The organism is Vibrio sp. 10N.261.52.C11, from assembly GCF_041471405.1.
GTDB lineage: Bacteria > Pseudomonadota > Gammaproteobacteria > Enterobacterales > Vibrionaceae > Vibrio > Vibrio crassostreae_C.
In genome coordinates this window covers 1-57671 of sequence record NZ_JBFROI010000019.1, presented here as the reverse complement: position 1 = coordinate 57671, position 57671 = coordinate 1, and the positions used below count along the sequence as shown (strand labels likewise).

Sequence of the window (57671 nt, the reverse complement as noted above, 5' to 3'; positions counted from 1 at the left end):
GCTTCACTTGGCGTCACTACGTTGTCACCATTTAGTGCAGAAATAGGCACAAAGCGAATGTCGTCGATGTTGAAGTTTTTCGCCATCTCGCGGTAATCCGCTTTAATCTTCTGGTACACCTCTTGGCTGTACTCCATCAAGTCCATCTTGTTGATAGCCACAATAATGTGCTTAATGCCCAGCAGGCTACAGATGTAGCTGTGACGACGGGTTTGTGTTTGGATGCCGTGACGTGCATCAACCATCACAATCGCTAGATCACACGTAGACGCGCCTGTTACCATATTGCGGGTGTACTGCTCGTGTCCCGGAGTATCGGCAATGATGAACTTACGTTTGTCTGTTGAGAAATAGCGGTACGCCACATCAATAGTGATGCCCTGCTCGCGCTCTGATTGAAGACCGTCTACTAGTAGCGCTAAGTCGAAATCACCATCGGTGGTGTTGAATTTCTGAGAATCTTTCTCAATCGCCGCCATTTGGTCTTCGTAAATCAGCTTTGAGTCAAAAAGCAGACGACCAATCAGTGTGGATTTACCATCATCAACGTTACCGCAAGTCAGGAAACGCAATAAATCTTTATTTTCATGGACTTTCAGATACGCTTCGATGTCCGTTGCGATAAGCTCTGAGCTGTGAGACATGTCGTTCTCCTAATGTTCTTTATCGGGCATCAATGCCCTATGTAATTTGTTTGTCTATCAAAGTGTTCATGCTTTGATAATTTAGAGTGTGTGATCTCTAAGGTTCTGGAGTTGATGGTATCAACACCAGAATGACGTTCTTTTTTATTTGATGTAGTACGCTGACAGTGTATCGATGAACTTCTGTTTGTCATCGAGGGTGAGCGCATTAATGCCAGCTGCTGCTTTTCGACCACCACCGGTTGGAAACGATGAACAAATGTCATCCGCGCCCACACGATAACTCAGTGGTGCGCGTACGCTCACCGTGTAATCTTGGTGGTTTGCGTTGAGCGTTAATACCGCATGTGCCAATTCAAGGCTTTGGTTGGCTAGTTCATTGCCAAACACGCCACTGATGCGTCTTGCCCAGGCTTCACACGGCAGTTCAAACACTTTGCACTGCGTATCCGAGTGCGTTGGGGTAATGCTCAGCACTTGATTACGGTCTAGCGCGTAGCCTTTTTTCAGCGTGTGGTACGGCGAACTTTCATCATCTAAAAGCGATAACGGGTCAACGTAGGCCGTCAATTGCTGATAGAGCTTAGCGGGCTCAATGTGCAAGTCATTCAGCGTCGCGCCGTAACCGTTATAGTTAATCAACGTACCCAACTCTTTTAAGAACTCGGTTTCTGATTCAGTTAAGCCAATCTCTTGCGCCAGTTTTTCTGCAGAAGCAAACAGGTTATCACCAAACGCCGCCGCAACCGCCCATTTTGCGTGCTGCCCGCCTAGGCGCTCATTAATCAACAAGCTAGTACAAACTTCTGCGTCTAGATTGATTAACGCGTCTAGGTTATCTGACTGAGGGATATCGCCACTACGGTGATGGTCGCAATAAAACACTTTGATGTTGTTTTCTAGAAGCGCTTCGAGCTCTGGCAGGTTTTTCTCCATGGAGATATCCAGCGCGGTTACTGATTTAGCGTTGTTGATATCCACCTGCTTTAGCAATTTGATGTCACGCTTCACGCCAGTAATCAGTTTGGAGTCTTTCGGCTCAGCAAATCGCAACTGCAGCAACGCAACGATGCCATCAGCATCACCGTTAAATACGTCGTAATGCATTAGGCGCCCTCCCCTAGTTGAAGATAGCCTTTCCTTTCAAGCTCAGCCACAACAAAGTCAGCGCACGCTTCAATAGACAGGTCGGCAGTCTGTAGGTGGATTTCTGGGTTTAATGGCGCTTGGTATTCAGAGTCAATACCCGTGAAGTGTTTAATCTCACCGGCACGTGCTTTCTTGTAAAGCCCTTTAGGGTCGCGTGCTTCACACACCCCAAGCGGTGTATCCACAAACACTTCAAGAAACTCACCTTCGCTAACCAGTTCACGTACTTGCTGACGGTCAGAAACAAACGGAGAGATAAACGCGGTCAATACGATATTGCCCGCATCCACAAACAATTTCGCCACTTCACCGATTCGGCGAATGTTTTCAACGCGGTCGGCGTCTGAAAAACCTAGGTCTTTGTTCAAACCATGTCGCACATTGTCCCCATCTAATAGGTAGCTATACTTGCCTATTTGCAGCAATTTACTTTCAACGGCATTGGCAACGGTCGATTTACCTGAACCACTAAGGCCGGTAAACCAAAGTATCACTGGCTTCTGCCTTTTAAGCGCAACACGGTCTTCATGAGTCACAGTTGAGTTATGCCATACGACATCATCGCTCACCGAGTCATGGTCTTTGCGTTGGTATGGAGTCGTCATAGCGGTTTAAAAATACCCTTCACGTTTCTTCTTCTCCATTGAGCCAGAAGAATCGTGGTCAATGGCACGACCTTGACGCTCAGAGGTCGTGGTCAGCAGCATCTCTTGAATGATTTCAGGTAGGGTTGCTGCTTCAGATTCAACGGCGCCCGTTAACGGGTAACAGCCAAGGGTACGAAAACGCACCATCTTCTCTTCAACCACTTCGCCTTCTTTAAGCTCCATGCGCTCATCGTCTCTCATAATAAGCATGCCGTCACGCTCAATCACAGGGCGCTTGTCTGCTAGGTACAAACCTGGAATTTCGATGCTCTCTAGGTAGATGTACTGCCAGATGTCCAGCTCAGTCCAGTTTGATAGAGGGAACACACGAATGCTCTCGCCCTTATTCACTTTACCGTTGTACACATTCCACAGCTCAGGACGTTGGTTTTTCGGGTCCCAGCGGTGGTGCTCATCACGGAACGAATACACACGCTCTTTGGCGCGAGATTTCTCTTCATCACGACGTGCACCGCCAAACGCTGCATCGAAGCCGTGTTTGTCTAAAGCTTGCTTCAGACCTTGAGTTTTCATGATGTCAGTGTGTAGAGAGCTACCATGCTCGAATGGGCTGATGCCCATTTCCACACCTTCAGGATTTTGATGCACAATCAACTTCATGCCGACTTTTTCAGCCATGTAATCACGAAACTCAATCATTTCTTTGAATTTCCACGTAGTGTCTACGTGCATAAGCGGAAAGGGTGGAATCGCGGGAGCAAACGCTTTTTGCGCAAGATGTAGCATCACAGAAGAATCTTTACCCACCGAATACAGCATCACTGGGTTATCAAACTCAGCCGCTACCTCACGCATAATATGAATGGACTCAGCTTCTAATTGCTTTAGGTGAGTCATGCGCTCTTGAGAAATGTTCATTTCAAAGAAATCCTTAATTTACAATCCAATAAAGGCGGGGATTGCGGTTAACACAATCGCGCCATAAAGCAGGCACATGGGTACGCCTACTTTGACAAAATCTTGCAGCTTGTACTGCCCAGCATTAAACACCATCAGGTTAGTTTGGTATCCATACGGGCTAATAAAACTCGCACTTGCACCAAAGGCAATAGCAAGTATAAAAGCTTGAGGGTTGGCTGATAAGCTTGACGCTAATTCAATACCTATCGGGAACACTAATGCCGCCGCCGCATTGTTAGTGACTAGCTCGGTCATCAGCCATGCCAACAAATACACCACCACAAGCCCAATAAACGGTGTGAACAAATGGTCATAAGAATGTACCATTGTTTCTAAGCTATCAAGCGCACCACTGTTAGCCAGCGCTTGAGAAAGCAATAATGCAGAGGAAATAATCAACCAAATGTTCTTTGGTATGCGCTGTAATACTTCATTGGCACTCAAGCAGCCAGAAAGTAGCAACAAACCAAGGAGAATGAGCATCACCTTAAACAGTGACACCACACCGACAGCAGCAAACACAATAGCAGCAAGAAAGCCACCTATTGCCAGTTTCTCCTTCCAGCCATCTAGGCAATGTTCGGTTTCTACTTCGCTCAATAAAAAGAAGTTCTTAGCAATGTTGTTACGAGCAGCATAATCCTCGCCCACTGCAAGCACTAAATAATCACCTGCTTGCAATTCTACGTCACCCAACTTACCACATAGCGCCTCACCATCGCGCTTAATCGCCACCACCGCTGCATCAAACAAGGCGCGAAAACCCGCATGCTTGAGTGTTTTGCCAATTAAGTGACTCTCAGGGCGAATCACCACCTCAGAAAGATTATCTAAGGGCAAACCAATATCACTGGCAAATAAAGACAACCCACCAAATTGAGTTAAAGTAGTGACCTTCTTAACATCGCCGCTAAACAGCAAACGATCGCCAGGCAGAATGACTTCCTGCGGTGTTACCGGGGATATCAGGCGCTTATTACGCAAGATTTCCACCAAGAATAATGACTCTAAGTGACGAAGACCGTTTTGTTCTACAGACTTTCCTATTAGCTCTGAATCTGAGGCAACTTCAGTATCGATAATATAGTCGCGAATCTGAACTTGGTTCTTATCATACTCTGGCAATAATGGGCTTAATGCAAACAAAAGCATCCCACAGCCAAGCACCAAGCATAAGCCCACCGCGGTAAAGTCGAAAAACTTCAAACTGGGCAAACCAGAGTCGATAACCAAACTGTTTACTATTAAGTTCGTGGACGTACCAACTAAAGTTAAGGTCCCGCCTAGTATGGCCGCATAAGACAGAGGGATAAGTAGTTTACTGGCCTTGTGATGCGGGTTGTTGCGGATCGGTGCCAACATAGTTGAAACAACGGCTGTATTGTTCAATATTGCTGAAGATAAAGTAGTTAAACTAAATAACCTGAATAAGGTTGAGTAATAGTGAGGCCCAATCACATAGTTGGTAATCACCCGTAGGAGTTTTGTTTTTTCTAATGCCAGCGAACAAACCATTAGCAGCATCAAGGTGAGTAAGCCTTTATTTGAAAAACTTGAGATAACTTGCTCTGTCGTAACAAGAGAACAACTAAAAAGCACCAACAACAATATGCCAAACACTCTATCAGAGTGAGACTGAAAGCCTATCAAGCCGCAGACTGTTGCAATGAACAAACAAAATACCTGAACAGCAGGGGTCAGTAACCAATCAAGCAAAGTCAATGCTCCAAATGAACGAACGAAGTTATGAAAATACACACACTAAAGAACATAACCTACCATGGTGAATATCGAGGCTAAGTATATAGTTACGCGGTAAAACGGAGGAAAGGTACACTTCAACATAAGGTTTTTCACCCAACTAAAATCGATAAACAAAGACTGACTAAGCCTTTAGTATGATCAAACTAAAGACCATAAGCCAGCAATGTGCTTTTAACCTTTATTTATTAAGGAGAGGTATGTCATAACTCAGGTTCATAACGGACTCCAAGGCATATTGAACTACAATTTGTTCATCATATTCTTCTGCAATACGCGCTCGACTATTTAAACACATTAGACTGTATGCTTCTTGGTCAAGTTTAAGCATTGCAGCCATTTGTTCAAACAGAGAATCTGACGATTTTACTTCACACAATAAGCCGTTAAAACCATGTGTAATAACATGCTTACAGCCAGGCACGTTCGTCGTTACGCTTGGTAAGCCCATTGCACCCGCTTCCAATAATGTTCTTGGCATACCTTCACGGTAAGAAGGTAATACAACACAATCAGCATTAGCATAAACCTGCGCTATCGTATCATTTGGACCAAGCCAGTTAATGTAATCGAAATTAGATAATTTATTTAACTCATCTGATGACAAAGCTGAAGCATTTTCCACACCCGCAAAACCACACAGATCAAGCGTAAAAACATGACCACTTTCAGCCAGTTTATGTGCTGCTGCAATAAGCTCTCGAACCCCTTTATCACCAAGCATTCTTCCAACAAACAAAAAGCGGAAGGGTTCGTCAACACAACGACTTACTTTCATTGACGGCTCAAACTTATCGATATTGACGCCAGATCCAGGCAGTAGCGTCAATTTATTTTTATTGACTAGCTTATTGCTAATCAATAATTCCATATCTTCAGGGTTCTGGCAAAATACCTTACTGGCAAAAGGTTGGGATAAGCGATAGAGCAACTTCACTACTTTAGACGTTAAATTATCACTAATAAATGCCGTACCTAAACCAGATACATTATTAATGGCTTTCACTCCACTAAGCCGAGCCGCCCAAGTCCCATAGATATTATTTTTAATCGTGAAGTTGAAAGTTGCAATAGGTTTAACTTCAAGAAAAAAGCGAACAAGCCTATAAACCAATGCTAAGTCTTTAATAGGGTGACTGCCTTTGTTGTCCATTTCAAGGTGATGCCACTCACAACCAAGTTCATCAATTAACTTCTGTGAATAATCATCAGCAGGGGACAAGCAAACAACTTTAAAGCCATTTTCCTGAAAAGCGTTTATCGTGGACGACCTGAAATTATACAGATACCAAGATGTGTTGGCTGACAGAACTATTTTTTTCATAATTAACTACAATAGGGTAAATGGATAAAACTGATAAGGTAGCCAAGCAAAACTATGCCCAGCGAAGAAAAGCCATACGAACAAAACCAAGAAATAATAGCTGCAAATAAGCAGGACCCATTGTTTATTCGCCTTATTTGGACTCCCTAAAACTTCAGGTAAGTGGGAGAAAATAACCAATTGCAATGGTAACAAGTATAGTGCGACACGATCTACCGCGGTACTGGCAGATGTTAGAAAAAGAATAGCAAACGAAATTAATGATGCGTATGAAAACCAACTCCATAACTGTTTTTCTTTAACAAGCATGTTAAAGTAATTGCGGTAATATAAAAAAAGCACACTCGGCACGACACACATAAATACTCTAATCAATGCACCTTGGGATTGATATTCTGCTTCGACATAATTGGCATAAAGCGCATCAACACTATCTTGTAACAAAGTAACATAAGCCCCTAAAGCAGCAATGGCGATCCATAAAACACTTAGCATTCGACTCTTTGAAGAGATCAGTGCAGCTACAGGGATCAGCAAAACTGCCGATTTATGAAATAACGCTGCAACGATAATCCAAATAGAAAACCGAAAAGTAGATTTGTGTATTAATGCGTTAAGAGCGATCATTCCAAAGCCCAATGCTGTTGCTTGGCGTGAATAGCCCATTGCCAAGACAATAGTCATGTAAGGAATAGCCGCGACTATCGCAAGCATTGGTCTTGGCAAGTTCTTACAAAATACCATTAAACCAAGGCTAAAAAAGAAACCACAGAGTAAATTAACAGTATATATCCCGCCACCTACAGCACTGGCGATATAGTTAAGCAACTGATAACCTGGGTCTCCTAGTAAGAGTACCTCTTGTAGCGTTAACCCATTGATTCTTTCCAAATAACCAAGGTAAGCATACCAATCCCCTCCAACCTCCACTCGAAAGCCGACTAAAAAAGTAATGACAACAGGTACAATCACCCAGACAACCGGTAAACGTTTTCCAGAATAGTTATAACCTTCCGTGCGTCTTGGCTCCGCAAAAGCAAAAGCAGCGACTAAAAAAAATAATGTCCAGTACGCTAGCATTTATAAACCCTCAGCCTCAAGCCATTGCTGGAACATCAGTACGCACCATAACTGTGCTGTATGGTTATATTTCTCGGTTAAGTGTTCTTGCCAAAGCTTTGTGACCATAGGCTCATTTAAATAGCCTTCACGTTGCAATTTTACCGGGGCTATTAATCCCTCTGCCCATTCTCTTAATGATGTTCTTAGCCATGTATCGAGAGGAAGTGCAAAGCCCATCTTTGGGCGCTCAATTAGCTCTTTAGGCACATATTTATATAGTACCTCTCGTAAAGGCCACTTTGTCACACCATGTCTAAGTTTCATATCAAAGGGCAACGACCAAGCAAACTCTACAACTGAGTGATCTAACATTGGTACTCGAGTTTCTAATGACACAGCCATTGCAGCCCTATCAACTTTAGTTAAAATATCATCACTCATATAGGTCATCATATCCAGAGCCATCATCATCTCTGGTACGCTCAAGCTTTCAGGCAAGGTATTTTTCGTAATAACTGACTTTGGTTCCTTACCTAGCAATACTAATTCTTCAGGCGTCTTACATTGAGAAACCAACCCCAAGTATAAATCCTTAGAGCTTTGAGCTTCTATTACCGCGGCCGCTTTATGCAGCTTATCGCCCAATTGACGCATTTTTTTTGCTTTAGGTAAAAGAGTGTTCAACCCATCGAGCTGCTGCGGAGAAAAACTACTTATTCCAGTGGATAACAACGTTCGAATTGCAAATGGCAATGTACTAACTCTGGGCCACATTGTATGGGCAAGCTGATGGCGGTTATAACCTGCAAATAGCTCATCACCACCATCACCTGACAGCGCAACCGTTACATGTTGCTTCGCTAATTTGGAGACTAAAAAGGTCGGTATTTGCGAAGAATCAGCAAAAGGCTCATCATAAACGTTGTGAAGATTAGGAATACAATCAAGGGCGTCTTGTGGGCTTACATACATTTCTGTATGTTCTGTACCTAAGTGTTTAGCAACAACCTTGGCATGTTCAGCTTCGTTATAAGCTGTATTATCAAAACCCATAGTAAATGTTTTTACAGGTTTATTAGTATTTGCCTGCATCAAAGCCACAATGCTTGTAGAATCTACCCCACCAGATAAAAACGCCCCTAATGGAACATCTGAAATCACTTGTCGATTGACTGCCATCGTCAACACTTCATCCAACTTATCGACAGCTTGTTGTGCTGTTCCAGCAAAACGATTTTCCAAACCTTTGTTTACCACATCTTCAGCAAACCAGTATTGTGACTCAACAATTGAGAGCTTAGAATCAATCGTTAAAAATGTACCGGGCATTAACTTAAAAGTGTGTTTATAGATACAGTAAGGCGCGGGAACGCAATTATGACGCATATATAGGCACAATACATCGCGGTCTATTTCTGGCTGAAAAGCTGGATGTTGCTTAAGTGCCTTTAACTCTGAAGCAAAAATCAGACTGCCATTTTGATTGGTGTAAAATAGCGGCTTCTCACCTAGCCTATCTCGCGCTAAAAACAACTTTGATTGCTCCACATCCCATAGGGCAATAGCGAACATACCCGTCAGTTGCTTTAAAGTTTGTTCAAACCCCCAAGCATCAATACAAGCCAAAATCGTTTCAGTATCAGAGTGTCCTCGCCAAACTGCATCAGGAAACTGCTCTCGCAATTCTAAATGGTTATATACCTCACCATTAAACACCATCATGTAGCGGCCACTATTTGAAACCATTGGCTGGTGACCCGCAGGGGACAAGTCTTGAATAGCTAGTCGCCTATGACCGAAGGCTAATCCGTCTTTCTCAGAGCACCAAAAGCCGTCGCTATCCGGACCACGATGAATCAGCTGTGCGTTCATGTTCTTTATCGTATGATAAAGAAAGTCATTACTTTGAGAGTTAAAAGAGATGAATCCAGTAAAACCACACATAATTATTTATTGTTACCTGAAATAGAATCAAAAAGGGTAATAATCACACTTGATTGCGCTTGTACAGAGTATCGATTTTCAACAGCTTTACGACCAGACTTCCCCATAACAGTGCGTAGTTCATGATCTATTAACAGACGATCTAGAGATGCGACAAATTCATTATGATTACTCGCTAACAAACCGCATTCATTGTCCTCGACAATAGTGGAATTGACACCGACAGGAGAAGCAACAACAGGAACACTACAAGCCATGTATTGAATCAATTTATAGCCACATTTTCCCTTCTCCCAGGGTCCATCTTCAAGTGGCATAATGCCGACATCAAAACTACGTATATAATCGACTTCGTTTTCTTCCTGCCATGAAAGCGCTTCAACTTTAATACCATTAAGCTGCTCAACAATATCTTCGCTCGCACCTACAAGCCTGAGCGTAAAATCGTGCTGTTTTGATAGCTCGATAAACACGTCAGAAAATTGAACGACATATTTTTGAGTGGAAGGTGAGCCTATCCAGCCAATAACTAGGCTATCATCTTTATTCAGAGGCATTGCCGGATAGCGGTTCAAGTCGATAACTGTCGGTATTGTTACAATCCTATTAGCCCCAGCGGTATGTGCCCGACTAGCAAGATAGCCATTGCCTGCAACTACCACTGTAGCATTTTCCATGACCTTATCGATTTTATGACCAAGTAAGCGACGAACAGTTTTATTGGACGACAGGTCGTAATTATGGAATATCGCATCATCGTAGTCGACAACGTAGTTTACACCTAATAACTTAATGACTCGCTCAAGCCAAGCAGGAAAGTATGGTATCAATTCATACTCTATCCAAACCACATCATACGCTTTGAGGCGAAACAACGTAAAAATTCGAAGCAAAAAGCATTTGAAAAGTAATAATTTAGGAATCGATTCTTTACTATACAATCGAGTCAAATAATCATCATTAAACAATGCTTGTTGTCGAATTGTAAATCCAGCTTGTTCAAGGGCATTAAAATACTGCATGGTTCGAAGCCGCGTACTCGCCCCCTTCCGAGTGTATTTAGAGAACAATAAAATCTTCTTCATTTTATGCATAGCTCATACACTTGATGGTATTTTTCTGCCCCAACATCGGCAGAAAAAAGCTCTACTGCCGCTTTTCGACAACGCTCTGGGTAATCAGGATCTAGCAAGAAATCATGCATCAATTTTAAACCCCGCTTGATTTCTTCATCGCTGCCATCTTCAATCACAACACCAACATTGTATTTTTCAATTAAATCTGCCATATCACCGACCCCACGGTTTCCAAGGATAGGTTTTCCACATGCTAGAAATTCAGCCATGCGAGTAGGAGCTGAACCAATTTTACTCACTCCAGCGGTGAAATATAGGATACCAAACTTCAGCTCATCAATTGCTGCTTGCACCTCATCTGAGGAGCAGCGCTCAACGGAAAAGTTTGGCAACTTATAACTATTCGCTAGTTGATGTAACGCATGACTATCATCACGCGTCACAATTTTAAAGTCAGCTTCTGGAAATAGCTCTTTTGAGATTTTTAGTGTATTAAACAGCCAGTCTAGGTGATACCAACCACTAATAACAGTGCCCATAGTACCTAGTTTAGAATTTGAAAGAGGGTTATCAGCATTAATCGATGAATCAAAACGAGTAAGATCGACACAAGTAGGAATAACAACGAATCTATCTTTTGATAAATGTGGAATAGTATTTACAAGGTAAGGAACTGCTACACCAGTTAAACTAATGTTCATAGCAGAGTTAATTAACAACTTACGCTCTAAATACTTTAAAACTTTATAAACTACCGATTTCCTACTTAATCTCCCAGCATCAACCATTTCTTCAGGCCAAAGTGCTCGCATATCGAAAATGAATGGTGTATTAGTTATTCGGCTAACTATATTTACAGCAATAGAGGGGATATAGCTTCTGCAGTGTATAAGTTTTATATTGTGATTTTTAATTAACTTAAATATAAGGCGTAACATTGTAATAATGTCAAATGCCGTTGCTAATAACCTTGGTTTTTTGTGATACTGCTTTGGCAACCAGGTGATATTGTATTGACTACACAAGGCCTCAAGTCGTTGGACTTCAGCCGTATTTCTTAGGTCCGTTTCTTTTTCAAAGGTAACTAAAATGAAATTATAATTACTGGATAGCCTAGTCAAATAGGCGAGAATCTGAGATTGCCCCAAAGGCTCTAGCAAACCTGTGTAAGCAATGTATAAAACACTATTTTTCATTATTTCTCTATGCCTAATACTTCTAAGTAGCGTTTAGCTGAAACTTCTGGCGCAAAATCTCTAGCGCGGTTAATAAGCTTTTGTTTATCGTACGTTTTAGATAACGACTCTTCAATTGCGGTAGAAAGAGCCTCTGCATCACCGACGGGTACCAAGGTACCAAATTCGCCATTATTTAATATTTCACTCGGCCCATGTTCGCAATCAGTTGAAACAACGGGTGTTCCACAGGATAAAGCTTCAACAATGACGTTTCCAAAGCCTTCCCTATCAGAAGATAATACGAATAAGTCAGCACTTTGAAAAAAACAGCTAGGATCTTTTACAAAGCTATGTAGAAGCACATTTTTTTCAAGTCCAAGATTGGCAATCTGAGTTTTTAGCTCATCATCGAGCCCCCCTTCTCCCAATATTATTAACTTTGCATCTAATTCTTCAGACACCATAGAAAAAGCTTTAATCAACAATTTTTGATTTTTTTGTTCCTTATAACTACCTACATTCAAAACTCGATTGCTACAATCACCCCATACTTTTGAAAATTCTTCCTCGCCAAAGGCTGTTAATTTTGATGGGATTGGATTATACAAAACTTCAACGGGCTTATTTCTTAAATTAGCCAATATTTTCATATCTTGAGTTACACCTAGCGACACACCTCCTAATTGATCAGACAATCGGTATGACAAATACGTACTAATTTTCAAAAATATTTTTAATAATTTTCTAGAATTTTTGAATTGATTAATTAATGAGTTATGCTCAACCAAAAGGATAGTTGGCTTATGCCTTGACATAATTTTAGCAAAAGGAGTAAATGCAGTTACCCCCCACATTGAAGCTATTACCGCATCAGGTTTAGTCTCGTCAATGTATTTTGCTAACCTTCGAGGTAGCTGTACAATACTAGTGAGATTCAGATCAACAACATTAAAATGAGTAGCTGCTTCAGGTAAAAAAACCCCATTCATGTTACACAAAACAAATTCCACTTCATAACCTAAACTTTTAAATTCATATGCTAGATCTAAGTTAACACGTTCAGCTCCACCACCAGATAGATTAGGAAGTAATAAAGTAATTATCATTTTATTTCATTTCCATTGTAAGTATTAATAATATTCCCACCCTCATCATCATATAATTATAATAGCCGCCGACAAATAAACAAAAACACTTAAGCATATATGAAAATTTAGTTAACCATACCTACATTAAATCAATTTTTTCGTCTTACCGAGTTCTAAAAGTGGATAATCTACTCTGTCTACAATTGTAATATCATCAAAACTTGAAAAGTTCATTTTTATTATTGCTACCGGTATCAATATAAAGAAAAAAAATTTAAAAATAAATGAATCTACATATCGAATACCAGATATATGATCATTAAATACCATTTTAGAAAAAACCAACAACATTACTGCTGTTTTCAAGTAGAATATTGGTCTTAACAAATATTTATAATCGAACTGATTAAACACCTCAGAATACGTGTGTACAGTATTTTTTGAAACTCTAATATGATTTGTCTGGGAATTCGGATTGTCTCTATGATATTTTAGCAAACCAATATCACCCATTGACACAAAAGGCTTGAATCTAGACATTTTAAAAAGAACTGGAGTACTTAATGTTGCTTTGTTCATATACTCTGGAGTCCAAAACTGACGAATAACGTCGGTAATATAAACCTCGAAAGTATCTGAATGATCTTTAAAAACATTATTCTTATCTGAAAATGAAAATAACTTGCCTTTAGGAATAGCAGATCCGCTCTTCAAGACTTTGTTGGTGTTGGGATCAATAGATCTATACAACATGCCACAAATATCATGCTTACCCTCAAGGTCATCATAGTCACCTAAAATTGTTGAAATAGCATTTGGAACTAATTCATCATCATGATCAATTTTAATCAGCAGTTCTCCTTTTGCCTTGGAAATTCCGAAAGCTGTTGGTACTCCCCCTCCCGAATTCACAGGAAGTTGATACAAAGAAGTACTGATCAATTGATTTTTTAATAAAGAAGATACTTTTTCAACAGATTCTTTGCTTGACGCGTCATCAATTAATATCCACTCAATCAAATCCAAATGACCTTGAGATATAATAGAATCTCTCAACCTTTCAATAAATCGCTCAGAATTGTATAGTGGCGTAATGATAGTTATTTTCACGGTATTCCTTTCTCTCATTCCAGCCTCCTCCAGAAATAATTTTAAAACAAACCTGTAATTCAAAATAAATATATTCACGATAGATTCTTATACTTGCGTATTAGCATCGGACCTAAAAAACTAATAATAATCATCCATGAATTTGTTCTCAACGAAAAGTTCATACCAACATATAAAAACAAAAAAATCATGCCTTTAGTAAAAAAGTTTAGAGATATTAAGTTATTGATATAATCAGATATAAAAAAAGTAACCACACAGATTATTATTTGACTTAAAATAGGTTTAAAAAACAACCACGAGCTCATATTAAGTTCATTTTTTGCAAAAATAACATTCAAACTAACAGCTAATAAAGATACGATCACTAAACAATACAAATACACTTCGATTCCATTGTAATACGCGTTCAAAAAATTTAATGTATGCAAAGATTTTTTCATTATCTCCAATTTAAGAAAGGCTCTAGAGTTCCCTCTACTACTTAATACGTTAACTAACAGAGCACTCAAAGGATATGCAAATCCACTGAGTAAGAGCATTTCCATATACTGTACTGAAGGTAACCACTTATCAGAGAATAAGAATAAAATAAGCTCTTCAGCTGTTAGATATACTCCACCAAGTAATAAAAACACAACAAAACATAGTATATTCAGTGTATCTATTATTATACACCTAAACCTAGGAAGGTCATTTTGGACTTTACTTAGTATTGGAAACATCACTGACATTAAACTGCCCGAAGAGTATTGAATAATAAGTGCGTTAAACTGTTTTGCTCTTTGAAAATAACCAAGGGTGGTTACAGGGAAGAGTTTACCTATGATAAGAAAATCAAGTCGAGTAAAAATTGCATCTAATAAACTAGATAAAAACATTCGAAAACCAAATCCCCACAATTGCCTCAACGCTTTTAACGAGAAGGTTAAAGTAGGGCGCCAGTTAGCCGTTTTCCAAAGTATTATATTGTAAAATATGCCTTGAGAAAGAATTTGAGCAACTAAACTCCATACTCCCCAATCATTAAATGCGAGTGTTACACCTAAAACACCACTCAATAATGATGATTGAAAGCTAGCTTTAGTCAACAAAGGATAGTTCAGTTGTTTTCTTAGTCGAATTGCTTGTACACTACTGCATGCATTTATGATAAAAATAACGCTAATCACTTGTGCTAGTTTTATCAATTCAGGGTTGTTATAAAAACTGGCAATAAAACCAGCCGATAAGTATGTGATGCAGGTTAAGACTAGAGCTATAAATATATTAAAATAAAAAACAGATGAATAATGAACGTCTAATACTTTCCTGCGCTGAATTAATGCACCACCCAAGCCTACATCGGTGAATACTTGTGCAACTCCGACCACTACCATTAGCATTGCGATCAACCCGAAGTCACTTGGTTCTAACAATCGAGCGAGGAATATAGTGACTATGAATCCGGTTCCTTGGGTAGCTAGTTTACCCAAAAAGTCCCAAACAAACGCTTTTATTCCTTTAGATTTTAGACTACTCATTACTACTCTTATGAAGTGGTTATAAAACAACACTCATTAGGAGTGAGTCTTTTAGTTCGCCTTCAACGAACACATTTCCTTTTCAGGATCCAAGTGATGATTTATTTCTTGTTATAAAAACAACCAATTAGCAAAATAAGACTACTCTTTGAAAAATTTCTTCATATCTATTTTTTCTTCGACATTTTCAATTACGTTTTGCTCATGTAAGCCGCACTCTCTAAAAAGGCCATTAAACCTAGTATCTTCTTCTTTCATTCCTTGTTCTAAAGGCCTTGTTGTATGCCAATCTCCCATAGAAACATATCCTTTATAAAATAAAGGGTGATACTCTAAGTTATGCTGTAAAATATATTCTTCAACATCAGTACTAGTCCAGTCCAAAATTGGCAAAAGCTTGAACTGATCACCTTGAACAGACAAATATGATAGTTTCTTCCTCGAATCTGCTTGTTCACGCCGAAGCCCTGAATGCCAACATGTTGTATCAAGCATGCGAAAGGCTTCAGACATCGGCACTACTTTGTTAATTCGATTGTACTTCTTTAACCCATCCACCCCTTGTTCCCATAGCTTCCCATAAACCGCTTCTTGCCAAGCTGGTGAAGTTTCAGATCTAAACACTTTTAAGTTCAATCCTAATTTCTTACGTAAGCTCTCAATAAACTGGTAGGTTTCATCAAAAAGGTAACCAGTGTCTACCAGAATTACGGGGATATCAGGTTTAATAGATGTGTACATATGTAAACAAACTGCTGCTTGAATTCCAAAACTTGATGTCAATGCTTGATTGCCTCGTATGTTATTCAGCGCCCAAGCCACTCTTTCAGAAGCAGTCAAAGTTGATAGATACTCATTCATTTCAGACAATAACTCGGTTTGACGCTCAATATTTAGACGTCGAAAGGAGTTGATTTCTAGAACACTATACATATGCACACTAGCCTATATTAATATTTGTTTAAAATATCAGAAATTGTTTTAAAATTATCGATCTCTTCATCAGGGACTGCTTTTCCTGTCAAGTTTTCCAATTCTAAAAACAAATTAAACAAGTCTAAACTGTCTAAGCCCAAATCCTCAAAAATCAAATCTTGATTTTCTTTTATTGCTACATCAGCATCAATTGAGATACCCGCAGCGTTCATAGCATCAACTACAACTTCAATATTCAGCATTATTTAACTCTCCTAAGTAGATTTGTGGCCCATGAAAGGCCAACACCAAAACCAGAAATTATAACATTATTTTTTGTGTTATCATCAATATATTTCTCTAATAACAATGGGATAGATGAAGACACTGTATTACCGGTTTCTTTTATATCGATTGGTGCCTTATCTATCGTAACCTTTAGCTTTCTAGCGATCACTTCGACTATTGCAGCACTTCCTTGATGTAATAAAAAAAGATCAATTTCATCTTTAGTAAGATTGTTCTTGTCAAGATATCTAACAACATGATTGGGCACTTTAGTTGCAGCGAAGTTAAATACCTGCCGCCCATTCATATGTAAATATTCTTTCTTAGCTAAAGACATATCACCGCTACCATCCGTACCAAGTAAAGGCCGTTCTATTAAAAACTCTCCTTGAGTTGATAATAATGTAGCAGTGGCAGCATCACCGAATAATAATGAAGTTACTCTATCATTTTCATCTATTATTTTCGAATAAGGGTCTGCTGTGACTAAAATTGCATTATCAAATCCCATCTCAATCATATGAGATTTCAAAATACTTAAACCATACACATAACCAGAACAGCCAAGTGATATATCAAAACAAGAAATATCTTCTTTTAGCCCTAACTTCCCTTGAACTAAAGCTGAAGTGTGAGGAAGTCCATCAAAATCGCCATTTTGCGTAACAACAACAAGCGCATCTATATCTTTTTTATTTAGGTTTATTTTGTTCAACAATGATTCAACAGCTTTAACTGCCATATCTGAAGTATTCATACCTTCAGGCATTCGAGATAATTTAGATGCTCCTATTTTTGAATCAATAAATTCCTTTGATTCAGAAAATCGTTCTGAGTTTTTATAATTATCAATGTAATTATTAGGAATGTATGAGGCTATATCTTTTATATATATCATGCTTCACCTACAATAAACATAATCTTTGCTTTAAGCACTCCATTTAAATAAATCAAATTTTCACTAAATCTGGATGTTATTCTTTTATTTGATTCAATCTCTATAAGTCCATCAAAAGTAATAAGATCATGCTCTGATTTATACTGACCAAATAACCATTTCCCTGAACTTGGCTTATCTAAAGTATTATTTAATTTTTTTGTTAATGCGACAACATTCTCTATATAAGAAAAGTTATCATTTAAAATCATTGAAATTTTCTTATCCGAAACTTTAGCATTTTCAACTAAACCATCTTCATCAAAATCATACCTATCGTTTATTAACTCGTTCGATTCAAGTAGGTAGTATGATTGTTTTGGAGTTTTAATAATAGCGACTGTATTATTTCCTTTTTCAGTTGATAAGACACACTGGCACTTGGTTGTTTTCCGAAAAGAAATATCTGAAATATACTCATCCGTCAATAAAGCACTAACAGAATTAAACATATCCGTTCCATGAAGATAGTTACGGTCAGCTTTAAATTTAAAATATATCATTTCCTTTTTGGAACTCCATTTAACTTATTTTGTGTTGGAATGGCTCTAGCTGGCATGCCAATATACGTAGAACCTTCATTCTCAATACTTTTTGATATAATTGCTCCAGCACCTATCGTAGTTCTATTAGCAATTTTCACTTGAGAAGCAAAAGTTGCACTTGCTCCTATAAAACATTCAGAACCAATAACAACATTTCCAGCTAAAGTACAATTATTAGCTATGTGTGTATGATGGTTAATTTTTACGCCATGCCCAATCTGAGAGCCATGGGAAATCAAACAGTTATTATCAATAATTGTACTTTCATTCACTGAGCCTCGAACGATCGTCACATTAGAGCCAATAAAAACTTCATTTCCGATTTCTACATAACCAATTTGCGGTTGAATAACCCTTTCACCAGTTATTTCATCCCAAATCCATGCAACACCTTTGGCACCTATTACCGTGTTGTCAGAAATAGTCACATTATCTCCAATCATCACGTTGTCATGAATTACTACATTGGCACCAATAGAGACATTACTACCTATTGAATTTGCTCTTATGACAGAATTTTCATCAACATTAATGTTGGTACCTAACTTTGTTTCATTCGATATAAATGAAGAATCAGCAATTGAATACACATTATTTTTATATATTTCATTCATTAACTTGTAAAAAACCAATTGAGGGTTATCTACTAATATATAAAAATTAACATTGCTGTTTGCTTGCTCTCTATCTGATATGATAACAATCGATTGATCAATCAAATCAGGTGTACTACCTATACAATAATAAACTTTACGTTTCTCAATTTTTTTAATGCTTGCAAAACCGTTTACATCGCAATTTTGTCCAAAAGACTCATAGTCTTCGCAAACAAAATCTAGATTTTTAAGCACAATATCTGTATTAATCAAGTCAACACCTCAAAGCCACTGAATTACTAATAAAAATCAAACAACACTATCTATAGATTTTACAACCTGATTGATATTCGAGATAGTCATATGAGCATGCATTGGAAGACACAATATTCTTGAAGACGCATCGCAACTATTCACCGTCCCGTAATTATAACTATCAACAAACACTTTATCTAAAGAAGGTGAAAAGTAATGTCTACTTTGAATGTTGTTATTCTGCAGAGCTTTCGACACATTCTTCAGTTGCTTGGCATTTTCTAGGAGAATAGGCATATAAGCGCCGTTTGCATTAGCTTCAGGGTGCCACTCCGGTAGTTGTACGATATTTTTTAAGCCATTACGATACGCATGAAAGAGTTCAGCTCTATGATTCAAAACATTATCAATCTCATCAAGATTAACTAACCCTACAGCAGCTTGATACTCATTCATTTTGGCATTAATACCGATATTGACAATACCTTCATCTGGCCTTATACCAAAGTTAATAATTTCTTCAGCCTTCTCATAAGCATCTCTTTCCCTAAATACAATGGCTCCGCCCTCTACAGTATGAAATACTTTTGTTGCATGAAAACTTAAAGTACTTGCATCGCCGTAGTTAAGTACCGATTTATTGTTCACATTAACACCAAACGCATGAGCAGCATCATAAATAGTCTGAAAATTATACTGTTCACCTAGCGCGCTTATAGCATCAACATCGCACGGATTACCATAAACATGCGTTGCAACTACAGTATCAGCCTTACAGCCTTTCTTATAAGCCAAATTTATTGCGTGTGGTGATAAATTTAGACTCGCTTTGTCTATGTCAGCAAAAGCCAATTCGTCTTTTTGCCACTTAAATGCACTAACCGTCGCAACAAAACTAAATGGGGTTGAAATAACGGACTGACTACCAATCGCCCTCCCTGCTATCTGCAAAGCCGATGTGCCATTATTTGTTAGAAGTAGGTTTTCAACACCTAAATATTCTTCTAACTTTTCCGTTAACTCGTTATGAATTGGACCAAAATTTGTATACCAGCCATTATCGTTGATTTTCTCAAGATACTTATATAGTTTTTTAAGGTTTGGTTTTACTGGTGAGTTTAATGCGATCATTTTAAATTTCCCTTCGAACAGAAAATAGCAGTATCATTCTGCCAATTAATACCTAGTCATGTAGCATGGCATCCATTAGATGATACTATTTAATAGCGAGTAGATATTAGATCAACACCCTCTAAATCCTTTTTTGATAATATTGGTAGTGTAGATATAGGCCATTTCACACCAATATTTTTATCATTCCACTTAATCGAGACTTCAGAGGAAGGGTCATAATAATTAGTGCACTTATAAACAAACTCCGCCTCATCACTTGTTACATAAAAGCCATGTGCAAAACCTTCAGGCACCCACAGTTGGCGCTTGTTCTCTGCAGATAAATATTCACCTACCCACTGACCAAACGTTGGTGAGTCTTTGCGAATATCGACGGCAACATCAAACACTTCGCCAGAAACCACACGGACCAATTTACCTTGCGTGTTTTTGGTTTGAAAATGTAGGCCGCGTAAAATGCCTTTCTTCGATTTTGAGTGGTTATCTTGCACAAATTGAGTGGGTTTACCTGTAACTTGTTCTTCAAAACGTTTTTGATTCCAAGTTTCCATAAAGAAACCGCGTTCATCACCGAATACGCTTGGTTCAATAATTTTCACATCAGGAATACTAGTGTCAATGACTTTCATTTTATGATCCTGTATACGCTTGAATATTGTTTAATGCCGCCTTCCAATCACTCGCTTCAACAGTGAAATTTTGGATGATTTTCTCGTTCCTCAATCGAGAGTTACTTGGCCGCTTAGCAGGGGTTGGGTATTGGTCGGTCGTGATGCTTGTTAAGCTCGGCTTCTTCGCTAGTACTCCTTGCTCAACCGCAACATCAAAAATAGCATCAGCAAAGTCAAACCAACTCACATGAGGCAAACCCGAGTAGTGATAAACACCGTAATCCACCATATCTCCCTGAGTGATGCGCTTCGCAATTTGAATCAATGCTTCTGCAATATCACCCGCATAGGTAGGCCCACCAAACTGATCACCAACAATACTCAAGGCGTCTCGGTTTTCACCTAAACGCAGCATGGTTTTCACGAAGTTATTGCCATTTTCACCAAACACCCATGCAGTACGCAGGATAATGTGTTTATCACAAGCTTGTGCCACGGTGATTTCACCGGCGAGCTTACTTTTACCATAAATGCCTTGCGGGTTTGTCGCATCCGTTTCCACATACTCGCTCGCTTTATCGCCTTCAAAGACATAATCGGTCGAGATATGCAAAATGGCCGCACCAACACTTTGTGCTGCTTGGGCAAGGTATTTTGGACCATCTCTATTTATTGCATACGATAACTCAATTTGTTGTTCTGCTTTATCAACAGCAGTATGCGCTGCAGCATTAATAATCACCGTTGGTTGAAATACCTCAACTGCTGCAAAAACAGCATCGCTATTTGTTATATCGAGTTGCTCTTTATCAAGAGCTAGCACTACTGTATTTTTACGTTCACTGAGCTTTTGAGTAAGACTTGAACCAACTTGACCGTGACAACCGGTGATTAATACACGCATTACTTTATACCTTGTTTGTCATTGACTAAACGGGTGAGGTATTGCCCATAATCATTCTTCATCATCGGTTTAGCTAGAGTAGACACTTGCTCGTCACTCAACCAACCGTTGCGCCATGCGATCTCTTCTAGACACGCGACTTTTAAGCCTTGAACATTTTCAATCGTTTGCACGAAAGACGAGGCTTCATGCAGGCTTTCATGCGTTCCAGTATCTAACCATGCAAAACCACGACCGAGTAACTCTACGTTTAGCGAGCCGTCATTTAAGTACATTTCATTGAGGGTTGTAATTTCTAACTCGCCACGGTGTGATGGCTTCACTTGCTTGGCCATTTCCACCACACGATTATCGTAGAAATACAGCCCCGTTACTGCATAGTTGGACTTTGGTGTTTGAGGCTTCTCTTCAATAGAGACGGCTTTCATCTCTTCATCAAACTCAACCACACCAAAACGCTCTGGATCTTTGACTTGGTAACCGAATACCGTGGCACCAGATTCTCTTGACGCTGCGCTTTGCAGCGTTTTAGAAAAAGACTGACCGTAGAAGATATTATCACCAAGAACTAAACAGACGCTGTCATCACCAATGAACTCTTCACCGATGATAAATGCCTGTGCTAAACCATCAGGGCTTGGTTGAATTGCATACTCTAGATTAATACCAAAATCAGAACCATCACCCAATAGACGCATAAAACCGGCATTATCTTCAGGTGTTGTAATGATTAGAATATCTTTAATACCCGCCAGCATTAATGTAGAAATTGGGTAAAACACCATCGGCTTATCATAGATAGGCAATAGCTGTTTCGACACCCCACGAGTCAATGGATATAATCGAGTCCCTGAACCACCCGCCAGAACAATTCCTTTCATTAACTTTCACCTTCTTGAGATGTATCAACGCCTAAACGCTCCCGTTGGTATGAGCCGTCTTGTACGTTTTGGCACCAAGTTGAATGGTCTAAATACCATTGAACAGTCTTTTTAAGGCCAGTTTCGAAGGTTTCTTCTGGTACCCAGCCAAGTTCACGCTGCATTTTGCTTGAGTCGATCGCATATCGACGGTCGTGGCCAGGGCGATCTTGCACATAGGTGATCTGCTCTGCATACTTCGAGTCTTTCGGGACTAATGTGTCTAAGATTTCACAAATCCTATTCACAACTTCGAGGTTTTTCTTCTCGTTATGACCACCAATATTGTAGGTCTCGCCCACTTTACCTTCGGTCACCACTTTGTAGAGCGCTCGAGCGTGGTCTTCAACAAACAGCCAGTCACGGATTTGATCGCCTTTACCGTAAATGGGCAATTCTTTTCCTTCTAATGCATTTAAAATCACTAATGGAATTAGCTTTTCAGGAAAGTGATATGGCCCGTAGTTATTTGAGCAATTGGTTACCATAGTTGGTAATCCGTAAGTACGAAGCCATGATCGCACTAAGTGATCGGAACTTGCCTTTGAGGCTGAGTATGGACTTGACGGTTCGTACGACGTTTCTTCTGTGAATAATGGTAGCTTTGAACCTTCTTCAACTTCATCTGGATGCGGCAAATCACCATAGACTTCGTCTGTTGATACATGATGAAAACGAAAAGCCTGCTTAGCCTCTGTATCTAGGTTATTCCAGTAAGCTCTCGTCGCTTCTAATAATGTATAAGTACCGACAACGTTAGTTTCGATGAACGCTGCTGGGCCTGTAATTGAACGGTCGACATGCGACTCTGCAGCAAGGTGCATTACAGCGCTAGGCTTGTGCTCGTTGAATACTCGATCTAGTTCTGAACGATTACAAATATCTACCTGTTCGAATGCATAACGGTCATTTTTATCAACAGTGACGAGTGACTCTAAGTTCCCTGCATACGTTAAACAATCGACATTCACGACGCTATCTTGTGTATTCTCGATAATATGTCGAACCACAGCAGAGCCGATAAAGCCCGCACCGCCAGTAACCAGTATTTTCATTTTTTAGCCTATGAATTTTTTGTACCAAGGCATCGCCTTATTGATACCATCTTGAATGCGATACTCTGGAACATAGCCAAGCTTTTCATGCGCTTTTGCAATATTTGCTTGTGAGTGCCTTACATCACCCGCACGGAAATCGCGATAGGTTGGAGCTGACTCTAAACTAAACCCTAACCCATTAAGCGCATTTTGAATTGAAGCATAAAGCTCGTTTAGGGTGGTTCTATCACCCAACGCCACGTTATACACTTCATCTTTCGCATCATCTTGTGCTGTAGCTGCCAGAATATTCATTTGAACCGTATTATCGATAAAGCAAAAATCGCGACTGGTTTCGCCATCGCCATTAATGAACACCTCTTCACCCTGGATCATTGATGCTGTCCACTTTGGAATCACCGCTGCGTAAGCACCGTTTGGATCTTGCCTTGGTCCAAATACGTTAAAGTAGCGCAGCCCTATGCTTTTAAACCCATAAGTACGAGCAAAAACGTTCGCATAAAGCTCATTTACATACTTGGTTACTGCATAAGGTGATAGTGGGTTACCGATATTGTCTTCAACCTTAGGCAGCGCTGGATGGTCGCCATAAGTCGAGCTACTCGCCGCATAGGTAAAGCTTTTAACTTGCTCTTCTTTAGCAGCAGTGAGCATATTAAGAAAACCCGTGATATTCGCCGCATTAGTAGTAATAGGATCAGCAATAGAACGGGGCACACTGCCTAATGCCGCTTGGTGTAAAACGTAATCTACGCCTTTGACAGCATCCTGACAGGCTTCATAATTGCGAATATCACCCTCTATGAAGGTAAAATTATCCCACTGGTTAACCTCAACTAAGCCTTTTACTTCATCTAGGTTACGCTGATGGCCGGTTGCAAAGTTATCTAAACCAACCACTTTTTGGTTTAGTTTTAATAATGTTTCTAGAAGGTTGGAGCCAATAAAGCCGGCAACACCGGTTACTAACCAGGTTTTGGGAGCGGCAACAAGTTCACTTTTAATTTGTTCGAATTTAGTCATGATGTCTCTTTACTAACGATTCAGTACTTCAGTGCTTAAGGAGGTAAGGAGGGATAATCATTCTGTTAAATAACAGACATCTCCCCTCCCATCAACCAACCTATAAACGCATGTCTACATCTGATTTATCCAATACGTATTTCAAGTCGTAAAGTACGTGAGCCTCTTTACCTAATGCATGAATTTCTGCCGCACCCATTTGCTTAAACTCATTGTGGCCTACCGCCATGATGATGGCATCGTAATGGTTGGATTTTGGCTGGGTTAACGATAAGCCGTACTCATGCTGTGCTTCTTCGTTTGAACACCAAGGATCAACAACATCGACATTGATGTTGTACTCTTTTAGTTCAGCGACAATATCAACCACTTTCGTATTACGCAGATCTGGGCAGTTTTCTTTAAAAGTAAGCCCCATCACTAATACGTTTGCTCCTTCAACATGGATACGCTGTTTGAGCATCTTCTTTACCAACTCAGAAACAACATACTTGCCCATGCCATCGTTTAGACGACGACCAGCTAAAATCATTTCAGGGTGATAACCCACCGTTTGTGCTTTGTGTGTTAGGTAGTATGGATCCACACCAATACAGTGGCCACCCACTAAACCTGGACGAAACGGTAAGAAATTCCATTTTGTGCCAGCAGCTTCTAATACTTCTAAGGTGTCGATATTTAGTTTATTGAAGATAATGGAAAGTTCATTAATCAATGCAATGTTTACATCACGTTGAGTGTTCTCTATTACCTTTGCTGCTTCTGCTACTTTGATGCTTGAAGCTTTATGAGTGCCTGCTGTAATGATAGTTTTGTAAAGTTGATCAACAAATTCGGCAACCTCATCGTTCGAGCCACTTGTGACCTTTAATATATTAGTCACTCGGTGCTCTTTGTCACCCGGGTTAATACGCTCTGGCGAATAACCTGCGAAGAAATCTTTGTTAAACGTTAGTCCTGACACGGACTCCACCACTGGAATACAGGTTTCTTCTGTTGCACCTGGGTATACAGTAGACTCATAAATAAGAACATCGCCTTTACTTACAATCGAGCCCAAAGCTTCAGATGCTTTAATTAATGGTGTTAAATCAGGCTGCTTATGTTCATCAATTGGTGTAGGCACTGTAACAATGTAGACATTGGCTTCTTTGAGTTCATTAAGGTCTGCCGTGTACGTTAGAAACTCCGCTTCTTTGAGCTCTTCTGCTGAACATTCAAGCGTGAAATCTGAACCATTTTTAAGCTCATCAACGCGAGATTGGTTGATATCAAAGCCTAACGTTGGCATTTTTTTACCAAACTCTACTGCGAGCGGCAAGCCAACATAACCCAAGCCAATTATCGCTACTTTGGTATTTTCAAACATGGACGTCATATTTATTCCTAAAATATTATATTCTTAATTCTTAATTCTTAATTCTTAATTCTTAGAGTCATTTACTCATAAAAATGCCTCAGTTGTATTAAACACACTGAGACACTTTTCATTCATTTTGAGACAGTCTATTTTCGACAATCCCTTATAAAACCTAGATTTTGCTGTCTTTTTAAAAACCGCCCCAATAAGCCGTAAAAAACAACCTTTCTGTGGCTTGTAGCGCTTTTGACTTGCTAACGAGCTGAATTTGGGTACGCTACCGCCCTTAGGTTTGGCTCCTAAAGGCAATAGTAACAATTTGTACGCTTTATGCGTTTTTCATACGGTTTTAAATATGCGGGGCATTCTAGCAAAGTAAGTGCATATTAACCAGTTTGAAATTGACTCTGGCATGACAAACAACTCACCACGCATTCAACCAGCGAGAGCATTGTACGTCTTGCAGGTACTGGGTTTCTATGAAGTAGCGGTTTTCTTGTGCTGCGTCGCAGTAGCGCTTTTCTATATCAATGAAAATATTGCCGTTTCTATACAGCGAGACGAAGCTTGGGTTGTTGTTTACCGCCAATAACGCTTTAATCTCGGTGCGTGTTAACCCTTGTGGGTAGTGGTTAACCAGCAGTTTCAAGAACTCGCCAATGCGCCCTTCCACTCGCGCTATCTCTTTTTCTAAAATGGTGACTTTTTCTTCCGTTGTCAGTTTTTTTAGGCTGATATCGTCCATTTGCCCTCTCCCTAATTCTACTTTTGTATCTTGACGTTTTTTGTCTGTATTCGCGCTTGGTCTTCCCTAGCCTTTGGTTTCCTAAGATCTTGGTTTTCTAAGCTATTTTTTTAATAGCTTTGGCTATGTGAACAAGCGCTTCGTCTGTGAATAATCGAATGGTCACTTTTTAGAATCCGTGCAGGGCGATTTGGATTGAACGAGGGCCTTGATACGTGCTTCGAACGGATTGGTGGTGCTTTTGGCTTGGTAATCCGCTAGGGCCTGAGAGACGGGCGTGGGTTGTTTGTGAACCATGGGCTTGGCCGCCGGTTGGGTTTTAGCTTCCTTGGTCGATGTAGAAGCAGAAGCCCTTGCTGGTTTAGCCGTTCTTGTTTGCTTAGCCGCTCTAGCCTGCTTAAAGACTGGCGATGAGTCTCGCTTCGCTTTGGCTTGGTCGCTTCTTCTTAGCCAGCCATTCACAAAGTGACCAATGTGCTCAAAGGGTTTGCGCTTATCTGGGTTGATGTACAGCCAGGCTTGCATGGCATGCAGTTCTTGCAGCACATCTAACTTTGGGTAGGTGCGTTCTAATATGGTGGTGAACTCATGATAAATCGGCGCGCTGCCCTCTTTGGTGAGCAGGTGAATCACGACTTCATTCTGTTGGCTTATTGGAGTAGTGGTGGCTTGAGGTGTCGATACCTCATGTTGTTCAGAACCGCTTTGGGGATCAAGAACATCGGTGTCATCCAAGAGGCCGTTTTTCAAGATCAACTCTGTTTTATGTTCTTTATGAAAGATTATGTGTGCCAGGTGATCACTCTCCGTGGTGGATCTTGAGTCACCCAGGGGAGTGTCTGAATGGTCGGTTTTCTGCGCATGTTCTGTCTTCTGGGGGTATTCCGACGAAGCTGACGGTAAACCTGTTTGTTCTACATTGGCGTTCTCTTGATTCGCTTGGACTAGATCGGTCTGCTGAATGTGGCTGTCGCTGGGAAGGCGCAGCTGATAGATGTTGCTGCGCTGGCGTCCTGAATCATCAAACCGCTTTATTCGCTTCACAAAGCCTTGCTTTTCGAGCTCGTTAACATGTCGTTTAACGGTTCTTACCGACACTTCGCAATATTGCGCCAAGTAATTTAGGGAAGGAAAACACACGCCGCGCGCGTCGGCGTTATCGGCCAATTTTAATAACACCAACTTGCTTATTGGAGAGCCAGTTTTTAATGGGATGAAAGAAAGAATTAGAGAAACACACATGGTTAACGCTCCTTGTTAATTAGTCATTCGTATAGAAATCCATTGATATACAGAGCATTAACAACACTTTTTGGCGCTTTAGGGGCGAAAGGCCCATGAGATAAGTTGTAAGAAAAGATGTTTGGTTAATCGCCTCGGATAGATATGCAACATCAACCTTATTAAGCAATGGCTTTTCGAAGCACCTCTCATTTTTCTGTATTCCTCTGTTTTCGTGTTATTCCCGCCAACCCCAATCAAGAGCCTTGAAGTACATTGCCCTCCCCATGCAGCAATAAGGTGCTTAATGAAGGCGATAGTTTCTCTTTTTATTTCAGCGTATCAACCCGGAATGGCGAGCATCGAGTGCCGTGCTAACTCCCTCACTCAATCACGTCAGCCGTTATTTTTTAGTGATAGTGATGGGTTTGGCCAAGTACTGAGCTATGAAGTTAACGGTTATAAAGAAAGCCATTTAGAAGGTTGTTATTTTAATGAGGATGAATGCGGTGACACCCCCAGCTATGACGATATTTGCTGGATGATCAGCCGATCGCGGCGTGAATCGCCTCTGGGTTATTACGTGATGTATTTACGTTATGTCAGCCACCACCCCGGCTATGAAAAAACCGTAGCCACCAGTCTGCGACAACACATCGCATTGCACCCTGATTTAAATGAATCGCTATCAACGTCTTTAATCGCCTATTTACAACAACACGAGGATTTATTTTGTCAAACACTCCACCAGCAACTGATCGAGTTCCAAATCAGCCGTTAGAAGCGTCTGTTTTACAAGAGCGGGCTGACACCAAAGAACGAATTGATTCGGAAGAGCAGGCTAGCAAGATGGAGCTTATCCCTTCGTTAGAGCCTTGTTTACCTTCAGCATCCTATTCATTCAGCCTGGTTTCGGTTTTACTCCGCTTACCTCATTGCCCGCCATATTCCTTTATTACTGTGCATTGCAGCGCCACGCCGCCACAGCAAGATGTAGGCGTAGCCGAGATTCGCCAATGGCATAAAAAGAGAGGCTGGCGCGATGTGGGGTATCACTTTGTTATTCGTCGCAATGGGGATGTCCAATTGGGCAGGCCGCTGTGGCAAACTGGCGCGCATGTGAAAGGACACAACAAGGGCAATATTGGGGTTTGTTTGGTTGGCGGTTGTAATGCCGAGCTGCAACCAGAAGATAACTTCACACTTGCGCAGCGCAAGGCACTGTTTGGTTTGATGGCTGCACTGCAAGAGCAGTTCTTGATTTCAGATGAGAATGTTAAGGGGCATAAAGATTGGGGCGTGAATAAGGCGTGTCCTGTTTTGAAGATAAAAGCTTAAGAGCAGATGCGGGATTCGAAAAGTGAGGAAAATAAAGTGAGAGTGGTGCTTTTAGCTCCTCCCCTTTATCACGACTGTTACTTGGCAGAAAATATCAATATAAGGGGAGGCTGGGAGGGGTTGATTAGGCATCGCTAGCAACCCCCTCTAACTCCCCCTTCTATTAACACCATCACTCACAATAGTCCGGTGTTCAAGGGGGAGAACCAAAAGCTAAGTCTTCGAATAATTTGAAGATTGGATAAAGAATAGATACGGGTGGCGGGTAGACGGGATTCGAAGAGCTAAAAGAGCAGATTCGAGTAGCGGGTAAACGAGTAACAAGAGATGAAGAACGGATTCGAGATGCGCTTTTCGTATCTCGTTTACCCGTCACCCGTTACTGTCTTTAGCTCTTCGTTTACCCGGTTACTCGCATCTCGTTACTGCTCTTTAACTTTATTTCTTGTCGCTCGAATACGCGTAGTTGTAATAACCGTAGCCGTAAGAGCTAGATGCTTTCTTCTCGATGGCGTTGAAGATAACGCCTTTCACTTCGATGCCCGATTGTTCGAAGCGGTTGCGAGCTACATCGATCTCTTTAATGGTGTTTTGACCGTAACGCGCGACCATTAATGTGGTGCCAGCGAAGGCGCCAACAATACTTGGGTCGGTTACCGCAAGTACGGGCGGGGTATCAACAATCACCAAATCATACTCTTTCGATGCCCATTCCATTAGTTCTGCAAAGCGTGGGTGCATCAGCAGCTCTGATGGGTTCGGTGGCACTTGGCCGCGAGTAATAATATCTAGGTTCTCTACCGGTGTGGTTTTCACTGATTGAGCGAACTCTTGCTTGCCGCTCAGCACATCAGAAAGACCATTGTCCCAGTTCACACCAAAGCTTTGTTGTAGGTAACCTTTACGCATATCGGCATCAATCAACAATACCTTTTGGCCTGTTTTTGCGGCTACTGCGGCAAAGTTAGTCGAGATGAATGATTTACCAATGCCCGGCGCAGGGCCAGAAATCATCAAGATGTTGTTTTTCGCTTCGAGCATTGCAAAGTGTAAGCTGGTACGAAGGCCACGCAGTGCTTCAACCGAGAGGTCAGCAGGATTAGATTCGGCAAGCAGAGCTTCGGCCCCCTTAGTTTGTCGCTTCTTTGATTTAAAGCGATTGGATAGCTCAATCTGTAAATCAGATTTTGGTACCGCTGCATAAACAGGTAGGCCGATTTGTTCAATTTGATCGGGGCTTTCAACACCACGGTGAAACGCTGCTTTCACCAACACAAACGCCACACTTAGTATGCCACCCAGTAACGTCGCTAATACAACAATCAGTGACTTCTTCGGCTTTATCGCACCCGCATACGCTTGTGCATCATCTAAGATACGAACGTTACCTACAGTCCCAGCTTTGATAATACTCAACTCTTGAACCTTATTTAAAAGCTGAATGTAGATCTGTTGGTTTACTTCAACATCGCGCGTCATACGTAGTATTTCACGCTGTGTTTTAGGTAACTTTTGAACTTGTTTATTTAAACGTTCTTTTTCTTCAAGAAGAATATTTCTTTTGTCCAATAAAGATTTGTACGTAGGGTGATCCTTAGTAAAACGCTGGCTGATTTCACTTTCTTTAAACGTTAACTCATTCAATTGCGCCTCTAGCCCAACCACCAGCCTCAATGTTGTCTGCGCTTCTAAACCTAAATCAATGGAGTCATTTTTTTGACGGTAGCTATTTAACGTATCTTCGTAACTGTTTAATTGAGACTTAATCCCAGGCAGGTGGCTTTTTAAAAAAGAAAGGCTCTTCTCTGCTTCCGCCGAATTACGCTGAACGTTTTGTAAAAAATAGGTTTGACTAATGTGGTTGAGTATTTCAGAAATTTGTTGTTTGTCCTCACCTGCAAAACTCAAATTAAGAATACCGGTTTGTCTACCTTGTTCAGACAAAGATAAGGATGCCTTTAACCACCCAATGGCCGCAAGGCGACTACGTTTTCCAATAGAAAACTCAAAACCATTTGTCGATTCAAAGCCTGTTACAAATAAGCTGTAATCGCCTGCTGTTGCAAGTTCACCTACTTGACCTTTCAAAATCACGCGCTCATTGTCACGAACCAGTTGGTAAGTGCCTTGCTCTGCATCTAAAATTTCAATTTTGTGGGCACCCGTCGTGTATCGAGGAAGTACAAAACGGCTGACTTCAATGCGGTTGATGTCGCCTTTTAAACGGGCAACACCCTTACCAATATAAGGCATGTAGATAGGTGAGGTAACGGTGGTCAAATTGAATTTATCAACAGTTTCGCCCAAGATCATACGAGATCTAATGATCTCAATTTCTGCCGGCACAGAAGAGTCCTGCGAGAACATATCTCCCATGTCACCCACCATCGATGAAATACCGCCAGAGCTCTTTTTTTCTATTTGAATCAGCGAATCCGCTTTGTATATCGGCGTCGAAAGCAAAGCGAGCGCAATACCAAAGATAGCAAAAACAAATGTGGTGAGCATGATTAGCCACTTAGCATCCAGCAGGATACCAAGTAATTTCCCTAAATCTATTACATCTGGACTATTTGAAGACGGTTGCTGAGATGTTTGTATTGTCATCAGATTGCTACTTCCTAAACTAGTATTTTGGAGAGAAGTTAAACACGGCTTGTATACCTTATCTCTCATGTGATTCTATTGCTGGCGACAAAACTGAACTGCTTAAGTAAAGAGTATCTAAATAAAATGACAGTTACAGTTTTTTTGCCCAAGCTTGTGCTGCTTCGTCAATAAGCTTATAGGCATATTCAAAAGCTTCACGACTTTGACGATACGGGTCGGGAATGTCTGTTTGGCCAATCCACTGACCAAACAGCATGGTTTTACCACGCGCTTCCGGTGATATTTGAGTGAGCGCTTCCATATGGCCCTTCTCCATAACCAATATCAAATCATACTGGGCACAAAGCTGTGGTGTAACTTGCTGCGACTGATGATTTTCAACATCGACACCATTTTCAGCGGCAATTAAAATCGCCGTGTCGTCTGCTGGCTTGCCGATTAAACGACTTTTTTCAGCAGCGATACCGGCAGAGGCCACTTCTTTGTTTGGGAGTAGTGTTTGTAGAACACGTTCTCCCGTGGGTGAGCGGCAGATATTTCCGACACACACAACTAAAATTTTGTTAAACATAACTAACTTCTAACTTCTAACTTTAATGAAACTTATAAACATGAAAAATCAGGTTACACGTTAAATGTAACCTGACCTCACTACCAATCGCGAACGCGCAATACAGATTCAGATAGTTCATTGAAGCCGGAAATGGTTGGGAGCAACTGACTTATCACTCGGTTCCAACGGATAACAGGTGCAGCAGTAACATAAACGATATCATATGGCTTTAAATCAAATTCGGTGCCGATCACCAATGCCGAGACATCTTCCATATTCAGTTGGTAGATATCCGCCATACGTTCCGATTTATCATCTGAAGTACGAATAACAAATACACCTGTAGCATCGGCTGCCAGCTGATCAATACCACCAACATTACTCAAAGCTTCTGTTAAGCTCATACCTGCACGGTCAATCTTCAACAACTTAGGATCGTTCACTTCACCCATAACAAATATTTTTTGAGCATCATTGCGAGGAACGTGAACAATATCACCGGCTTGAAGTAATCTATTTTGAGTCAAATCACCCTTTTGCATTAGCGCATATAAAGAAACATATTCTTGCGCACCATTACGGGTTAATGAAACATTTCGCCAATCAGCCTCTTCAGCCAAACCACCTGAACGATTTACTGCATCCAGTAATGTTAAAGGGATATTAGTAATCGCTTGTTGCCCTGGAGAATCAACTTCCCCTGTAATGTAAGTTCTTTGAGAACGAAAACCCGCGACATTGACATCGACTTGCGGACTTTCAATATATTGCGAGAGACGTTTAGCAACGTCAGTTCGAATCTCATCTACCGTCTTGCCTAAAACATTAACACTACCAATGTATGGGTAAAAGATAGTGCCGTTTGAACGAACCCAATTACCCGCCTCTTCAGCGCTACGGTACGAACCTGCTGGAATGGTCAATTCAGGGTGATCCCAAATGGTAATATTTAGAATATCACCGACACCCACTTGGTATTCATATTTTGCAATTTCAATATCTAATGAAGGATTAGCTTGAGAAGCTGATAGAGGTTCACTTCGATAGCTTGATACCGATTGAGCCGTGAGTGGGTAAAGGTTAACCACGTCAGAAACATCAGACTCTTGCTGTTCCTCTGACGGCTGAATTACAGTCTTATTGTCAGTTGAAAGGTGAGTTCCTGGAGTCGTACAACCTGCGAGCAATGCAGGAAGGAGCGCTATAAGGAGACGGTTTTTATTAATCTTCATGTTAACCAAGTCATAGAAACGGAGTGTGTCGTGATATCCCAAAGGACACCCAAAGAAGTTAGAGCGAATAATTTTATCAGCTACGCAGGATTTAATAGAGTTAAGGAAGGCTACTATTGTGACTTCGCTTCCACTTAACATCAAAATAGGGACGCTACCGCCCCTTGATATTCCGCGAGATCACACTGCGTAGTTAATCTGCCCCTAGCAATATTGAACTTGCATAGGCGAATTTCATCTAAAACGTAGCAAAAAAAAGAGCGCTTGCTTCGGTTAGTTTAACCCGTAAGCATTATCCACAATCTGTGGTTATTATCAACCTAGTTGAATGGTCTTAAGGTTAAATAGCTTAAGAGCAGATGCGGGATGCGAGTGAACTAGATGCGAAAAGCTAAAGGGCAGATGAGAGTAGCGAGATACGAGTAAACGAAGAGCCTAAAGCCGTGTCGGGATGCTTTTAGCTCCTCCCCTTTATCACAACTGTTGCTTGGCAGAAAATACCAACATAAGGGGAGACAGGGAGGGGTTGGTAACACATAGATTAATATCCCCCTCTAACTCCCCCTTTGATGAACATCACCGATCAAAAACGAACGGCGTTCAAGGGGGAGAACCAAAAGCTAGGCTCGTCGCAGGCTTAATTACTCTCACCTGCTTTAAAGCTCTTCAAAACTCGGTTACCCAAACCTCGTTACAGCCCTTTCCCGGCTCTTCGTATCCCGCTTACTCGTCACCCGAATCTATCTTTTTTCTCTCTTCGATACCCGATTACTCGTTACCCGCATCTGCTTTCAAGCTACTTAACGCTGCTTGGCCTTTGGAACCAAGGTGAGCGAGCATCGGTTTGATCGAACAAGTTGTATTGTTTGTTCAGCACTTGCCCGCCGTCACGCGTGATCGGCAACCAGGTAAAGCCAGCACGACTTGAGCTTGGTTTCACGGTGACTAGATCAAACGGAATCGACACGTAGAAGCCTTTGGTATAACTGCCTTCACCGTACTCTTCGGTTGTCATGTCGGTTAAGCTTACAAACGCACCGGCAATAACGCCGCTCTTGAACTGCTTAGAGAAGTCGACACGAGTCCCGACATCACCCGCAAGAAATTTACCGACCCCCACTTTGAGTAAGGTATCGGTCAAAAAATCCCATTGTGGGGTGTAGTAGCCGGTAATAAAGCCAGTTGTGCCTTTATCAATCACCTTGTAGTAAGCCTGATCTTTTTCATGGTATTGCAGCTCTTCATCAAACGTACCAAACCAGCTTTCTGGATCTCGCTGGCTGATCGCCGTCATGTCTGCACCAATCGCCCAGTTTTGGTTAAATGGTCGATACAGGATTTCACCGCCGACGCCAGCAAACATACTCTCTAGGTAACCACCGTAGGCTTGGGTGTAGATACCGTGACCGTAATCCTCAAACCAAGTCAGTTGTAAGCGATCTAAGCGAATGGCTTCGTCTGAATATGAACGGAAAAGTGTTCTTACTCGTGCGGTTTGAGCTGTGCCATCTGTTGGAATTTCGTAATTAAACTTGTCATAGTTGTCTATCAAATTCACATACAGAGAACCGGATAATTCGATACTATTTGACGCCCAGAACGAAGCATTGGTGTATAAACCCAAACTGTATAGGTAGAAGTTTTCAGATGAACCAAACGACTGGGCAAGGTGCGGTGTAATCGACACATCGAATCGCTCTCGCCCATCGTGATAAATAACGGATTTCTTACGCTTTAGTTCGTGAGTGTTTGTTGCATCACTGGTTTGAGCATTAAGGTAACGGTTGTTCGCTGCCGCTTTGAATGCTTGTGCATCTACCGTTGTCTCGGTGAGTTCCATCGATTTATCGTTTTCGATGATTTTGTAAGTATCAATGTAACTTGGCACCGCATTCGCAATCACAGTCGCACCGCGTTCAACAGCGATATCTCTGTCTCGGTATTTGACCTGAGTGCCCTTGACTACAATGCTGTTATCGTCGACCAAGATTTGCGCTTGTTCATAACCAGCGATCGTTTCAAGTTGGCTTGCAAGGGCCGCCATATCGATGTCGTCAACCGTCTCGACACCACTCGGGCGTAACTCTGCTGTTTCGGTATCTCGCCACACGGAATACATTTCGTTGAAATTGGTAGAGAGATCGAAACCAAGGGTTAGCGTATCACCTCGCTCGTAGCTCACTTTAGCCGAACCCCAATCGGTGAAACGGTAAACCGCACCCACGTTCCATGGCGTGTGTTGTGTCATGTCGACACCACCACGTACTACTGGGAAGTCTTGAGAATAATCATTGCCATCGTATTCAAGCTTCAAGGTTAACGGCTTATAAGGGGTTTGGTATTCAAAACCACCATAAATTGCTGCATCGCCTTTAAACCAACGCTCAAAATCGACACTGCCGCCATTACCTTTATAGTCAGACGGACGTTCGCAATACTTGTCACTGGCTTTACACAGTGGATTGGTGAAGTTGCCACTGGTACCCATGTATCCCCAAGCCATGCCCAAGGTAAAATCAACAGGACCAAAACGTTTAGTTGCCGCGACAAATTCGCCATCAAATAAACCGGTACCACCAAAGTCACGCACACCGACCGATACTTCCGGTAAGTAGTACCCTTCTTCGATTAAGCGCAGTTTAAAGTCGATGCCTTTGTCTGTGTATTTAGTACAGCCACTGAATGAGTTTTGAGAACAATCTTGGTCTGCGCCTCCGCTATAAAGCAGATCTTGTACTTGCGTATAACGAACAGTGGTTTCAAGCCAAGGCATCACCTGTAGGCTCACGTTATAAAAATAGTACTCATTGTTAAACGAAGCACTAAAGTTGAACTCACCTTCAGGTGCCATTCGGCCTGTCGGCATTTGCATTAAGCCAACACCACCAAAGTTCATTTGCGATGTTCTGTATTCAGTGTCGTCGAATGACGATTTTTCTGCTCGAATCGAAGAGGAATCAATAGTTGTTTCTGCACGAGCCGTGTCTGTAAAAACCGTCTCTGCAAAAACCGAAGCACTGTTAGCCATTAACAAGGCGCAGGTAACCGATGTGCACACTGCCGATAGAGGGAATGATTTCTGTTTCAGCATTACAGGCCAACCTTATGACGTAGCAAATCGACAATATCTTGGTTCAACGTTGAGTATTCCGATGGCAGAGAGTAGAACGCCATAAATACGATAGCACCTGGTGCTAAGTACACCGGCTGTTCGTTCCAGTACACATATTGAATGGTTTGCACCACGCCATCTGGCTGAACAACATACGCCACACTTTTATCTGCAGATTCACCAATAAAGCCATTCGGTAATGCATCGAGGTAATCATTCAACGTGCCATGCTCAATCAGATTCATTGTTACCGACTCTTTCATTGCACCCATCAACTGAATTGACGTTGGTCGTTGTGGTAAGTACAGAGATAAGGCTTGAGTTTGACTGTCTGACGGCTTGTTAGTATGAGAACTTGAAACAAGCAATGGGTTCTTATCTGATTGAGAGATAACGGCATTACGGTCTAGCTCAATAAAAACTCGATTGAGATATTGGAAAGAGGCTAACTGTTGGCGCACTAAGTTTGCTTCTGGCTCTTCTACTGCGAAAGCTTCAAGCTGATTCAGTACATTGCGCTTTTTGGCTTCGATAGATTCGTTAGCTTGGTTAGCTTCTTTAAATCCAGTAACTGCAGTCGCTTCAGTATTGGTTATATCAAACAGTTGAGCCGAAAGGGGGAAGTAACCAACAGTACCGTTAGCGTTAGAGCTCGCATTCGCGCTTGCGTCGTCTAATACACGAAGCAGTCGAACGTTAGTTTGATACTCAAGCGTCACACCTTGGAGAGGAAGCTCGATTGTTGTTTTAATCGACGAAGAGCGTTCAGGCGTAACAAGATCAGAAGCCGAAGAAGCGGAGCTCAAAGCAAACAAAGCGCTGATCATTAACAGAGCTCTCATCGTTAATAAAGTTCTCACCAATGGCAACCGACGTCCCGTCATTTTTGATGTATGACTCATATAATTCATCATTTTAGTTCATTACCCTGTTCGTTAATTGCTTTGATAATGCTTAAGGACGGTTAACTCAAGCCTTGTCATATCAGGGCCTAAATACTGTATGGTTTTTACCACTTTGCCTTCGCTGTCGACCCAATATTCGTTGGTGATCTCTTGTTCTAACATTGGGAATTGAATTTTTTCTTGGAACTTCTTGGTATCGATAGACGCTAACGGTGTTTCTACCGTTTGATTCCCCGCATACGTCCGGGTGATATTCGCTTTATAGCCAAATCGATAGTTAGGTTGCCAGTCGTACACCGCTTGCCACTTTTGGGGACCTGGGTTCGCTGACACATCAAACGCAGAAGAAGAGTCTGGCGACGAGCTGTTTGCAGACGAGAACGTATTTAACGGTTGGAATGCCAAACCAGAGAGGTTTTCATAAGGAAGCAATAGCGTTTGTACGATACGTCCATTTTCAGTGACAATCATCGCTTTGTCAGAAGACATCCACTTTAACTGCTCTGCGCCCGTTTGAGGGTTTTCACCGACGTAGGCCAAAACCATGAAGATTTTGCCTTGGTCGTTTACTTCTGCATAAATGCTGGAATACGGTAAGGTTTGAATGTATTCCTTAGACAGCTCAACATCGGAGCTTCCAAAAAAAGCTTCATCAAAAGTGTAATTAACGTCTTGAAACTGCTGAGAACAACCAGCAAGAAAAAGACCAAGGGATATGATTAGAGGTTTAAGCATGACGAGTTCTGCTTCCTAGCAATCTGGTTGCTGATTCCAATATAAAAATCTGATATAAAAAAACCACTTTATGCTTTCACATAAAATGGTTTATACGCCCGACAACAAAAAACTAGTTAGTTGTTGTCGTTACTGTTGCGCCGCCATCGTTAGAAGCAACCGCTACTGCTGCTGCAGCCGCTACTGCTGCTGTCGCTACCGCTACTGTTGTTGCTGTGCCTGCTGCTGCTGCAGATGCACCAGCGCCTGCCGCTGCACCTGAACTTGTACCAGTGCCAGCTGCCGCTGTAGTTTCAGCTGCAAATGCAGCACCTGAGAAGCTAACTGCTAATGCAGCTGCTAGAGCCATCTTTTTCATAATGATTTCCATTAATATAAACGTTCATATGCAGAAGATAATTTTCACACCTTCAAACAGTTGCTCAGCTTAAACAACTGATTGATCATCATAGATAATAACCACAATCAAGTAAATGGATAAATCATAAGCAATACCTTATAAAGCAATATTTAGGAAATAGCGTCACATAAAAATGGCCTTAGAGACTGTGGAGGTCAACAAAGCTATGTTTGTATAACGCAGAAGCCAGTACCAATGATCATAAGAGAGCGTAAACCATATCTAACTAAACCCTGTCGCCAGAGCCTTTACCTAATACTGTTTGAATGATGTATTGGAAGTACAATTTAGTATTCAACGTGTGAATCATGCGTTGATCCCACTCCGCGAGTTTTTCCGGTGTCGACATGTCGATATCATTGATTTGAGCTAACCCCGTCACACCCGGTCTAACCGACAACACTCCTCTCGACTCTCTCTCATCAATCAGCTCTTGCTGGTTAAACAGGCATGGCCTTGGACCAACTAAACTCATTTCACCTTTAAGTACGTTGTATAACTGAGGCAGTTCATCCAGTTTCGTTTTACGCAGGAACCCACCTAGTTTAGTTACAGAGCTCGCCCCAACTAAGTGAGTCGCAACAGATTTTGTTTCCACTGGCATAGTGCGGAATTTAACTAAAGTGAATGGCTTTTTGTTGCGACCAACTCGGGTCTGAAAAAAGACAGGAGAACCCGTATCAAAATAGCCGAGGAGACAAATAACAACAAATACAGGCCAAAGGAACAACAAGCCAAAGAAAGCAAAAATAAAATCGAACAAACGAATCAAAATATGTGTCCTATCAAATTCGGATTGAAAACGTGGGGGCACTATAAGCACCACTAATCAATAAAGGATACCTGAAAAATTTATGGACAAGAAAGCCATAAACTACCTAAAACGCATCAATGCGACTTCAAGTAAGCTTCTACGGTTCTTTTGATCCCTTGTTCAAAACTTACAGGGGGGTTCCATCCCAATATCTCTTTCGTCAAACCTATATCCACTTGGAGGTTGCCGCATATTCTTTGCGCTATGTGCTGTCTATTTAAAACTGACGATCCAGCTTGTATCCAAGACATTGGGATTGGAATTAATCGCGGTGATTTCCCCATAGCATGAGCGATGGTTTGCATCAATTGAGTTGTCGATACATCCTGATCATCAGAAGCTAAGAAGGTATAGCCCGGAGCTGAAGGGTGCTCGCAACAAGTTAGTATCAAATCGGACAAATTATCCAAATAAACCAAGCTTCTCTGGTTCTTTATAGCACCAAACGGTAACGGAATGCCTTTATCAATCAAACGCATCATAGATAAGAAATTTGCTTTGACGCCAGGCCCATAAACTAATGGAGGCCTAATGATAACCACTTCTAGCCCTGTCTCTTTTGAAAGCTTAGCCAACTCAACTTCAGCTTCATACTTGCTCAAACCATAAGGGTCTTGCGGAGTATTCTTTAAATTCGGTTCAAAGGGTAAATTTGGCTCACTGAATTCACCGTTAACTTTAATAGAGCTGACAAATACAAACCTTTTAACGCCCGCTTCAGCGGCTTGCTTCGCTAGGTTCAAAGTGCCAAGGGTGTTGATATCTCGATAGGCAGTTAAAGCACCTTGCTCACTCTCATTCATTTGATGCACTCGAGCAGCACAATGAACAACACAATCCACACCTTCGAATGCACCAGACCAATCGGTACTCGAATCAATAGAAGAAACAGCAAAGCTATTAACGGCCAAGTTATTAACAAACTGGCTATTAACAAACAAGCTATTAGGCTGTATTTGTGCCGCTTTTCGCACTACAGGCACAACTTCCCACTGACACTCTTGTGCTAAATTCGCAACGCGAGAGCCGACAAAGCCCGTACTACCAGTGACTAATAATTTCATAATACAAAAAAGCTCTACATATTGAATAAAAAACAAGCAGCATCAACAGCAAAACTACTGAGCACCACAGAACCATCAATAACATCTAGCTTACCGCACTCAACAGCATTAAAATATCTTGAATAAAAACATTGTGCAGCGATTGCTAAACAAATATCAATATCTCAGGGACAACAATGATCAAGCCAATACGAGCAATTCTCAACACCAAGCGGAAAAATAAACGCTTAATTAGTATTGGTTACGACATCTTTGCAATAGCAATGTCTATTTATCTTGCTATTGCTTTAAGGCTAGGTACATATACATTTGAGCTAGGGCTAGACGAGTGGGTCACATTACTTTTGACAATTTCAGTCACGGTATTCACCTTCGCCAAACTTGGCATGTACCGAGCAGTACTACGCTATATGATGTTTCCTGCCGTCGGTAACATCTTCTTTGCTGTATTTATCTCATCTCTAACCTTAGTTATGAGCGGATTCTTTTTTCATACTTTTATCCCAAGAAGCGTTCCATTTATTTACGCTGGGTTAGCGATTCTGACCTTAGGTGGGCCAAGGATAATGATCCGCTCTGTCTATGATCAGATGATCAAACGCAAAAAACCCAATGTATTTATCTACGGGGCCGGGGCTACAGGTCGCGAACTTGCATATGCTCTAATACACGGTGATGAATATAACCCGGTTATATTATTAGATGACGACCCGAGCAAAAGGGGCAATATCTTATTTGGGCTAAAAGTCCATCACCCAAGCGAATTTGAGCATCTTCAATCTCTTTATCAGCCAGTAAAGCTATTACTAGCAATTAATAATATTAATAAAGGTAAACGATTAAGACTCGTAGAAAAATTATCTGATTGGCCTATTGCGATTCAGTCTGTCCCATCGGTAGAGGACATAGCTGCAGGTAAAGCGACTGCGACAGAGATCAAAGATCTCGACGTAGCTGATCTATTGGGTAGAGCGCCTATCACACCTGACAGTGAATTGCTGGCAAAGAATATTCATAACAAGTGTGTCATGGTAACCGGTGCCGGTGGTTCCATTGGTTCAGAGTTATGTCGTCAAATCTTGGCGCAGCAACCTAAAACATTAGTTCTATTCGAACTCAATGAGTACAACCTATACAAAATTGAACAAGAACTACTTTCTACAAAGAAAAACTTAAAGAGCCAAACTCAGATCATTGCCGCTCTAGGTTCAGTCCAAAGACAGAACCGTCTTGAAAAACTCATTAATACATATGAAATTGAGACCCTGTATCATGCTGCCGCATACAAGCATGTCCCCCTAGTCGAGGATAATGTTGTTGAAGGGATTCGTAATAATGTTTTTGGGACACTATCCTGCGCACAAGCCGCTATAAAGTGCGGTGTGAAAAATTTTACGCTAATTTCAACCGACAAAGCCGTAAGACCAACGAATGTCATGGGTGCGAGTAAACGGATGGCTGAACTCGTTCTTCAAGCGCTTGCAGATAAAGGGACAGATACTGTCTTTACCATGGTCAGGTTTGGCAATGTGTTAGGGTCTTCCGGATCGGTAGTGCCACTTTTTAAGAAGCAAATTAAAGCTGGCGGCCCTGTTACTGTGACGCACCCTGATATCATCCGTTATTTTATGCTAATACCAGAAGCTGCACAGCTTGTCATTCAGGCTGGTGCGATGGGAAACAATGGACAAGTTTTCGTACTGGATATGGGTGAACCCGTTAAAATTCTAGACCTTGCAAAACGCATGGTACATTTAATGGGAATGAAGGAAAGCCTTAATTCAAGCTCGGATGAAGGTGATGTTGAAATCAAATTTACAGGTTTAAGACCCGGTGAGAAGCTATATGAAGAGCTTCTCATTGGTGACAATGTCGAAGGAACTAGCCACGAAAAAATCATGACGGCAATGGAGAGTAAGCTCAATTGGCCAGAGATGCAGATACTATTGAACGAGCTAGACGAGTGCTGCCATGATTTTAATGTAGAATGCATTAAACGGATATTATTAGATGCCCCTACGGGGTATAAGCCTGAAGCTTAGCTTTCAACACGCCCCATAATTTCATAGGGTACTTAGATAATAGCCAAAACCAATTTGAAGATATACCGTGTTGTTTCAAGGAGTGAAGTATCTCGCTATTCAACTGCAAATTAGCAGTGATACCTGAAGTACTTACTCCCCCTTCACGCATCTTTACTAAATTTTTCTCAAGGTATTTCAAATTAAAACTTCCACTTGAAAACAATCTCACAATAAAATCAAAATCAGCCGCTATTTTATAATCTAACGAATATACACCTATTTCTTCAAAACATTCCTTACGCAAGTAAAGGGAAGGATGAGCTGGCATAACTCCACATTTCAAATTGCTATAACTTGCTGACTTAGATGAGTAAAAACGAGTTAGTTGTTCAAGATCATCCTGCTTACAGAAAACCACATCACCATAAACACCATCAATATCAGGGTCAAAACAAGCAACAACTTCTTCAATGATTTCATTATTAAATAAGACATCATCTGAATTGATAATTCCAATGATATCTCCTGTTGCCATTGAAATCCCCTTGTTCATCGCATCGTATAGTCCTTTATCTTTCTCTGACAAAAAAAAGGTTATAACATTTTGATACTTATTAGCAATTTTCTGTGTGTTATCTATTGAGCCACCATCGATAACGATATATTCAATATTTTCATAAGACTGTTGACAAATCGAATTGAAAGTATCTTCTATCGTACTTCCTGAGTTATAACATACTGTTATTAAAGTTACTTTCATTTATTCTCCATTCTACTTTTTCACCAGAACACTGAAAGCCTCATCGAAATATTTCTTTTTCGAATAACTCCATAACGACTTAAATGATGCATTAATTTTCTTTGCACATAATAATATGATTGGAAACACAATATAAAATTGCAATTCCACACCTAAAATCCACATGAGCAGAAGAAAGTTACGCTTCTGACTCAAAAAAAACCAATAGTTTGCACTGAAAAATATTATATGACAAAAACATCAACACCAATAAGCCCGATCGAAAAACCGGGAACTTTAAAATGGTAAAGCACAACAATAATAAACGACAATGTTCTAATAAAAACAATGTCGTAACGAAATTTATGCATGTATTTAACTTACATTGTTATTAATTGTTGATTGAGCTTAGTTAACAATACGTTCGTGCAAGCAGTCCTTTACAGTCAACGATATACTGAGCCGTTTCAACTGAAAGAACTAATGATTCACCTTTGTTTAATATATAGACTAACCCGTCAGACTCCACAGTTACCAGTCCATCTAAACAAAGTAATATTTCTGGTGAAGATACTGTTATTTCTTGTGTTATTCCTTGCTTTATTATATCAAACTTAAAATCATCTACTGGAATTGGATAAATATCTCGTCCATTCTGAATTACAGGGGGCATTAAAAGATCTTGCTTACGAATTGGATTGAATCTTGTATTCGATATGAGTTCAGGCACATCTATGTGCTTTGGAGTCAGTCCAGCCCTAAGAACATTATCAGAATTAGCCATAACCTCTACACCCACACCTCGAAGATAAGCATGAGGAGTTTCAGCGTATAAGAACATAGCTTCACCTGGTTGCAGTTCTATGACATTCAAGAACAATGGCGAAAATAGTCCAATATCATCAGAATATATAGTCGCTAGCTCTGTGATTAATCGATGGAGAGCAACAATATCTGTATCACTTTCATTTGGCTGGAAAGCTAGTAGCTCTTCAGTTGCTTGATTTTTAAGATCTTCCGTTAGTTGGAGAATGCTTGTAAAAACTCGTTTAAGTGACAATGAATTTGGTGACTGTAAAAGTAACTCAATAATATCTGAGATTGAAGGTAAATTTATTACTGAAAAAAATCTAACTATTTCAGGTATTTCACGAAAACCATTCATTGCTAAATAAGGTGTTATCGCATAAACAAGCTCAGGTTTATGATTAGCATCGCGATAATTCCTATTTGGCGCATCTAATGGAATATTTGCTTTATTCTCTTTAGAGAAACCAATTTCAGAAGCTTGTTTACTTGGATGAACTTGGATCGAAAGCGGCTGCTCCGCAGCTAGAATCTTAACCAGAAAGGGCAACTGATTTGAAAACTGCTGCCTGTATTCACCTAACCATTCTATAGGTGAATTTTCTATTATCTCTTTTAGTGGGAGCCATTCCCCATCTTTCTTAATTAGAGAGCTTCCATTGGTGTGTGCCCCCATCCACAATTCAGCTTGTGGCTCTTGCTTTGGGTTGGGGATAGCAAACAATTCTGACATTGCTGTTATGCTGCCCCATTGGAAGTTCTTTATTGGATTTTGTAATGGATAAATCATAGTGTGCCCAGTAACTCTATTTATGCTCAACCTAAATAAAAAAGAATCTACAGATTACAGTTCCTTTTGCAAATTTATCAAGCAAATGATTTTTGTTCTAGTTTACTAAGTGTTTGATTAACTAATAGACATGCGGAATCTAGTGAATCAGCTTCAGCATAACAGCGTAATTCAGGGGCATTTCCTGATGGGCGTAAGTGAATTATTTTCTGGTCTTCCAGTGTCAAACGTAAACCATCTGTAGTATCAACACTCTCTACTTTAACATCAACAAAACCTAATTCAAAAAGTAAACCGTTTGGCGAACTCAGACCTTGCTCTAAGATTAAATGGCTTTTTTCAATAGCAAAGTTCTGAATTCGATCACTATGTGTGAAACGTTTTTCTATTTTTTCTTGCAATTGGACTATTGGTATATTTTTAGCCGAAGATAACAACATTAAGGCTGGTAGAACAGCATCCCTTGTAGGTAAAGCTTTTAATATTTTTCCATTAATGCTGACATCACTACCAAGTAAAAAACCACCATTAGCCTCAAAGCCAGCAATAGAAGAAAAATTAACAATAAGCGAACTAAACTCTGCAATTACATATGGAGAGCCAATCTTTGTCTTTGATACATGTTTAAATGATGGTGATTTGGCAATGATTGAATTACAACTTACTGGAATAGCTAGCGCTTCAATATGCATCGCTTCTGCACATAATAAACCTAAAACATCGCCACGTAGCCAATCGCCGTTTTCATTTGCAACTAGTGGTCTATCACCATCACCATCAGTTGAAAAAATAAAATCTAAATTATGCTCTTTTGACCATATTTGTGCTTTTTTCTTATCGGCTTCAGAAACAGCTTCAGTATCAATTGGAACAAACTCATCACTACGCTCAAGAGGAATAACATCAGCACCAAGCGCTTCAAACATTGGCGCATAAATATCACGACCAGCACTTGAATGCTCATAAATACCAATGCGTTTACCGGCAAGTAGCTGACTATCAAACAGTGACGTGTAACGCTCAATATATTGAGTAGCCGCTTTATCACTAATAACAAGTTCAGGTACGTTTATTATATCTTCAAACTGAGCAGTAGCATTTAGAATCACTTGTTCATCATCTTTGCTAATTTCACCATCTGGTCGATAAAATTTAAGGCCATTACGATCAAATGGAATATGACTTCCGGTCACCATAATGCAGGGAATGTTATCTTGCATTGAAACATAAGCAAGCGCTGGAGTTGGTACAACCCCATAGTAGACAGCATCAAGCCCTAACTGATATACAGCTTTAATGCAAGCTTGAGCCATTGCTGGGCTACTAGGGCGGTTATCTATTGCTATTGCAACTTGTTTAAAATCAAAGCTAGATTGTATCCCTGTAATAAAAGCATGAGTAAAAGCAGCGCACACATTAGCTGTAAATTGTTCAACTAAACCACGAGCGCCACTTGTACCAAATTGAATACCTGACTCTTGAATTACATTTTTACTGTTCAACATTATTAATAACCTACACCATAGTCTTCTAAACGAACCACATCATCTTCTTGTAAGTATGAACCAGAACGAACTTCGATCAACTCTAAAGGAACTTTACCTGGATTTTCAATGCAATGAGCAGAACCAATTGGAATAAAGGTCGATTCATTTTCACCAAGTAAGTAAGTTTTATCTCCATTGGTCACTTTCGCTGTACCAGACACGACAATCCAATGCTCCGCTCTGTGATAATGAAGTTGTGTTGCCGTTCTCTCACCAGGCTTAACTGTTAGGTGCTTAACTTGAAAACGTTCTCCGTCGGCGATTTCATCATGAGACCCCCAAGGGCGATATACTTCACGATGTTGTAAACATTCTGGACGCTTTTGTGACCTCAATTTATTCACTATTGCTTTCACATCTTGAACTTTATCTTTATCTGCAACTAAAACCGCATCCTTGGTTTCAATAATAACTAAATTATCAACACCGACTGTAGACACTAATTTATTTTGAGAATAGATAAAACTATTTGACGTCTGCTCTGTTAACACATCTCCACGAGTTGCATTTCCATCATCATCTTTATCGTTTACTTCCCAAAGCGCACCAAAAGAACCAACATCACTCCAATTGGCATCCATAGGTACAACAACGGCATCTTTCGTTTTTTCCATTACGGCATAGTCAACAGAATCATCAGGACATGCCGCAAAACTCTCTTCATCTAAGCGGATAAAGTCCAAATCCCCACGAGCGCCAACCATTGCTTTTTGACAGGCTGTAAAAATATCAGGTCGATGCAGCTTAAGCTCTTCCAAATAGCGAGATGCTTTAAATAAAAACATACCACTATTCCATAAATAATCACCTGATTCTAAATAGGCGTGGGCTGTTTCTAAATTTGGTTTCTCCACAAAATGAGCGACGTTATATGCATGACCACCTTCAACTTCAGTGTCTTTTTTAATGTACCCATAGCCTGTCTCCGGTGCTGTAGGCACAATACCAAAGGTTACCAGCTTACCCGATTCAGCCTCAGGAACAGCTTGTTGTATTGACTCAATAAAAGCAGAATGGTTTTGAATCACATGATCTGCAGCTAGTACTAACAATAGAGGATCTTGATCATTGTTAATTCCATGTAATGCTGCAAGCGCAATAGCAGGCGCGGTATTTCTACCTACTGGCTCCAAAACAATACCACTGTGCTTTAAATTCTGCTGACGAAGTTGTTCAGCAACAATAAAGCGATGCTCTTCATTGCAAATTAAAAATGGTGCATCATGTTCGATACCATCAAGTCGATTAATGGTTTCTTGTAGCATTGTGCTTGAGCTGGTTAACGAGAGAAATTGTTTAGGATAAAGAGTACGAGATAAAGGCCATAAACGACTACCAGAGCCACCTGCCATAATTACGGGTAATAACATATTCAGCTACTTATTTTTATTTGAATAAGAATAATAAAAGAGTATTGACTAACTAGATTGAAAATACCACTTGGTATGCAAGTGAACATCATCACTATTTAGTAATACATTCACAGGAAGCCACTGGTATTGATTATGCTGAGAATCTAGAGGTAAGTTTAATGTTTCTAAATCAACCACCAACTTATACGCGATGGCAACATAATGTGTATTTACATCATCACCAAAAACATAATCATGATAAAGGTGCGTAAATGGACCGAGTAACTCAGCATGCTGAATTGAAAATGCAACACCAAGCTCATCTAAAGTCAATCGTTGAAAGGCCTCATTCATGGTTTCATTTTTTTGGATTCGCCCACCAGGAACAAACAAAAAACCTTGAGCGGGTTTGTTTACTCGCTTCCCCAACAAAACTTCGTCATTAGAATTTACAACAACTAAATCAATCGAAACTAATGGTGTACTTGCGATAACGGTAGAAAAAGTTTGTTTATCAAGAAACATATTTCCTCACTGAAATTAGTCCTCTATGAAAAAGAGCTTTACGTTAAAGCTCTTTTATTAATATAGAAAACTAATTATTTTCTAAATGTATCTTGATTGTCCAAGAACCATCGATAAGTCTCTTTCAATCCGTCTTCAAGCGATATTGAAGCAACCCATCCAAGCTTTTCTAAACGGGATACATCCATCAACTTACGAGGCGTACCATCAGGTTTTGAAGTATCAAAAACAATGTCACCTTGATAGCCAACAACCTTGGCAACCGTCTCAACCAATTCACGAATAGTACAATCAATACCAGTACCAACATTAATATGACTTAACATCGGTTGAGTATTTCTTTGATAAATACCTTCATCTAAATTCATAACATGAATACTGGCTTCAGCCATATCATCAACATGAAGAAATTCACGCATCGGTTTCCCTGTCCCCCAAGCAACAACTTGTGCTTGCTCTGCTAATTTAGCTTCATGAAAGCGGCGGATCAAAGCGGGAATAACATGTGAATTTTCAGGGTGGAAATTGTCATTTTCACCATAAAGATTGGTCGGCATAACTGAACGGTAATTACGCCCATATTGACGGTTATACGATTCACACATTTTAATGCCTGCAATCTTAGCAATTGCATAAGGTTCGTTCGTTGCCTCAAGCACACCAGTTAGCAAGGTATTTTCAACCATAGGTTGCTCTGCAAACTTAGGATAAATACAAGAAGACCCTAAAAAAAGTAAATCTTGAATATCATGGCTATGTGCTGCATGAATAATATTATTCTGAATCGTTAGGTTCTGATAAATAAACTCAGCTGGGTAAGTGTTATTAGCGACAATACCACCCACTTTTGCTGCTGATAAATACACTTGATCTATGTTATTTTCAGCAAAGAATTGATTTACCGCCTGAGGATCCAATAAATCTAGCTCATTACGATCACGGGTAATAAGTTCAACATTAGACAATTGAGATAACTGACGTACGATTGCAGAGCCAACCATTCCTTTATGGCCTGCAATAAAAATACGTTTAACTACATTCGACATATCAATTAACTCTCTAAAGAAATAGCCACATCAAAGCCATTCGCTTTTAATAATGCATGCTGTTTCGCCTTAGAGATATCTGATTGCACCATTTCCTGACACATTTCATCAACCGTAATTTCTGGAACCCAGCCTAACTTTTCTTTCGCTTTAGTTGGGTCCCCAAGAAGTGTCTCTACCTCTGCAGGGCGGAAAAACTTAGGGTTAACTCTAACAATAACATCACCCACATTAACGTTTGGAGCTTTGCTTTCTTCTACTGAGACTACTATCGCAACTTCATCAACCCCTTCGCCAGTAAATTCTAAAGTGATGCCCGCTTCTAAAGCAGACATACGAACGAACTCGCGTACAGAAATTTGCTTACCCGTTGCGATAACAAAGTCATCCGCCACCTCTTGCTGAAGCATCATCCATTGCATACGTACGTAGTCTTTTGCATGACCCCAATCACGTAACGCATCCATATTACCAAGATGCAAGCAGGATTCTAAACCTTGAGAAATATTTGCAATCGTTCGTGTAATTTTACGCGTTACAAACGTTTCTCCACGACGTGGTGATTCGTGGTTAAACAAAATGCCGTTGCATGCATACATACCATAAGATTCACGGTAATTAACCGTAATCCAATAGGCGTACATTTTCGCAACAGCATAAGGAGAGCGAGGATGGAAAGGAGTCGTTTCACGTTGTGGAATTTCTTTTACTTCGCCATAAAGCTCAGAAGTAGAAGCTTGATAGAAACGTGTTTTTTTCTCAAGTCCATTAATACGAATGGCTTCAAGTAGGCGCATTGTGCCCATGCCATCAACATCAGCCACATATTCAGGAGATTCAAAGGATACTGCAACGTGAGACATTGCACCTAGATTATAGATTTCATCCGGTTGGATCTCTTTTACAAGACGAATAAGGTTTGAAGAATCGGTCAAGTCACCGTAGTGAAGGTGGATACTATCTGAATTCGCAAGAACACTATCAATGCGTTCTGTATTAAAAGAAGAAGCTCGACGAATAATACCATGAACTTCATAGCCTTTTTCAATCAGCAGCTCAGCTAAATACGAGCCATCTTGGCCAGTGATACCTGTAATTAATGCAACTTTATTCATTTTTCAATCTCACTTAAATCTGCTTTGTAACTTTTTAAAAACATCTAGTGGGAATAATATCATGCTACCAATCTTGAATCTAATTGACTCTTGGAATGCTCTATTTTGCTGTTGTAAGTCGTAGTTAGAGCGTTCTAAGTTATGGATAGAGCCTTGCAAGTTAGAAAGCTGCTGCTGGGTCATCTTTTTAATTTCCATGACCTCAGTATTAATATTTTTAACCTGCAATGTGGTACTGTATTTTAATACATCCTCTGATTCAAACAATGGAGCAGCGTAACCCATTGACAACAGTTCTTTTCTAAACAACTGATTAAACGCAACCTGCTGACTATTAGTATATTTTTCTTGCCAAGAGCTTTTCTGACCACTTCTAAAAAAATCTGGATATTGGGAATTCAACTCACTAAACGATGGTACTGAATTAACGTCAGACGCATTATCACCTTCTGAATTAATGAAATGATTAATGTTCTTTATAGAATCATCAAAATCATCCATTAAACTTTCAAATTTTAGTAATAAAAAACTACTCTTTTGACTATATAAGCTCCATTTTTGGACATGCTCTCCCCAAGAACCAAAGGAAACGTTGCCTACAATCACATCTGATAGCGTAATTTTTTCATTCGCGATTGTTTTAAGGTAGTGTTGATAAGAAAGTGTTGCTTCTCTACCGTCACGAACTACATAAATAAATTTATCACGTACAAAATCAAAACTATCACTATCTGGCAACTCATGAGATTTTACATAAAATAGTTCTGTACTATCCCTCATGCTATCCAGATTGAAATCATCTAAGGGTAAATGCCCAACGACCTCAGCTACTGCAGGATTCTCAGCAATATCACTTTTATCTCCATGAATAGAATAAGATTGAACATTAAAGACTTTATTCATAAGTATGCGTAGATAGGTATTACCACTACGAGGGTAAGAAACAAGCCATGTAATCATTTATTCATTCTCCTTAAATAAGTTTTCAAATCTAATAATTGAACTTCTTTGTTTTTATGATATGACTTAAATTTACAGTACTCCACATAAGCAGAAACCACAGACTGCTTTGGATAAAAAACACCAGCTTGTTCAAAACAATCCTCTTGAAAAAGATTTAATTTTTCTATATGAAAAACAAATATCACCTCATCTGCTTTTTCTATGTCACGCTTTAATCGATATAATCGTTTTTCATATTTCTCATAAACTTCATCAAATATTTCCTCTCCATTCTTAGGAAAATCGTGAGGTAATAATGTGAAATTTTTAGCATTAACGCAAGGGGTTATTATTTCATCACAAATTTCTAGTTTTGTACCACTCTCGTCCTCAACAAAAAGCATACGCTTGACTGGCTTCAAAAAAATTGCATCTTTTTTATTGATCAAAGATTCATCTTTTAATAAAAATGCAATATTTTTACTGATATCCGATATAATCCAATCGAATGGATAAGCGCATATACGGAGATTATGCTTTCTTAGTTGATGTGATACGTAGCAACTATTCCCAATTGGTATAACTATTTTATTCCTCATAAATATACCCATTAAAAGACTTTTCATAGTAATTAAAAGTATACTTCTTTGATTCCTTCAAACACTCTACTCGATATTTAGTTTGTATATCAGAGTCTTTCAATAGTCGATTGGTTTTTAATACCATACTTTTAAAGCTATAATTTTCGATTGCGTAATCTTGAGAGGGAAGAACCTCTTCGATATTATTATGCTTATATAAAACTACTGCCAAACCATATGACATTGCTTCAAGAAGCACTAATGGTGATGCTTCTGTTTTATATTTGCTTGGGAAAATCAAAATATCACTTTGTTCTAATATATTCTCTTTCAACTCTCCTTGAATAGAGCCATGATAGACAACACCATCGATGTCATTTACTTTACTCTGAAAAAGTTGCATTTGAACATCAGTTAAAAAGGATGAACCGGCAATATCAAGCGTCGAGTCTGGATGTTTTTTCTTTATTTTTTCAAACAACGCAATTGCATCAAATACACCTTTTTCTACTGTGATATTTGATAAAAACAACAACCTCTTCCCTGGCTTCAACTCTCTATTAACCTGCACTAATTCACAATAATTTTTTAGAACTTTAATTTTTTTGTTTTCAATACCAGCATTTTCGAACTGTAATGCCATATGGCTATTTGGTATCAAAATCAAATCGGTCTTTTTGTACAACCATCGACTAAGCTTATTTATAATAGAGTTCTTTGATTGAAATATATTATCAAAATCATTTCCATGCGCATGCACAATCACTTTTTTTGAAAATAACAGTGATAACACCAAAAATGGCAGGTCTTTTATGAAACCAGAATAACTTCTTGAACTTGAAAGCACAGAGATATTATTAGTAACAATCAGGTTCACAGAGAATGTGAACAGTGAAGATAAAAAAAGCCATAACTTATTTAAAAGTGACTCCCCCTCCCCACCATTGGAAAAAAGAATACTATTTTCAATAGCGTTAACACTATCAATAAGTACTTTATTTTGTCCTGTTATTTTTCCAGAACCGGGCCCAATAAAGAATACCTTACTTTTTCCCATTAAGGACTCTTTCATAAACTGAAATATAAGAAGAACAAACTACTTTTTCTGAAAAGTAACCGTCAATAAACTCGCGACTAACATCTGTTTTGTCAATAGGACATTTTAGTATTTGTAATATACCTTGAGCAATTTCATTTGCTTCAAAAGGAGTAGCAAGAAAACCTTTACTTTCAGAGTTAACCATATCTGGTATACCACCTATATTAAATGCAACTGTAGGTGTACCACACGCTTGAGCTTCCAAGATTGTATTAGGCAGATTATCCTGCATGGAAGGAGCAACAAATATATCGACTGCATTATAAATTGCTGCTAACGATACTTCATCAGAAAACTTCCCAATATAATTAGCCTTTATCTTACCGAAATGCTCAGATTCCATTTGTTCAGAACCATAAATGACAAATTCAATATCTTCAGCACTCTCATGTTCATTCAATAAATCAATCGCTTTTCTAATAAACTTAAAACCTTTTCTAGGATCATCCTTACTATTGAATGCTCCAAACAGAACAAGTTTTTTATCCTTCGGAAAACCAAGTAACTCTCGGCAGTAAGAAATATCTAACGGCCTAAATATATTAATATCTAGGGTATTAGGTATCACACTATGGATATGGTTTTTTAATAACTCACTTTTAGATGCGCACTCTCTCATCCAATTAGATGGCGATACTATATGCATTGTTTTTGGGTAATGTTTTTTCTTGCGTTTGAATAGAGCTAAATCAAAATCTCTACCTGTATAATGCTTAGGTCTATTTCCAGAAGAATAACCTTCAACATAGCGCTCAGGATGCTCTAAGTCATCATAATGCTCTGCCCCACTGAAAGGCCACATATCATGTAAAGTCCATACAATAGGTTTGTTAATCTTTGCTATATCTTCAATACGCATAAACTCAGCGTTAATCCAGTGTAAGTTTACTACATCACAATCAGAAGAGTTTATCACATGATATAATTTTGAAGGGAAAACGTTCAAAGAATGTAAAATAGGGTTAGAACTTTTCTTTTGAAAGTTAGCAATTTTCTGCCCTAACATATTCGCAAACATATTATAAACTTTACGCTTAAGACTCACATCTCTAACAAAAATTTTGGAACTTCCTTTAGAGCCAACTAGCATTGTTGCATCAATACCAGCGTTTCTCTGAGCTTCACAGATCCTACGAGCGGCAATATGTGCACCACCACTACAATCCTGATAGCTTACATGTAAAACTTTCATCGGAGAACTTTCCTTATTAACGACTTTAACATCGTTTTTTTATTTCCTTTAATAAACATAGTATAAATTGCAACTGTGAATCTAGCCAACAATGGCTTCTTTTTGAATATTTCTTTTATAAAAAACTCACCATAGTATTCCGTTTTATCAAACTCTATAGATTTGTAATTAATTAAGTGTGAATGAACTGATTCTAAGCAAGAGTGGAATGGTGAGGTCACAGAAATACCATCAAGGCTATGTCTTGCAATTTTTGTTTCAATTTTATGGAACTTTGCATCTTTTTTATAAGCACGTAAGAAGAAGTCATAATCTGAAGATATTTGATACCCTTCATTATAAAAAATCTCCTCATGCAAACTGCGTTTAATTGCTGTTGATTGATGATTAAATGGCATCTTAGACATAATCAATGAATGCTCTGCGTGATGAATATGTTCAGATGTAGCCTTTACATAAATAGCATCAGAATAGTAAATATCAAACCCTGGATTATCTGACACTTCATTAACTATGTTAGCTAAAGTATTTTCATCGACAAAGGTGTCACCAGCATTCATGAAGATTACATAATCTCCAGTTGCTAACTTAATGCCTTTATTCATTGCATTATATATGCCTGTATCAGGCTCGCTGACATAACATGTAATCAATTCACTATTAGATTCAATTATATCTAGCGAACCATCGGTTGATCCTCCGTCAACTATTGTAAGCCTACACTCACGTGTTTGCTCCTGTATAGATTTCAGCGTATCAACCAAACCCTTTTTATCATTAAAATTGACAGTTATTACTTCAATCATCAAACATTCCCGCAAAACCTTGATTCACTTCGAGTTTATTAACTTTAATAAACTCAATAAATTCATTATGTAAATATTGCCTTTTTAGATCATACAATCCCACTTGCTCTAAGATTGAGTTTACAATGACGTTAGAGTATTCTTTTGGCTTGTATTTTATGAACTGATCAATACTCATTTGTGGAAGTGCCATAGTATCAGCAAGGCCTTCGGTTCTCGAATCATGTGTAATTATTAATGAAGGCACGCCCGCTTGCATAGGCAGTATATTTCCATGTAATCTCATTCCCCATGACAAATCAAAGCCACGAGAGTAATTCATCCAAGAGACGGTATTTGTAAAATGCATTACTTTTTGTCTTAGAGTCTTGTGTCTAAATCTGAAAGCCCTTTGGTAATGATATGGAATTTGTATGTTCTCGTTCATAGAAAAGCTCAGTAAATCCGGGCTCTGAATTACATAACTAGATACATTTTTGCTCAAAAACCTAGCAGTGTTCAGTAGGACTTTTTGAGAAAATCTATGTCCCTGACTATACTCACATATGTGATGTTTTAGTGAATCTAGATCATGTTCTAAAAGCAATGAATTACACTTTTTTTCAATTATACTACCAAGATCCCTATGATAACTGATGAAGTTTGATGGGCATCCTGTGACTCTCGTGTTATATATACCATTATATTCCAAGATATTCTGAGTATAGTAATCCCTTACACTAATTTGTTCACTTCTTTCACTAAGTAATGATATCAAAGACAAGCTATGTTTTTTTAATTTAAACAGTTCATGTCTATTAACATTCTGAACACCAATAGAAAATGGGACAAATTTAGTTTCCAGCGTTTTTAAAGATGTATACCTTTTTTGGTTGAATAATTCTGAAGCTTCATTATTTCCCAACCAATTCGCACACGATATAATCGTTGGTCTATCAAACTGATTGTCAAGATGTTGATTAATTTCATTAACACTTGCAAAGCTATGCGTTACATAGTCTTCAATATTAACAATTCTAGATAAACCAAGCCGAAAAGCAAAGTTTCCTAGATTAAACCCACTACGGAGGTTTATATCTTCAGATTTCAGCTCGTCAACCTCATCAATAGAATATAAATCCTTTAACGTTAAATAAATACCTTTCATACAAAACCATAATTAACAATAAGGATATTTAACCCTGAAATAATACACTATACAGATACAGAAAATGCAAAATTAATAGATAACTTAATTTTTGCTAAAAAAGCTCGTAAAACGACCTTTCAATTTTTCTCTATTGCTATCATAATCTTCCATAACTGTATTCACTTTGTTCAATAGCACCGTATTTAGCTCTTTTGTTCTTAGCTTAGAAAACTCTTTTGCACTAATAGTTGGTATACACATTGTCTCAGATAGTCCGGCAGTTCTAGTATCATGTGTTACTACAATAGAAGGAACTTCTGCTTGCAACGGAATCATATTTCCATGAATTCTCATACCAAATGAAATATCACAAGTTCTAGAAAAGTCCAACCAAGGTTCAATTCCTGAAAAGTGCTGTGTTCTAGAGTTTAAAAGTGATTTAACCTTTGGTGTTAAGTTCATTAGTCCAGGGATTTTATATGATAATGGAATATCTCTACTTTCTCTTAATAAAAAAGGCAACAGCTCTGGGCTTTGAATAATATATTGACCAGCTGACTTAGAAAGGATTTTTAACGTCTTTGCTAACACTAAAGATGACACTGCATTACCAGCACTATATTCACTAATATGGTAGCGAGTCTCTTTCACATCTAGCTTGTTCTTGATAAGACTCTGAGCTTTTTCTTGGACTTTTTTACCTAAATCCTCATCATCATTAATAAAGTTTGATGGACACCCTGTTATTATCGAATTTTGAATTCCATATTTTTCTAATACTTGTTGCGTGAACTCATCTCGAACACTGATTTCCCGGCTTCTCTCTGAAAGCAATGCAATTAGGTTTTTAGTGTTTTTGCCTAGTGAAAAATCACTAACTGAGCCATGAGATTGAGCTCCAATTGAAACAGGAATTGTTGGACATTCCATTTGCTTTATAAGTTCATATCTCGTGCCATTTGCTCTTTCTTCATGTTCCGATGTGCCAATCCAATTAGCACAAGATAATAATAACTCACTGGGGTTACCATTTTCCTTCAAAAACTCTCGGCAACCTCTCCAGTTTATACGTTTATGTTCTTCCACATTGATAATTTTAGAAAGACCATGCCGAAAAGCATAGTTTCCTAAATTAAAACCACTATAATACATTAAACCATCAGTGTTCTCTTTGTAGGCATCTTTTATACCACTAATATAAAGAAGATCCATATGAAGCTTATATTTTTCATTAATCATTTACAACTTACCTTAGCATAATCTAGTATTTTAGAT

The 57671-nt window shown here is 39.6% G+C and carries 53 protein-coding genes (1 of these 53 running past the window's edge); 3 read left to right on the top strand and 50 right to left on the bottom strand.

Features of this window, described 5'->3' with window-relative positions; translation table 11 throughout:
• The 27 genes from cysN to AB4323_RS07210 form a co-directional block, all read right to left on the bottom strand.
• Positions 1 to 644, bottom strand: partial view of a sulfate adenylyltransferase subunit CysN gene (gene cysN / locus AB4323_RS07340; RefSeq protein ID WP_372152072.1) — the 5' end (the start) only. The gene continues 766 nt to the left of window position 1, outside the view; the window shows 644 of its 1410 coding nt (coding positions 1-644); its start codon is at positions 642 to 644; its stop codon lies beyond the left edge, outside the window.
• Positions 645 to 788: 144 nt separating this feature from the next.
• Complete coding sequence (locus tag AB4323_RS07335; protein ID WP_372152070.1) at positions 789 to 1751, bottom strand: DHH family phosphoesterase; 963 nt, start codon at positions 1749 to 1751, stop codon at positions 789 to 791.
• Complete coding sequence (gene cysC, locus AB4323_RS07330; protein WP_372122912.1) at positions 1751 to 2398, bottom strand: adenylyl-sulfate kinase; 648 nt, start codon at positions 2396 to 2398, stop codon at positions 1751 to 1753. The genes AB4323_RS07335 and cysC overlap by 1 nt, the downstream gene beginning before the upstream one ends.
• A 6-nt stretch (positions 2399 to 2404) precedes the next feature.
• Entirely contained in the window at positions 2405 to 3313 is a 909-nt protein-coding gene (gene cysD, locus AB4323_RS07325) for a sulfate adenylyltransferase subunit CysD (RefSeq protein WP_372122972.1), read from the bottom strand.
• Between the two features lie 24 nt (positions 3314 to 3337).
• Positions 3338 to 5077, bottom strand: a complete 1740-nt coding sequence (locus AB4323_RS07320; protein ID WP_372122914.1) for an SLC13 family permease — start codon at positions 5075 to 5077, stop codon at positions 3338 to 3340.
• A 226-nt stretch (positions 5078 to 5303) separates the two neighbouring features.
• A complete protein-coding gene (locus AB4323_RS07315; RefSeq protein ID WP_372152068.1) occupies positions 5304 to 6446 on the bottom strand; it encodes a glycosyltransferase family 4 protein in 1143 nt (380 codons plus the stop codon).
• 6 nt (positions 6447 to 6452) lie between these two features.
• Entirely contained in the window at positions 6453 to 7526 is a 1074-nt protein-coding gene (locus AB4323_RS07310) for an EpsG family protein (RefSeq protein ID WP_372152066.1), read from the bottom strand.
• Entirely contained in the window at positions 7527 to 9452 is a 1926-nt protein-coding gene (gene asnB / locus AB4323_RS07305) for an asparagine synthase (glutamine-hydrolyzing) (RefSeq protein ID WP_372152064.1), read from the bottom strand.
• Positions 9453 to 9454: 2 nt separating this feature from the next.
• The gene (locus AB4323_RS07300) at positions 9455 to 10474 is read right to left on the bottom strand and encodes a glycosyltransferase family 4 protein (protein WP_372152063.1); all 1020 of its coding nucleotides are present in this window, start codon (positions 10472 to 10474) and stop codon (positions 9455 to 9457) included.
• Positions 10475 to 10533: 59 nt separating this feature from the next.
• Complete coding sequence (locus AB4323_RS07295; RefSeq protein WP_372152061.1) at positions 10534 to 11724, bottom strand: hypothetical protein; 1191 nt, start codon at positions 11722 to 11724, stop codon at positions 10534 to 10536.
• The gene (locus AB4323_RS07290; protein WP_372152059.1) at positions 11724 to 12812 is read right to left on the bottom strand and encodes a glycosyltransferase; all 1089 of its coding nucleotides are present in this window, start codon (positions 12810 to 12812) and stop codon (positions 11724 to 11726) included. Before AB4323_RS07290 ends, AB4323_RS07295 begins: the two co-directional genes overlap by 1 nt.
• A 126-nt stretch (positions 12813 to 12938) precedes the next feature.
• The gene (locus tag AB4323_RS07285) at positions 12939 to 13922 is read right to left on the bottom strand and encodes a glycosyltransferase family 2 protein (protein ID WP_372152057.1); all 984 of its coding nucleotides are present in this window, start codon (positions 13920 to 13922) and stop codon (positions 12939 to 12941) included.
• A gap of 56 nt (positions 13923 to 13978) precedes the next feature.
• The gene (locus AB4323_RS07280) at positions 13979 to 15427 is read right to left on the bottom strand and encodes a lipopolysaccharide biosynthesis protein (RefSeq protein ID WP_372152055.1); all 1449 of its coding nucleotides are present in this window, start codon (positions 15425 to 15427) and stop codon (positions 13979 to 13981) included.
• Positions 15428 to 15568: 141 nt separating this feature from the next.
• Positions 15569 to 16360, bottom strand: coding sequence for a phosphoadenylyl-sulfate reductase (locus tag AB4323_RS07275; protein WP_372152053.1), 792 nt, complete (start codon positions 16358 to 16360; stop codon positions 15569 to 15571).
• 17 nt (positions 16361 to 16377) lie between these two features.
• Entirely contained in the window at positions 16378 to 16605 is a 228-nt protein-coding gene (locus AB4323_RS07270; protein WP_372152052.1) for an acyl carrier protein, read from the bottom strand.
• Positions 16605 to 17528 (bottom strand): ketoacyl-ACP synthase III, encoded by a 924-nt coding sequence (locus AB4323_RS07265; protein WP_372152050.1) that lies wholly within the window; start codon positions 17526 to 17528, stop codon positions 16605 to 16607. The genes AB4323_RS07270 and AB4323_RS07265 overlap by 1 nt, the downstream gene beginning before the upstream one ends.
• Positions 17525 to 18019: a hypothetical protein gene (locus tag AB4323_RS07260; protein ID WP_372152048.1), complete on the bottom strand. Its 495-nt coding sequence runs from the start codon at positions 18017 to 18019 to the stop codon at positions 17525 to 17527. Before AB4323_RS07260 ends, AB4323_RS07265 begins: the two co-directional genes overlap by 4 nt.
• 47 nt (positions 18020 to 18066) lie before the next feature.
• Complete coding sequence (locus AB4323_RS07255) at positions 18067 to 18981, bottom strand: DapH/DapD/GlmU-related protein (protein WP_372152046.1); 915 nt, start codon at positions 18979 to 18981, stop codon at positions 18067 to 18069.
• A 36-nt stretch (positions 18982 to 19017) separates the two neighbouring features.
• A complete protein-coding gene (locus tag AB4323_RS07250; protein ID WP_372152045.1) occupies positions 19018 to 20094 on the bottom strand; it encodes a DegT/DnrJ/EryC1/StrS family aminotransferase in 1077 nt (358 codons plus the stop codon).
• A gap of 89 nt (positions 20095 to 20183) precedes the next feature.
• Entirely contained in the window at positions 20184 to 20726 is a 543-nt protein-coding gene (gene rfbC, locus AB4323_RS07245) for a dTDP-4-dehydrorhamnose 3,5-epimerase (RefSeq protein ID WP_372152043.1), read from the bottom strand.
• 1 nt (position 20727) lies between these two features.
• Positions 20728 to 21612 (bottom strand): dTDP-4-dehydrorhamnose reductase, encoded by an 885-nt coding sequence (rfbD, locus tag AB4323_RS07240; protein ID WP_372152041.1) that lies wholly within the window; start codon positions 21610 to 21612, stop codon positions 20728 to 20730.
• On the bottom strand, positions 21612 to 22493 hold the full coding sequence (gene rfbA, locus AB4323_RS07235) for a glucose-1-phosphate thymidylyltransferase RfbA (protein ID WP_372122939.1): 882 nt from the start codon (positions 22491 to 22493) through the stop codon (positions 21612 to 21614). The genes rfbD and rfbA overlap by 1 nt, the downstream gene beginning before the upstream one ends.
• On the bottom strand, positions 22493 to 23587 hold the full coding sequence (gene rfbB / locus AB4323_RS07230) for a dTDP-glucose 4,6-dehydratase (RefSeq protein ID WP_372152039.1): 1095 nt from the start codon (positions 23585 to 23587) through the stop codon (positions 22493 to 22495). The genes rfbA and rfbB overlap by 1 nt, the downstream gene beginning before the upstream one ends.
• Positions 23588 to 23590: 3 nt before the next feature.
• On the bottom strand, positions 23591 to 24613 hold the full coding sequence (locus AB4323_RS07225; protein WP_372152038.1) for an SDR family oxidoreductase: 1023 nt from the start codon (positions 24611 to 24613) through the stop codon (positions 23591 to 23593).
• A gap of 100 nt (positions 24614 to 24713) precedes the next feature.
• Positions 24714 to 25991 (bottom strand): Vi polysaccharide biosynthesis UDP-N-acetylglucosamine C-6 dehydrogenase TviB, encoded by a 1278-nt coding sequence (gene tviB, locus AB4323_RS07220; RefSeq protein ID WP_372152036.1) that lies wholly within the window; start codon positions 25989 to 25991, stop codon positions 24714 to 24716.
• Positions 25992 to 26397: 406 nt separating this feature from the next.
• Positions 26398 to 26718 (bottom strand): hypothetical protein, encoded by a 321-nt coding sequence (locus AB4323_RS07215; RefSeq protein ID WP_372152035.1) that lies wholly within the window; start codon positions 26716 to 26718, stop codon positions 26398 to 26400.
• A 162-nt stretch (positions 26719 to 26880) separates the two neighbouring features.
• On the bottom strand, positions 26881 to 27960 hold the full coding sequence (locus AB4323_RS07210; RefSeq protein ID WP_372152034.1) for a helix-turn-helix domain-containing protein: 1080 nt from the start codon (positions 27958 to 27960) through the stop codon (positions 26881 to 26883).
• Positions 27961 to 28246: 286 nt separating this feature from the next.
• Between AB4323_RS07210 and AB4323_RS07205 the strand changes: the two genes are divergently transcribed.
• Together AB4323_RS07205 and AB4323_RS07200 are read left to right on the top strand one after the other, a co-directional pair.
• Positions 28247 to 28720 (top strand): hypothetical protein, encoded by a 474-nt coding sequence (locus AB4323_RS07205; RefSeq protein ID WP_372152032.1) that lies wholly within the window; start codon positions 28247 to 28249, stop codon positions 28718 to 28720.
• A complete protein-coding gene (locus AB4323_RS07200) occupies positions 28672 to 29277 on the top strand; it encodes an N-acetylmuramoyl-L-alanine amidase (protein WP_372152031.1) in 606 nt (201 codons plus the stop codon). The genes AB4323_RS07205 and AB4323_RS07200 overlap by 49 nt, the downstream gene beginning before the upstream one ends.
• A gap of 438 nt (positions 29278 to 29715) precedes the next feature.
• Here the strand turns inward: AB4323_RS07200 and AB4323_RS07195 are convergent, their stop codons facing one another.
• The 9 genes from AB4323_RS07195 to AB4323_RS07155 form a co-directional block, all read right to left on the bottom strand.
• Entirely contained in the window at positions 29716 to 31884 is a 2169-nt protein-coding gene (locus AB4323_RS07195) for a polysaccharide biosynthesis tyrosine autokinase (RefSeq protein WP_372152029.1), read from the bottom strand.
• 133 nt (positions 31885 to 32017) lie between these two features.
• Entirely contained in the window at positions 32018 to 32458 is a 441-nt protein-coding gene (locus tag AB4323_RS07190; protein WP_372152027.1) for a low molecular weight protein-tyrosine-phosphatase, read from the bottom strand.
• An 80-nt stretch (positions 32459 to 32538) separates the two neighbouring features.
• Entirely contained in the window at positions 32539 to 33672 is a 1134-nt protein-coding gene (locus AB4323_RS07185) for a polysaccharide export protein (RefSeq protein WP_372122952.1), read from the bottom strand.
• A 796-nt stretch (positions 33673 to 34468) separates the two neighbouring features.
• Complete coding sequence (locus tag AB4323_RS07180) at positions 34469 to 36763, bottom strand: YjbH domain-containing protein (protein ID WP_372152025.1); 2295 nt, start codon at positions 36761 to 36763, stop codon at positions 34469 to 34471.
• Positions 36763 to 37668, bottom strand: coding sequence for a capsule biosynthesis GfcC family protein (locus tag AB4323_RS07175; protein ID WP_372152092.1), 906 nt, complete (start codon positions 37666 to 37668; stop codon positions 36763 to 36765). The genes AB4323_RS07180 and AB4323_RS07175 overlap by 1 nt, the downstream gene beginning before the upstream one ends.
• Before the next feature lie 51 nt (positions 37669 to 37719).
• A complete protein-coding gene (locus AB4323_RS07170; protein WP_372152023.1) occupies positions 37720 to 38424 on the bottom strand; it encodes a YjbF family lipoprotein in 705 nt (234 codons plus the stop codon).
• 112 nt (positions 38425 to 38536) lie between these two features.
• Positions 38537 to 38782, bottom strand: coding sequence for a hypothetical protein (locus AB4323_RS07165; RefSeq protein ID WP_372122960.1), 246 nt, complete (start codon positions 38780 to 38782; stop codon positions 38537 to 38539).
• Between the two features lie 268 nt (positions 38783 to 39050).
• A complete protein-coding gene (locus tag AB4323_RS07160; protein WP_372152090.1) occupies positions 39051 to 39599 on the bottom strand; it encodes a sugar transferase in 549 nt (182 codons plus the stop codon).
• 113 nt (positions 39600 to 39712) lie between these two features.
• Entirely contained in the window at positions 39713 to 40702 is a 990-nt protein-coding gene (locus AB4323_RS07155; RefSeq protein WP_372135407.1) for a UDP-glucose 4-epimerase family protein, read from the bottom strand.
• 176 nt (positions 40703 to 40878) lie between these two features.
• Between AB4323_RS07155 and AB4323_RS07150 the strand changes: the two genes are divergently transcribed.
• Positions 40879 to 42744: a polysaccharide biosynthesis protein gene (locus AB4323_RS07150; RefSeq protein WP_372152021.1), complete on the top strand. Its 1866-nt coding sequence runs from the start codon at positions 40879 to 40881 to the stop codon at positions 42742 to 42744.
• Here AB4323_RS07150 and AB4323_RS07145 read toward each other — a convergent pair.
• The 14 genes from AB4323_RS07145 to AB4323_RS07080 all read right to left on the bottom strand — a co-directional run bounded on the left by AB4323_RS07145 (position 42719) and on the right by AB4323_RS07080 (position 57635).
• Entirely contained in the window at positions 42719 to 43486 is a 768-nt protein-coding gene (locus AB4323_RS07145; RefSeq protein WP_016798402.1) for a glycosyltransferase family 2 protein, read from the bottom strand. The two genes, AB4323_RS07150 and AB4323_RS07145, sit on opposite strands and share 26 nt — an antisense overlap.
• Positions 43487 to 43877: 391 nt before the next feature.
• The gene (gene manA / locus AB4323_RS07140; RefSeq protein WP_372152019.1) at positions 43878 to 45062 is read right to left on the bottom strand and encodes a mannose-6-phosphate isomerase, class I; all 1185 of its coding nucleotides are present in this window, start codon (positions 45060 to 45062) and stop codon (positions 43878 to 43880) included.
• A gap of 77 nt (positions 45063 to 45139) precedes the next feature.
• Positions 45140 to 46567, bottom strand: coding sequence for a phosphomannomutase (locus AB4323_RS07135; RefSeq protein WP_016798405.1), 1428 nt, complete (start codon positions 46565 to 46567; stop codon positions 45140 to 45142).
• Positions 46568 to 46569: 2 nt separating this feature from the next.
• Positions 46570 to 47979, bottom strand: a complete 1410-nt coding sequence (locus AB4323_RS07130; RefSeq protein WP_372152017.1) for a mannose-1-phosphate guanylyltransferase/mannose-6-phosphate isomerase — start codon at positions 47977 to 47979, stop codon at positions 46570 to 46572.
• A gap of 48 nt (positions 47980 to 48027) precedes the next feature.
• On the bottom strand, positions 48028 to 48486 hold the full coding sequence (locus tag AB4323_RS07125) for a GDP-mannose mannosyl hydrolase (protein WP_372023027.1): 459 nt from the start codon (positions 48484 to 48486) through the stop codon (positions 48028 to 48030).
• A gap of 74 nt (positions 48487 to 48560) precedes the next feature.
• Positions 48561 to 49532 (bottom strand): GDP-L-fucose synthase family protein, encoded by a 972-nt coding sequence (locus tag AB4323_RS07120; RefSeq protein WP_371959840.1) that lies wholly within the window; start codon positions 49530 to 49532, stop codon positions 48561 to 48563.
• A gap of 5 nt (positions 49533 to 49537) precedes the next feature.
• Positions 49538 to 50647 (bottom strand): GDP-mannose 4,6-dehydratase, encoded by a 1110-nt coding sequence (gene gmd, locus AB4323_RS07115; protein ID WP_372023033.1) that lies wholly within the window; start codon positions 50645 to 50647, stop codon positions 49538 to 49540.
• Positions 50648 to 50656: 9 nt separating this feature from the next.
• Positions 50657 to 51607, bottom strand: a complete 951-nt coding sequence (locus tag AB4323_RS07110) for a sulfotransferase domain-containing protein (RefSeq protein WP_016798410.1) — start codon at positions 51605 to 51607, stop codon at positions 50657 to 50659.
• Positions 51604 to 52188, bottom strand: a complete 585-nt coding sequence (locus AB4323_RS07105) for a DUF1796 family putative cysteine peptidase (protein ID WP_372152015.1) — start codon at positions 52186 to 52188, stop codon at positions 51604 to 51606. Before AB4323_RS07105 ends, AB4323_RS07110 begins: the two co-directional genes overlap by 4 nt.
• Positions 52178 to 53227: a glycosyltransferase family 4 protein gene (locus tag AB4323_RS07100; RefSeq protein WP_372152013.1), complete on the bottom strand. Its 1050-nt coding sequence runs from the start codon at positions 53225 to 53227 to the stop codon at positions 52178 to 52180. Before AB4323_RS07100 ends, AB4323_RS07105 begins: the two co-directional genes overlap by 11 nt.
• Positions 53214 to 54461, bottom strand: a complete 1248-nt coding sequence (locus AB4323_RS07095; RefSeq protein ID WP_372152011.1) for a glycosyltransferase — start codon at positions 54459 to 54461, stop codon at positions 53214 to 53216. Before AB4323_RS07095 ends, AB4323_RS07100 begins: the two co-directional genes overlap by 14 nt.
• A complete protein-coding gene (locus AB4323_RS07090) occupies positions 54458 to 55267 on the bottom strand; it encodes a glycosyltransferase family 2 protein (RefSeq protein ID WP_372152010.1) in 810 nt (269 codons plus the stop codon). Before AB4323_RS07090 ends, AB4323_RS07095 begins: the two co-directional genes overlap by 4 nt.
• The gene (locus tag AB4323_RS07085; protein ID WP_371959836.1) at positions 55260 to 56414 is read right to left on the bottom strand and encodes a polysaccharide pyruvyl transferase family protein; all 1155 of its coding nucleotides are present in this window, start codon (positions 56412 to 56414) and stop codon (positions 55260 to 55262) included. Before AB4323_RS07085 ends, AB4323_RS07090 begins: the two co-directional genes overlap by 8 nt.
• Positions 56415 to 56498: 84 nt before the next feature.
• Positions 56499 to 57635 carry a polysaccharide pyruvyl transferase family protein gene (locus tag AB4323_RS07080; RefSeq protein ID WP_372152008.1) on the bottom strand — a complete coding sequence of 379 codons (1137 nt, stop codon included), beginning with the start codon at positions 57633 to 57635 and terminating at the stop codon, positions 56499 to 56501.
• Between the last annotated feature and the right edge of the window lie 36 nt (positions 57636 to 57671).

Bases quoted from the DNA above. Each gene is read 5' to 3' on its own strand.
- AB4323_RS07150 (WP_372152021.1), top strand. From the start codon at position 40,879: ATGATCAAGCCAATACGAGCAATTCTCAACACCAAGCGGAAAAATAAA.
- rfbC (WP_372152043.1), bottom strand. From the start codon at position 20,726: ATGAAAGTCATTGACACTAGTATTCCTGATGTGAAAATTATTGAACCA.
- manA (WP_372152019.1), bottom strand. From the start codon at position 45,062: ATGATTTATCCATTACAAAATCCAATAAAGAACTTCCAATGGGGCAGC.
- AB4323_RS07205 (WP_372152032.1), top strand. From the start codon at position 28,247: ATGAAGGCGATAGTTTCTCTTTTTATTTCAGCGTATCAACCCGGAATG.
- AB4323_RS07180 (WP_372152025.1), bottom strand. From the start codon at position 36,763: ATGCTGAAACAGAAATCATTCCCTCTATCGGCAGTGTGCACATCGGTT.
- AB4323_RS07285 (WP_372152057.1), bottom strand. From the start codon at position 13,922: ATGAGAGAAAGGAATACCGTGAAAATAACTATCATTACGCCACTATAC.
- AB4323_RS07290 (WP_372152059.1), bottom strand. From the start codon at position 12,812: ATGATAATTACTTTATTACTTCCTAATCTATCTGGTGGTGGAGCTGAA.
- AB4323_RS07080 (WP_372152008.1), bottom strand. From the start codon at position 57,635: ATGATTAATGAAAAATATAAGCTTCATATGGATCTTCTTTATATTAGT.
- cysC (WP_372122912.1), bottom strand. From the start codon at position 2,398: ATGACGACTCCATACCAACGCAAAGACCATGACTCGGTGAGCGATGAT.
- AB4323_RS07090 (WP_372152010.1), bottom strand. From the start codon at position 55,267: ATGATTGAAGTAATAACTGTCAATTTTAATGATAAAAAGGGTTTGGTT.
- AB4323_RS07280 (WP_372152055.1), bottom strand. From the start codon at position 15,427: ATGAGTAGTCTAAAATCTAAAGGAATAAAAGCGTTTGTTTGGGACTTT.
- rfbB (WP_372152039.1), bottom strand. From the start codon at position 23,587: ATGAAAATACTGGTTACTGGCGGTGCGGGCTTTATCGGCTCTGCTGTG.
- AB4323_RS07110 (WP_016798410.1), bottom strand. From the start codon at position 51,607: ATGATTACATGGCTTGTTTCTTACCCTCGTAGTGGTAATACCTATCTA.
- AB4323_RS07295 (WP_372152061.1), bottom strand. From the start codon at position 11,724: ATGAAAAATAGTGTTTTATACATTGCTTACACAGGTTTGCTAGAGCCT.
- AB4323_RS07185 (WP_372122952.1), bottom strand. From the start codon at position 33,672: ATGAAGATTAATAAAAACCGTCTCCTTATAGCGCTCCTTCCTGCATTG.
- asnB (WP_372152064.1), bottom strand. From the start codon at position 9,452: ATGTGTGGTTTTACTGGATTCATCTCTTTTAACTCTCAAAGTAATGAC.
- AB4323_RS07335 (WP_372152070.1), bottom strand. From the start codon at position 1,751: ATGCATTACGACGTATTTAACGGTGATGCTGATGGCATCGTTGCGTTG.
- AB4323_RS07260 (WP_372152048.1), bottom strand. From the start codon at position 18,019: ATGTTTAATTCTGTTAGTGCTTTATTGACGGATGAGTATATTTCAGAT.
- AB4323_RS07165 (WP_372122960.1), bottom strand. From the start codon at position 38,782: ATGAAAAAGATGGCTCTAGCAGCTGCATTAGCAGTTAGCTTCTCAGGT.
- rfbD (WP_372152041.1), bottom strand. From the start codon at position 21,612: ATGCGTGTATTAATCACCGGTTGTCACGGTCAAGTTGGTTCAAGTCTT.
- AB4323_RS07250 (WP_372152045.1), bottom strand. From the start codon at position 20,094: ATGATCGCATTAAACTCACCAGTAAAACCAAACCTTAAAAAACTATAT.
- AB4323_RS07315 (WP_372152068.1), bottom strand. From the start codon at position 6,446: ATGAAAAAAATAGTTCTGTCAGCCAACACATCTTGGTATCTGTATAAT.
- AB4323_RS07125 (WP_372023027.1), bottom strand. From the start codon at position 48,486: ATGTTTCTTGATAAACAAACTTTTTCTACCGTTATCGCAAGTACACCA.
- AB4323_RS07190 (WP_372152027.1), bottom strand. From the start codon at position 32,458: ATGTTTAACAAAATTTTAGTTGTGTGTGTCGGAAATATCTGCCGCTCA.
- AB4323_RS07175 (WP_372152092.1), bottom strand. From the start codon at position 37,668: ATGACGGGACGTCGGTTGCCATTGGTGAGAACTTTATTAACGATGAGA.
- AB4323_RS07265 (WP_372152050.1), bottom strand. From the start codon at position 17,528: ATGATATATATAAAAGATATAGCCTCATACATTCCTAATAATTACATT.
- AB4323_RS07310 (WP_372152066.1), bottom strand. From the start codon at position 7,526: ATGCTAGCGTACTGGACATTATTTTTTTTAGTCGCTGCTTTTGCTTTT.
- AB4323_RS07105 (WP_372152015.1), bottom strand. From the start codon at position 52,188: ATGAGGAATAAAATAGTTATACCAATTGGGAATAGTTGCTACGTATCA.
- AB4323_RS07170 (WP_372152023.1), bottom strand. From the start codon at position 38,424: ATGCTTAAACCTCTAATCATATCCCTTGGTCTTTTTCTTGCTGGTTGT.
- AB4323_RS07215 (WP_372152035.1), bottom strand. From the start codon at position 26,718: ATGGACGATATCAGCCTAAAAAAACTGACAACGGAAGAAAAAGTCACC.
- gmd (WP_372023033.1), bottom strand. From the start codon at position 50,647: ATGAATAAAGTTGCATTAATTACAGGTATCACTGGCCAAGATGGCTCG.
- AB4323_RS07135 (WP_016798405.1), bottom strand. From the start codon at position 46,567: ATGTTGAACAGTAAAAATGTAATTCAAGAGTCAGGTATTCAATTTGGT.
- AB4323_RS07225 (WP_372152038.1), bottom strand. From the start codon at position 24,613: ATGACTAAATTCGAACAAATTAAAAGTGAACTTGTTGCCGCTCCCAAA.
- AB4323_RS07275 (WP_372152053.1), bottom strand. From the start codon at position 16,360: ATGTATAGTGTTCTAGAAATCAACTCCTTTCGACGTCTAAATATTGAG.
- AB4323_RS07145 (WP_016798402.1), bottom strand. From the start codon at position 43,486: ATGAAAGTAACTTTAATAACAGTATGTTATAACTCAGGAAGTACGATA.
- AB4323_RS07130 (WP_372152017.1), bottom strand. From the start codon at position 47,979: ATGTTATTACCCGTAATTATGGCAGGTGGCTCTGGTAGTCGTTTATGG.
- AB4323_RS07085 (WP_371959836.1), bottom strand. From the start codon at position 56,414: ATGAAAGGTATTTATTTAACGTTAAAGGATTTATATTCTATTGATGAG.
- AB4323_RS07270 (WP_372152052.1), bottom strand. From the start codon at position 16,605: ATGCTGAATATTGAAGTTGTAGTTGATGCTATGAACGCTGCGGGTATC.
- AB4323_RS07210 (WP_372152034.1), bottom strand. From the start codon at position 27,960: ATGTGTGTTTCTCTAATTCTTTCTTTCATCCCATTAAAAACTGGCTCT.
- AB4323_RS07195 (WP_372152029.1), bottom strand. From the start codon at position 31,884: ATGACAATACAAACATCTCAGCAACCGTCTTCAAATAGTCCAGATGTA.
- AB4323_RS07300 (WP_372152063.1), bottom strand. From the start codon at position 10,474: ATGCAGTATTTTAATGCCCTTGAACAAGCTGGATTTACAATTCGACAA.
- AB4323_RS07100 (WP_372152013.1), bottom strand. From the start codon at position 53,227: ATGGGAAAAAGTAAGGTATTCTTTATTGGGCCCGGTTCTGGAAAAATA.
- AB4323_RS07155 (WP_372135407.1), bottom strand. From the start codon at position 40,702: ATGAAATTATTAGTCACTGGTAGTACGGGCTTTGTCGGCTCTCGCGTT.
- AB4323_RS07095 (WP_372152011.1), bottom strand. From the start codon at position 54,461: ATGAAAGTTTTACATGTAAGCTATCAGGATTGTAGTGGTGGTGCACAT.
- rfbA (WP_372122939.1), bottom strand. From the start codon at position 22,493: ATGAAAGGAATTGTTCTGGCGGGTGGTTCAGGGACTCGATTATATCCA.
- AB4323_RS07120 (WP_371959840.1), bottom strand. From the start codon at position 49,532: ATGTCGAATGTAGTTAAACGTATTTTTATTGCAGGCCATAAAGGAATG.
- tviB (WP_372152036.1), bottom strand. From the start codon at position 25,991: ATGACGTCCATGTTTGAAAATACCAAAGTAGCGATAATTGGCTTGGGT.